Below are 56,626 nucleotides of genomic sequence, written 5' to 3'. Positions count from 1 at the left end.
GTTCAATTGGCCGGGCCGTTCAGACTCAGGATTTAAACGTCGCGATAGGTTGCGGCGAAATACCGAAGTCCACTTTCAACTGCTGTTTACTCTTCATCACCATCTGTCCGTTGGTGTCGATGGTCATATGCTGCGCGTCAACGTTATATCGGGCCTGCCAGAGCATCACCAGCTGCAGACAGTTCTCTTTCTGCTCGGCTGTTAACGCCACGCCGTCGGGCCATTTTCCCAGCTCCACCGCCGTCGCCAGACGCTGATACACTTCCGGCGTCATGCCGTCGATAATCCGTTCAATTTCCATCGTTCTCCCGCCCCGTGTTGGAATAATTTGCTGAATCGTTTTTTCAACCCTTGGTTTGCTCACCATTTTCATCATTGGTGAAGCTTAAAGAGGCCGAATTAACACAAAAACGCTCACCGGTAGGCTGCGGGCCATCCGGGAAGACGTGTCCAAGGTGAGCATCGCAGTTTCCGCAGCGAATTTCCGTGCGCTGCATACCGTGGGAGTAATCGTTAAGATAGCGAATAGCGTCATCGCTTACCGGCTCATAAAAGCTCGGCCAACCGCAGCCTGAATCATACTTGGATTGCGAGTTAAACAGCGGCGCGTCGCATACCAGGCAGTGGTAGACGCCATCGCGTTTGTTGTGGAGTAGCCGCCCGGTGAACGGCGGTTCAGTACCGTGATTCTGCGTCACGTAAAACTGCATCTCGCTCAAATTTTTTTTGAGCTCGTCCGAAGAGGGTTTATTCGACATTGGCTTGCTTCTCGCTGTGAAAGGACAACTTTTTCGGCTTAATTCTAACAAAATATTAACAATGAAGCGTGCACTTTTGTTCTAAACTTAGGCGACGCCAAAAGGCAGCCACACAATTGTGATGAATATCACATTTTTATCTCAAATGACCTTTAAAATTCCGGGCGCAGCCCCCATATGGAATTGGGCTCAAAGGGAAAGTGGGATAAATCAACCGCGCAAAGGCATGCTCCGGATTGATTTGTCGCAATGATTGACACGATTCCGCTTGACGCTGCGTAAGGTTTTTGTAATTTTACAGGCAACCTTTTATTCACTAACAAATAGCTGGTGGAATATATGACTATCAAAGTAGGTATCAACGGTTTTGGCCGTATCGGTCGCATTGTTTTCCGTGCTGCTCAGGAACGTTCTGACATCGAGATCGTTGCAATCAACGACCTGTTAGACGCTGACTACATGGCTTACATGCTGAAGTATGACTCCACTCACGGCCGTTTCAACGGTACCGTTGAAGTGAAAGACGGTCATCTGATCGTTAACGGTAAAAAAATCCGTGTTACCGCTGAGCGTGACCCGGCTAACCTGAAGTGGGACGAAGTGGGTGTTGACGTTGTTGCTGAAGCAACCGGTATCTTCCTGACCGACGAAACCGCTCGTAAGCACATCACCGCTGGCGCGAAAAAAGTCGTTCTGACTGGCCCGTCCAAAGACAACACTCCGATGTTTGTTAAAGGTGCTAACTTTGACAAATACGAAGGCCAGGACATCGTTTCCAACGCTTCCTGCACCACCAACTGCCTGGCTCCGCTGGCAAAAGTTATCAACGACAACTTCGGCATCATCGAAGGTCTGATGACTACTGTTCACGCCACTACCGCTACTCAGAAAACCGTTGATGGCCCGTCTCATAAAGACTGGCGCGGCGGCCGCGGCGCAGCTCAGAACATCATCCCGTCCTCTACCGGCGCTGCTAAAGCTGTAGGTAAAGTACTGCCAGAACTGAATGGCAAACTGACCGGTATGGCGTTCCGCGTTCCGACTCCGAACGTATCCGTTGTTGACCTGACCGTTCGTCTGGAAAAAGCTGCTTCTTATGAAGAAATTAAGAAAGCAATCAAAGCTGCTTCCGAAGGCGCAATGAAAGGCGTTCTGGGCTACACCGAAGACGACGTTGTCTCTACCGATTTCAACGGCGAAGTTTGCACTTCCGTATTCGATGCTAAAGCGGGTATCGCTCTGAACGACAACTTTGTGAAACTGGTTTCCTGGTACGATAACGAAACTGGTTACTCCAACAAGGTTCTGGACCTGATTGCTCACATCTCCAAATAAGTTGAGATGAGACCGTAATCTGTAAGAGCGACTCCGGTCGCTCTTTTTTTTGCCTAAAAATATACCCGTCATACTTCAAGTTACAGATGTGTTGGCTACGCTCGCTCACCCGAATCACTTACTACGGTAAGCTCATCGGGATGAATCAAGGACATCCATGTCCCTGACCGAAGGCCATCTTCGGTTGTTCAAATTCGTTCCTGACGAATTTGTCGTTCACTTGCCACCTTCCTGCAACTCGAATTATTTAGGGTAAAAAGGATTGCGTAATGATTAATAAAATTTTTGCCCTCCCGGTTATCGAACAGCTTACCCCTGTCCTTTCCCGTCGCCAGCTTGATGACCTGGAACTGATCGTGGTTGATCATCCGCAGGTTAAAGCTTCCGTGGCTTTCCAGGGCGCTCACCTGCTCTCCTGGAAGCCCGCAGGCGAAGAAGAGGTCCTGTGGCTCAGCGGCAATACCCCATTCAAAAATGGCGTTGCCCTGCGTGGCGGCGTGCCGATTTGCTGGCCATGGTTTGGCCCATCAGCTCAGCAGGGTCTGCCGTCGCACGGTTTTGCCCGCAATCTGCCGTGGGCCCTGAAAGGCCACGATGAAGACGATAACGGCGTGGTGCTGACCTTTGAACTAAAAAGCAGCGATGCCACTCGCCAGTACTGGCCGCATGAGTTCACCCTGTTAGCGCGTTTCAAACTGGGTAAAACCTGCGAAATTGAGCTGGAAGCGCACGGCGAATTTGAAACCACTTCCGCCCTTCACACCTATTTCAACGTCGGTGACATTGCGGCAGTGAAGGTCAGCGGTCTGGGCGACCGTTATATTGATAAAGTGAAAAATGCCGAAGAAGGCGTATTAAGCAACGGCACTGAAACCTTCCCGGATCGTACCGACCGCATCTATCTGAATGCAGAAACCTGCAGCGTCATTCACGATGATGCGCTCAGCCGCAACATCGATGTCGTCCATCATCACAACAGCAACGTGGTTGGCTGGAACCCGGGACCGGCCCTTTCCGTCAGCATGGGCGATATGCCCGATGATGGCTACAAAACCTTCGTTTGCGTAGAAACTTGCTGCGTAACCGAATCGCAGAAGGCCAGCGAAGAGAAACCTTCGCGCCTGGCGCAAACCATTCGCGTGGTGAAACGCTAACGCACTGAAAGAGCGCATACGGGTTAAAATCTAGTGCGCGTATTTCTGCCGGGCGGCAGCTGACGCTTTGCCCGGCCTGACGCACTGATTGCGATCGTATTCATGCCTGGTGGCAGCTCGCGACCGGAGCCCCGCAGAGTCGGGGCTTTTCTTTATACCCTATTCAGACCATATCCAGCGGTGTTTTTCTTCCCGGTGCCGGGTAAGCTTTTTCCAGCAGCGCCCTCTCTTCAGCGGTTAGCTCGATGTCCAGCGCCGCAGCATTTTGCTCAACATGTTCGATACTCGATGCTTTCGGGATCGCCAGTACCCCCTGATGGCTGATAACCCACGCCAGAAGCACCTGCGCGGCGGTTACGCCCCGGGCCTGCGCAATATTTTTCACAACGGTATGATTTAAAAGTCCATTGCGTAGACGGCCGGCCTGGGCCAGCGGACAGTAGGCCATCACCGGCAGCCGCTGCTGCTGGCACCATGGCAACAAATCATGTTCAATACCGCGAGAAGCCAGGTGATAGAGTACCTGGTCAGTTGCGCACTGCTCGCCGCCGTCAACCTGCCAGAGTTCTTGCATATCAGCGTAATCAAGATTCGATACGCCCCAGCGACGAATTTTGCCCTGCGCAACGAGCGCTTCCATACCTGCCACCGTCTCCTGCAATGCGTAGTCGCCGCGCCAGTGCAGCAGGTAGAGATCGAGATAGTCGGTCTTCAGGCGGCGCAGGCTGGCTTCGCAGGCGCTGGCTATTTTGCGACCGCCAGCGTTCCACGGATACACTTTAGACACCAGCACCACGCGCTCGCGCTGGCCGCGAATGGCTTCGCCGACAACCTCTTCGGCGCCGCCGTCAGCATACATTTCCGCCGTATCGATCGCCGTGAGCCCAAGATCGATGCCCGCGCGTAGTGCAGCAGACTCCTGAGTGCGCAGCGCCGGGTTTTCGCCCATGTACCAGGTCCCCTGCCCTATGACGGGAACCGCTGGATGCTCGCCAAAACTGATTGTCCTTTGTGCCATGACTACCTCCTGTCGTTTGATTGCACCACCGTAATGCAAAACAGGGCATTACGCCCTGTTTTGATGCACAAATTGCTCTGTAATAAAGCACTATCAGAAGGAGTAAGTGATCCCGGTTGAAATCAGACCGCTCCAGGATTTGTCCACCATCGGACTATCGGTGATTTCGTCAGACAAGCGGGTGTAGCGGGCCACGCCGTATACGCTCCAGTCGCCGAGGAAACGATAGTTTGCCGACAGCTCGAGGTACGGGTTCCAGCTGCTGTCCGGATCGTAGCTGCGCATGCCGCTGCGATTCGACTCATGCTTCGAAACACCATAGTAGTACTCGTTCTGATTATCGCTATTCCATTCAACGCCAATACCCGGCGTAAGCGTCAGATTGCCGTTGGTGTAGCGATATAGCCAGGCCAGATCCCATACGATACCGTTGCTGTTATCCAGGGTGTCCCCTGACAGCGCGGTGCGCAGGAAACCGTACTGCGTATAGTGTTCGTACGCAAGTCCTGCCATCACCGTGGATTTACGTTTATCCAGACGGCGCATCTGCTCGCTATCGCTGTCGCCTGGCTTAAAGTACATCGGCGACCAGTAGGCGGTCACGGAAAGCTTATCGTTGGTATCATTCCACAGGTAAAGACCACCGCCTAAACCACGAAACCAGAAGTTATCGCTCTCGTAATTAATCACCGGCACCGGGTAAACATCAGCATCATACTGCTTGTACGGATGTTCAACGACGCCTACACCCGCCCCTAAAGTGAACTTCCCTTCAGCGTGTACGGCGGATGCTGAAGTCGCAATCAACACACCAAGTGCCAGAAGTTTGATTTTAGTCACGATCCATATTCCTGTTGTCAAATTATTAGCGCAGGCAGTTTAACGTTGTATACGTCATGCCTCAAATTCTTTACCAGTCATTACACTGAATTCACCAGATTCTCATCCTCAGATGACCATTCGCTGACAGCCGAATGACAGCCTCATGACGGCGTGAAACCAGAAGTGGAAATGAGAGGCTGCTTTTCCGGATGAGTTGTTGATAAGTCATTGAAATTGATTTTCCACGCCATGCAAGTTTTCCAAATGCATCTACGCTTTAATTTAGAAGAAGTAAATGCGGGGCACGTTATCCCGAGACTTCGCCAACCTGGCATAAGGGTTGCTGGAGAATCAGAGAGCGCTGTGCAGCTTACCTCTTCCGGGGGCTCCCACTATTCATATGAACGGCTCTCAACCTGTGCTAAAAACGAAAGGACGGCATGCCATGAATATATTCGATCACTATCGCCAGCGCTATGAAGCTGCCAAGGACGAAGAGTTCACACTGCAGGAGTTTCTTACCATCTGTCGGCAAGATCGCAGTGCTTATGCTAACGCAGCAGAAAGATTGCTGATGGCCATCGGTGAGCCGGTCATGGTCGATACGGCCCTGGAACCCAGGCTATCCCGTCTCTTTTCAAACCGGGTCGTTGCGCGCTATCCGGCATTTGAAGAGTTTTACGGTATGGAAGATGCCATCGAGCAAATTGTTTCTTACTTAAAGCACGCCGCTCAGGGGCTTGAAGAGAAGAAACAGATTCTGTATCTGCTGGGCCCTGTGGGCGGCGGTAAATCATCGCTTGCCGAACGCCTTAAGTCCTTAATGCAGCGCGTGCCTATCTATGTGCTTAGCGCAAACGGAGAGCGTAGCCCGGTCAACGACCATCCGCTATGTCTGTTTAACCCGCAAGAGGATGCGCAAATCCTCGAAAAAGAGTACGGCATTCCAAACCGCTATCTGGGAACAATTATGTCGCCGTGGGCGGCCAAGCGTCTGCAGGAATTCGGCGGCGACATTACGAAGTTCCGCGTGGTGAAAGTGTGGCCGTCAATCCTGGCGCAGATTGCCATCGCCAAAACCGAGCCCGGCGATGAGAATAACCAGGATATCTCTGCGCTGGTGGGTAAAGTGGATATCCGTAAACTGGAACACTATGCGCAGAATGACCCGGATGCCTACGGATATTCCGGCGCCCTGTGCCGCGCCAACCAGGGGCTGATGGAATTTGTAGAGATGTTTAAAGCGCCTATTAAGGTGCTGCATCCGCTGCTGACCGCGACGCAGGAAGGGAACTATAACGGTACTGAAGGGATCTCCGCCCTGCCGTTTAACGGGATTATCCTCGCCCACTCCAACGAATCGGAATGGGTTACCTTCCGCAATAACAAGAACAATGAGGCCTTCCTCGACCGCGTGTACATCGTCAAGGTGCCTTATTGCCTGCGCATCTCGGAAGAGATCCGCATCTATGAAAAACTGCTCAATAACAGCGAACTGACTCACGCGCCCTGCGCGCCGGGAACCCTGGAAACGCTGTCGCGCTTCTCGATTCTGTCGCGCCTGAAAGAGCCGGAAAACTCGAGCATCTACTCGAAAATGCGCGTCTATGACGGAGAAAGCCTGAAAGATACCGACCCGAAAGCGAAATCCTATCAGGAGTATCGCGATTATGCCGGCGTTGATGAAGGGATGAACGGCTTGTCTACCCGCTTCGCGTTCAAAATTCTGTCGCGGGTATTTAACTTTGATCACGCCGAAGTCGCCGCGAACCCGGTGCATCTGTTCTACGTCCTGGAGCAGCAAATTGAGCGTGAACAGTTCCCGCAGGAGCAGTCCGAACGTTACCTGGAGTTCCTCAAAGGTTATCTGATCCCGAAATACGCCGAGTTTATCGGGAAAGAGATCCAGACCGCCTACCTTGAGTCCTACTCGGAGTACGGGCAGAACATTTTTGACCGTTATGTGACCTACGCCGACTTCTGGATTCAGGATCAGGAGTATCGCGACCCGGATACCGGCCAGCTGTTTGATCGCGAGTCGCTGAATGCGGAGCTGGAAAAAATCGAGAAGCCGGCCGGGATCAGTAATCCGAAAGACTTCCGCAACGAGATTGTCAACTTCGTGCTGCGCGCCAGAGCGCACAACAGCGGACGCAATCCAAACTGGACCAGCTACGAGAAACTGCGCACGGTTATTGAGAAGAAAATGTTCTCCAATACCGAAGAGCTGTTGCCGGTGATCTCGTTCAACACCAAAACGTCAACCGATGAGCAGAAAAAACACGATGACTTTGTCGACCGCATGATGGAGAAAGGCTATACCCGCAAGCAGGTTCGCCTGCTGTGCGAATGGTATCTGCGGGTACGTAAATCATCCTGATAGACCAGCCCGGCAGGCAACCGCTGCCGGGCGAATAATAACTGCGAAGACCCAATGACATTCAGCGCCAGGCACATTCCGGCGCTTGAATGGCCGGGGCATAGTTGGCAAATGCAGTACAGGAGGGCATATGACCTGGTTCATAGACCGACGCCTGAACGGGAAAAATAAAAGCGCCGTCAACCGGCAGCGCTTTCTGCGCCGCTACAAAGCGCAGATAAAGCAGTCGATCTCCGAGGCCATAAACAAGCGCTCGGTGACCGATATTCAGAGCGGAGAGTCCGTCTCCATCCCAACGGACGATATCAACGAACCGATGTTTCATCAGGGGCGCGGCGGCCTGCGCAATCGCGTTCATCCCGGTAACGATCACTTCGTGCAGAATGACCGTATTGAACGTCCTCAGGGCGGCGGAGGCGGTGGAGGAAGCGGTCAGGGGCAAGCCAGCGCCGATGGCGAAGGCCAGGATGAGTTTGTTTTTCAGATCTCGAAAGATGAGTATCTGGATCTGTTATTCGAAGATCTTGCCCTGCCGAATCTGAAGAGAAATCAGCATCGGCAGCTGACGGAATTCAAAACCCATCGCGCAGGCTACACCGCTAACGGGGTTCCCGCCAACATCAGCGTCGTTCGCTCGCTGCAAAACTCGCTGGCGCGGCGCACGGCGATGACCGCCGGTAAGCGCCGGGAGCTGCATGCTCTGGAAGAAGATCTGGAGAGTATTAGCAAAAGCGAACCGGCGCAGCTGCTGGAGGAGGAGCGGCTGCGCAAAGAGATTGCCGAGCTACGGGCGAAAATCGACCGCGTGCCGTTTATCGATACTTTCGATCTGCGCTACAAGAACTACGAAAAGCGGCCAGAGCCCTCAAGTCAGGCGGTGATGTTTTGCCTGATGGACGTCTCCGGCTCGATGGATCAGGCGACAAAGGATATGGCAAAACGTTTTTACATCCTGCTGTATCTGTTCCTCAGCCGGACCTATAAAAACGTTGATGTGGTTTATATCCGCCACCATACGCAGGCAAAAGAGGTCGACGAACACGAATTCTTTTATTCGCAGGAGACCGGCGGCACCATTGTCTCCAGCGCTCTGAAGCTGATGGACGAAGTCGTTAAAGAGCGCTATGACCCGGCGCAGTGGAATATCTACGCCGCTCAGGCATCGGACGGCGATAACTGGGCGGACGATTCACCGCTGTGTCACGAGCTGCTGGCGAAGAAAATCCTGCCCGTGGTCCGCTACTACAGCTATATCGAGATAACCCGCCGTGCGCACCAGACGCTGTGGCGGGAGTATGAACATCTGCAGTCGACCTTTGAAAACTTTGCCATGCAGCATATTCGCGACCCGGAAGATATTTATCCGGTGTTCCGGGAACTGTTTCACAAGCAAACCTCAAAAGCGGACGGTTAATCTCTTCCGGACAGCCAGCCTTCACAGCTGGCTGTTTTTTGCGCTTTATCCGGCCCGGGTCTGCTGTAGAGTGCCAGGGTCAATCTCCGCCATGATCAGGTCGGGCAAGCTCTCCAGCTGGTGCACCTTACCGCACTTAACGATGATCTGCCGGGCCCTATCATATCCCGGCGCCCACAGCCGATTATTCATGCGCACATCCTTATACACTGCGACCAGCGGTTTTTTCCACGCAGCCGCCATATGTACCACCGAGGTATCCGGCGAGATAACCAAATCGGCCTGCGCAATCAGCGCCATGCAGTGGTGCAGCGTTTTAAACGGATTCACGCTGACCTTCTCCGGCAGAGAAAGACGAATTTCATTGCGGTGGTCGAGCAATATAATATTGATAGCGGGATACTCTTCGCGCAGTCGGGTGAGAAGCGTGGCCAGCTGCTCCTGCGACATGCTGCGGTCCTGATGGCCGGCAAAAATATTAATGACCACATTTCGTCCACTTTTAGCCGCCAGATAATCACGCACCTCGTGTTCGACATTCTCGGGAATATGCAAGTCATAAGACTGCAGATATTTTTTGTCCAGCTGGAGATAATCGGCAATGAGCGTAAAGGTCTTGCTGACGTGCCAGTTTGCACAGTCAAAATCAAAAGAGCGGGTATAGTGATTAATAGAAGGCCATTTATTAAACCCCAGCACCGAGCGCGCTTTTATCTGCCGTAACAGCAGCATCCGGTGCACCGGAATATCAAAAAGCGAGGGGTCAATAACAATATCATACTTATTATTCGCAAGCTCATTAATAACGGGCTGAGGAACGTTATGGGTAAACTTACGCAGATAAGCCGCCGAGTCGACATTCTCAGCTTCATAAATATGGCGAATATGTGGATTATCACGCATGACCTGGCTGTTCGATTTCGTTAACAGAAAATCAACAGTCATACCTGCCTTATGGAGGCATTTAACCAGCGCAGAATCAACGACAACGTCCCCTATCGCGCCTTCATTGCGCATAAGCAGTACCGTTTTGGCGGACGTTAAATCTGCTTCGCGACGCGCGCGACAATCCCACAACGCTTTTGCGATATAAACCCGCAGAATATTGCGTAATTTCTTAAAAAAATAATTGCGGCGCCGGTTGAGCTCTCTTATTTTTTTAAACTTCCGGGGAGCTACCTGCACCGCTGCGTTTTCCATCATCATAACCTCGTCACCACAATCAACAACACCTCTGCTAGTCATCCTAATGACTAATGAAAATAAGAAAAGTTCTCTTGTTATATAAAATTATCCTGTTTTTGGCGCAGGGCGAATAGTAATACGTTTCGTTATTGCAGCATATGTTATTGCATGCAAAATGAGGGAAAAGTGAAGTTAATGTGGATAAAAGGGGTATGAAAGCCTACAATTAGCTTGCTTATAGTTTGCATGAATTCTGGTTTCAGTTTTCATATCGCTATCGGGATCGCCATACACAAAGTGAACTCTTTCTCCATTCAACACGTAATGTGGCTAAACATGCACACGCTTTTGCTAGAATCTACCGGTGACAACTGCTTAAGTTTTATCACAGCGTATCCTGATTTTTCCCCTTCATGACATGAATAGACCGTGCGCAGGTAAACTGACCTTAACGATCTGGTGAACTAACGTAATGAAATTAAAGAATAAATTACTTCGTCATTTGATTTCGGCTGGGGTAGTGGTCCTGACCTCTTCATTCCTGGTCTATGAGTTAGTCGTCAGCCATCGGGATATGTCGGAATATATGCACTATATTGTCGAAAAAGGCGAGTACGCTTTTCTCTACGATAAATATCAAAATCAGCTGGTTATCTCCCAGATCGCCCGCAAGTTAGATACCCTACCTTCTGCTGAAGTTGCTCAACAGGCATGCGACAGCGTACAAACAAAAGGCAGCGTTAGCGGTCTGAATATTACGGAGTACACCTTTCCCCTGCTTAGCGGCACGCTCAGTGCGAATCAGTCTTCCTGCCTGGCGTGGGTTAACGATCTGCCCGCGCTGCAGGCCTTTGATACCATTATCGACCATAACAGAACCCACCATGGCCAGGAAACCGGTCCTTATAAATCCGACAACAAATTACGTTACTTCATTGATTTTAAAAATAAATATGTGTATTTCCATACTCAAGTCGAGATTAAAAACCGCGCACTGGACAACTGGAACTTTCTCCACGACGGCAAATTAGGTATTACCCAGACTAACCTTAACAGCTTACTGCGCGGCCGCACGTTGATGTCCAGCATCTACGTGGACGCGGTGACCGGGCAAAATATTCTCTCGTTTTTGTCCCCGGTGTATCACCACGAAGGGCTTAAAGGGGTCGTCATGGTCGATGTCAGCCGTAAAGATATCGAAGAGCTCCTGTATACCGCTGACCGCCCGCTGGTGTGGCGTTATCTCGACATCACATTAACGGATTCGGACTCAACCTCAGAAATCATTGTTCACCGCAGCAAAACGCATCTTTTTAGCTATGCCCATTATCAACATGCGGTAGCCACAAACCTGCAGATCTCGCTGTCGCTGGACGTGATGTATTTCCTGCTCAGCTCCTGGAAGCTCTTCCTGTTTTACCTGATATCTACCGGCGTGCTGCTTCATCTTGTTCGCATGCATTTTCGTTTGTATATCGATGTTTTTAAAGAAAATATTAGTGATTCATTAACCGGTCTTTACAACCGTAAAATTCTCTCCTCGTTGCTGGAATCGCGCATGCAAAAGCTGACGGAACAGGGGGTGAATATTGTGTTTATGGCGCTGGACTGCGACCGGCTTAAATTCATTAATGATACCTTTGGGCATAACGAAGGCGACCGCGCAATTGTGATGCTTGCTCAGTCCATATCCGCCGCCATACGCAAAAGCGATTACGGTATCCGGTTGGGCGGCGATGAGTTCTTTCTGATACTGATTGATTACGCCGAAGAAGACGCCAAAAATATTACCGAGCGTATCCGCCAGCATCTGCGAACGATTGACGTCAACAAGCGCGTTAACTTCTCATGGGGCGCCTGTAGCATGGCGCCGGGAGATAGCCTGGCCGATACCATGCAAATCGCCGATGCCCGGCTGTACGAAAATAAAAAACAAAAAAAGCACGTCCATCCAGGGCGAGAGGATTAATCTTTAGCTTTAAATTTTTAAGGAACCATCAGCATGAACGCGTCTGCAGGACTCAGCATTCATCAGCAGCTGATCGCGCTGCTTAACCGCTCCCATGCCCGCTACCGGGTTGTGGAACATGAAGCCGTCGGGAAATGTGAAGCGGTATCGAAGATCCGCGGTACCGCGCTGGGTCAGGGAGCCAAAGCGCTGGTATGCAAAATTAAAGGTCATGGCGTAAATCAGCACGTTCTGGCGATTCTTGCCGCCGACCTGCAGGCGGACTTAGCCCGTCTGGCCGAGTATATCGGCGGCAGTAAAGCCTCCCTCGCCAGCCCGGCGGAAGTGGACTCCCTGACCGCCTGCGTGTTTGGCGCGATTCCCCCCTTTAGTTTCCACCCGGCGTTGCGGCTGGTTGCCGATCCGGTCCTGTTCGAGCGTTTCCCGGAAATCGCCTTTAACGCCGGGCAGCTTGATAAATCGATCATCCTGGATACCGCCGACTATCTGCGCATTGCTCGGCCGGAATTGGCGGCTTTTCATCGCCAGCCCTGAGTCTGCTCCCGCCGTCTGCAGCCCATTTCCGCTTTTTTGCGAGCTTCGCGGCGGGAAGATCGCCATCGGGCAGATGCCTGAAAACATCATTCTGAGATAAAAAAAGCCTGTTTAGTCACGCAATTATGCGTAGAGTAAACGGGCTTCTCTTTTTTGTTTTCTGGCAAGGACCTCTGCACATGCTCGACACCACCCTGTTAATACTGCTGGGCCTGGCGGCGCTCGGCTTTGTTAGCCATAACACAACCGTGGCTATTTCTATCCTGGTGTTAATTATCGTTCGCGTCACCCCGCTTAACGCTTTCTTTCCGTGGATAGAAAAGCAGGGGCTGACCATCGGTATAATTATTCTCACCATTGGCGTGATGGCGCCAATCGCCAGCGGTACGCTCCCGCCTTCAACGCTGCTGCATTCCTTCGTTAACTGGAAATCGCTGCTGGCCATCGCGGTAGGCGTTTTTGTTTCCTGGCTTGGCGGGCGCGGCGTAGCGCTGATGGGCTCGCAGCCGCAGCTGGTTGCCGGGCTGCTGGTCGGCACCGTGCTCGGCGTCGCCCTCTTCCGCGGCGTACCGGTCGGCCCGTTGATCGCCGCCGGGATAATTTCGCTGTTTATCGGGAAGTCGTAGCCAGGCTGGCAAGATAGCGTCCCGGCGTCTGCCCAAGGCCCTTTTTAAACATAGTAATAAAAGCGGTGGTGGAGTCGTAGCCCAGGCTCTGCGCCGTCTGCTGTACCGTTTGCCCGCGAATCAGCATCTGCAGGGAGAGAATAAGCTGCAGCTGATGCCGCCAGCGCCGAAAGCTCAGCCCCGTCTCGCGCACCACCAGCCGCGCCAGATTGCGTTCACTCATGGCAAACTCCGCCGCCCACTGCGCCAGGGTTTGCCAGCGGGCCGGGTCGACGGCCATCATTTCCGCCATTTGACGAATTTTGGCATGTCCGGAGACCGGTAGCTGCAGATGCTCCTGCGGCTGCTGCGGTAGCTCATCAAACAGCACCTGCACCAGCCGGTCCATCTCCGGTTTACCGAGCCAGGCCCTGCCGCGCTGGGCCATCGCGAGGATCAGCTCGCGCACCAGCGGCGAAATCTTTAACGTACAGCAGAAATCCGGCATCGGCGCCGCATCGGGTTCAATAAATAAGAAGCAGATTTGCGCCTCCGGCGTCGCGCGATTACTGTGCGGTACCTGCCCGGGCACCCATACCGCGTACTGCGGCGGCACCATCCACATGGCGTTCTCGACTTCACAGGTTAGCGCCCCGTGAAGGGCAAGTGTGAGTTGCCCTTTACGATGCTGATGGCGCGGAATGTACTGTTCATCCGCAACAACCTGAATACGAAAAGCCAGCGCCGCCTCGTGGCCGCTGTCCGGGTCGTAGCCGTCCAGGCCGAGTCCGATCATAAAATTGTCCGATTTTAGCGATAATCTGTCATTTTAGCTTGATTTAAACATCCCACAAACAGGCTATTGTGAACGCCTCGTATTCTTGTTTGAGATCGCCATGAATTCTGTTTTACCTTCTGCCGGCCGCCGTCCTCTTTTGTTGATTGCCGGTATTCTGCTTATCGCCACGACCTTACGCGTGGCATTTACCGGCGCCGCGCCGCTGCTCGACGCCATTCGCAGCGAATATGGCCTCACTACCGCACAAACCGGGCTGTTAACGACGCTGCCGCTGCTGGCCTTCGGCCTGGTGTCACCGCTGGCTGCGGGAGTCGCTCGCCGCTTCGGCATTGAACGCAGCCTGCTGCTGGCGATGATCCTGATTTGCCTCGGAATTGGTCTGCGCTCCCTGCCCTTCGTCTCGCTACTGTTTATCGGCACCGCGGTGATCGGCTGCGGTATCGCGCTGGGGAACGTACTGCTGCCGGGGTTAATCAAACGCGACTTTTCGCAGCACGTCGCCAAAATGACCGGCGCTTACTCTCTCACCATGGGTGGCGCGGCGGCATTGGGCTCGGCCATGGTGGTACCGCTGGCGCTTGCCGGACTTGGCTGGCGCGGCGCGCTATTGACGCTGATGGTTTTTCCACTGCTGGCGCTGTTTGTCTGGCTGCCGCAGTCGCGCAGACAGGCTACCGCGCCGCTGACCGGTTCGGGAGCCATCCATAACCGCGGTATCTGGCGTTCTGCGTTAGCCTGGCAGGTGACGCTGTTTCTTGGCATTAACTCGCTGGTCTATTACGTTATCATCGGCTGGCTGCCGGCCATTTTGCAAAGTATTGGCTACAGCGAAGCGCAGGCGGGTTCCCTGCACGGGTTGCTGCAGCTGGCGACCGCCGCGCCGGGACTGGCGATTCCCTTAATCCTTCATCGGTTAAAAGATCAGCGCGGTATTGCGGTGCTGGTTGCCATGATGTGCGCGGTCAGCGCGCTCGGATTATGGTTTCTCCCGGGCCAGGCGGTAATGTGGACGCTTATCTTCGGCTTTGGCTCCGGCGCGACCATGATTCTGGGGCTGACCTTTATCGGACTGCGCGCCAGCTCAGCCCATCAGGCCGCTGCGCTGTCGGGAATGGCGCAGGCGGTGGGCTATCTGCTGGCCGCCTGCGGGCCGCCGGTGATGGGTAAAATTCATGACGCCTCGGGCGACTGGCATATTCCGCTGATCGCCGTGGCGCTAATTTCTGTCGTGATGGCGGTCTTCGGCGCGCTGGCTGGCCGCGATCGGGAAATTCACGGCTAGAGGCACTCTCGCCCGGCAAACGCTGCCGGGCGTTTATTTAACGGCTCGCGGCGTGTAAAAACGCGTGAACCAGCGGCGCGGGCCGCCCCTCCAGCGCATTGCGCTCGTGCTGGAACAGCGTGGCGACAAAGAATGGATGCGTAATCAGCTCGACCGCACGAATCTCACCGTCATCGTCCCAGCCGGTCACCCGCAGATCGCCCTGCTCCAGTTCCCGAGCGAAATCGTCGGCAATCCCATAATTACAGTGGTATCCCTCCTGAATGCTATCGCGACCGTAAGCGCGCGCGATAAGCGTATTGGCGCGCAGCTCAATATTATCCGTCTTTTCAACCAGCGAGCAGCTTAGCGGCGCGATGACCATCCGGCCTTCGGTATCGGTTTCCGCATGCGCGGCATCCTGCCAGCCCATAACGTTGCGCGCATACTCAATAATGGCGTGCTGAAACCCACCGCAGGTACCGAGGAACGGTATGCTGTTTTCACGGGCGTGGCGAATGGCGATAAATGCGCCTGCGGCGTTTTTATAGGGGCTGGCGGGTACCACCCAAATAGCATCGTAGTCAGCAAGATCCTCAGTAGAGTTTATCTCACTGGTTGCCAGCCAGTCATAGCGCAACGAAAGCTCGAGGACGGCTGCAGCATCATCTATTGCCAGGGGAATCGCTTTGTGGGCGACAACATCGGGGTTGTAATCACCAACCAGGGCAATACGCAGGGGGGAGTTCATAGCAGGATCCTTATGTCAGAGCGATTATCAGGCAACACAAGGAGCCTCAGATTAGCGATCTCACATGCAGAAAACAATCCTTATTTTCTCTGCGCCTGAAGACGGGCATTTTGCGCCGACTGGCGGTATGGTATAGGACAGAAGAATGGCTATGGATACACGATGAAGAGCAAAATTCTGGTTAGCGCCTGCCTGATGGGCTTTCAGGTTCGCTATAACGGCAGCCACAAGGCCCGCTTGACTGACGCATTGACTCGCTGGCAGCGTGAGGGACGGTTGGTCACCCACTGCCCGGAGCTGGCGGCCGGATTGCCTGTACCGCGACTACCGGCTGAGATCCTCAACGTCCAGGGCGCAGAGGTGATGCAAAATCGCGGGCAAATTGTTGAAAGCGACGGCAAGGATGTCACTGCGCAATACCAGTTGGCCGCCTGGCTGGCGCTAAAAGCGGCGCAAGAAGAAGGGTGCGCTGCGGCTCTGCTTACCGATGGTAGCCCCACCTGCGGCAGCCAGTTTATCTATGATGGTACCTTTAAAGGCCAGCGCAAACCCGGTGCTGGTGTTGCCGCCGCCCTGCTTCGTGAGCACGGCATTAAGGTATTTTCTGAGCAGCAGCTCCCGCAGCTGCTGGCGTGGATGGAACAAAGGGAGGGCAATGATGATTCAGTGTAAACGCGTTTATGACCCGCAGGAAACGAGCGACGGCTACCGGATACTGGTAGACCGTCTGTGGCCGCGCGGGATAAAAAAAGAAACGCTGAACTACGATGAGTGGTGTAAAACGCTGACGCCATCAGCAGATTTACGCAAGGCTTTTCACAGCGAGACCATCGATTTCGCCCACTTTAGCCAACTCTATCGCCAGGAGCTTGAGGCTCAACGGGAGGAAGGCAAACGCCTGGCGGCCCTGGCCAGTCAACAGCCGCTGACGTTACTCTATGCGGCGAAAAACACCCGGCAAAACCATGCGCAGGTGCTGGCTGACTGGCTAAAATCGCTACAATAAACGCTACGGCTTATTCGGGTGATCGCGCCGCCAGAGCGCCCATTCATCTAACGTTTCCCCGCTGGGCAGCTTACATTCAGTGCGTACGCCCTGCGGGCTTTGGATGGGAACCTGCGTGCCGCCGAGCTGCTGACAGTAAACCGAAGCCGGGTTAGCCATCCCCACCGGATGTGCAGGCTGCGTCGGCTGAGTCTGCGCACATCCGGCCATCGCCAGAGGCAACATAGCTATCATCCACTTCATTTCTACTCCTTAATTGATCAAAACGGACTTTCGCCCTGAATCTCCACCTTTTCTCCATTTTAGCTGCACTTTTGCATCGTAGAGTAGCCCTGTTCTCGAACTGACCAGAGAACAGATCATTCCATAATCAATGAGTTTTTCCCCGTCGCCCCCGACGGGGCTTTTTTCCCACCCTCGATGCAGGTATTCTCCCGACAGATGTGTTAAATTTTGTGTATCTCTGTTAATTCTGCGCTAATTGTCGTTTCGCATAGCTTGCCGGTAGTTACGATTAGCGTTCGGGAGCCGTATTCCTCATGTCCGATTTTCTCCTCGCTCGCGTTTCGCAAACGCTCGCCAATGAACACACCCTGGAAACATTGGTGCGACAGCTGCTTGAGATGCTGGAGCTTGTTACCCGAATGGAATCTACCTACCTGACTCGTATCGACTTCGAGGCGCAGCGCCAGCAGATTATGTACGCGCACAATAGCAGCGAAATGCAGATCCCTGAAGGTTTCTCCGTTCCCTGGAATGACTCCCTGTGTAAACGTGCGCTGGACGACCGCTGCATATTCAGCAACGATGTCGCCGAGCGCTGGCGTTCGTGTATCGCCGCCCAGGATTTGGGTATCGCAACCTTTTTCAGCATCCCCGTGCGCCTGACCGATGGCTCATTATTCGGCACGCTCTGCGCCACCAGCCGGGAAAGACAGCCCTATAACATTGAGGGTGAGCAGGTGATGAATCTGTTTGCCAACCTCATTTCGCACTATGTTGAGAAAGAGACCCTGGTGCAGCAGCTTCGGGCAGCAAACGTCGCGCTGGAGATGCACTCGTACACCGATGAGCTCACCGGTTTGCCGAATCGCCGCTCGTTGTTCAAGCATCTTGCCGCACAGTTTGCGCAGGCCAGAGAACGCCAGCGCAGCGTACTGCTCATTTTTATCGATCTCGATGATTTCAAGGCAATCAACGACCGATTCGGTCACCCCTGCGGTGACAGCTTTCTGATTCAGGTTGGAGAACGCCTGTTGGCCCGCGCCCGCCGCGGCGATATTGTTGGCCGCCTGGGCGGCGATGAATTTTTGCTGGTTGGCCTATGTTCCGAAGCGGAGGAACAACAGGAGTATATTGCCGCTTTACGTAAAGAGCTAACGGGGATCTATTTCCTTGGCGCGCACCGAATTAACTATCCCGGCGCCAGCTTTGGCGTGATTGAAGCCGACCCACAGGCAATGGACGTTGAGCAAGCGCTACGAAGCGCCGACGACGCGATGTATCAGGATAAAAAGTCACGTCGCCAGGGAACATTTTTTCATATTGACTAATATACGGTGAAATCCCGTATCATATTAAGCACGATTCGCACCTACAGGGGCTCAATAATGAGACTGGGTATTCTATTTCCGGTGGCTATTTTTATCGTCGCCGTTGTTTTTCTGGGCTGGTTTTTTGTCGGCGGCTATGCGGCACCGGGCGGGGCGTAATGAAGAAAAGCACCATTATTATGCTTATTGTCGCAATTGTGGCCGTGGCGGGTACGCAGCTGGGCTGGTGGTAAAACCAGGAATATTCGCCCTTCAGACTGGCAAACATTGCGGAATTTTCTTATCTACTCAATAACTTAAAAGAATAGACTCACTTCATCAGCCGTTTGCGCTTGTCGCCGTTCGCGGACAGATTTAACTGGAGAAGTGAGAAATGAAAAAATCGATCGTGTTGCCGTTAGTGCTCGCGCTTTGCACGCTATTATCGGGATGTATCGTCGACAGAGGCTATCACCACGGGCACCGTCATCATCATCACGACGACAGAGGCTGGCGATAAAGCGCAAAACATCACAAGGCGAACTTCGGTTCGCCTTGTCGCATACGATTAGTCCCGGCGGTCGGAGCCCAAAAAAAGGAATCCCAGCGGAATGGAGAACAGCAGCGTAAACACGATGCTATAAACCGTCACCATCGCCCCTTGCAGGAAAAACATTGAAGTCGTCCACTCTGAGTACGGCATATTGTACTCGCTCACCACGCCGCCAAAGGTTGCACGCCCTACCACGATAAGCGCGATGGCAAATATCGCCGCTATCGACATAAAGAACTTCTTGCTGTTTTTATTGCTGGTGAGTTTCTGCAGAATCATCCGGGTTCCCTTTTTTCTGAGCGATAATCGGCTGTATATGTAACACCAATGCAATCAAAATTGAAGGGAATTTGTTACAAAGCACAGAGAGTCAGCGGCGGGCCGGTGGCATATACCGGCCCCAACGATTACGACTGTAGCGTTGCCAGACGAGCGGCAAAACCGACAAACACGAGGCCAATCAGGCTATTACCGATTTTCGCCAGTTTCTTTTTCGTTTTTACGTAGCGCGTGACGAAAGAGCCGGAGACGATAAGGAAGCTCATGTAAATAAAGCTAATTATCTCCAGGGTCAGCGCCAGAATAAAGAACGCCAGCCCGGGCGTTCTGGCATTGACGTCAATAAACTGCACGAAGAATGAGACATAAAAAAGAATCGCTTTCGGATTCGTCAGGCTGAGGGTCAGCGAACGCTTAAGAATCGCGCTCCCCGGCTCGGAATCAGAAGACGAATGCCCATCGCGCTGCGTCAACACCGCGTAGAGCATCTTCCCGCCCATCCACAGTAGATAAATCGCCCCCAGGTAGCGGACGATATTGAATAATACCGGCGTGGTCTTGATGAGGGTCGCGACCCCGGCAAACGCCAGAAACATCAGAATGGCATCACCGATAAACACGCCCGCTGCCGCGAGATAGCCTTTTTTCACGCCGTGAGCGACGCCCGTCTTGAGGACAAAAAAGGTATTGGGACCGGGCACCAGAATGATAAAGATAGCCCCAACCAGATAGGTCAGGTAATTCAGTACACCAAACTCAGCGAACACAACGCACTCCTTCGCTTACAACAAAAATATGATCCCGCGCACGTTAACGCAACCGGGACCATTTTGAAAGCGCCGAGAGTGCGGAGGGCTTAATAGAGCGAAGTTTCGCCCAGCGGACGGGTTTTAAAACGGCGATGAACCCACAGATATTGTTCAGGGGCGCGCAGGATCTCTTTCTCGATAATCTTGTTGATATAGCTCGCCGCATCCTGTTTATCTTCTCCAGGATAGTCGCGCATCACATCGCTGATATGCAGGCTATAACCTTTGCGGTCCGCTTTACGCACCATGCTGATCGTCAGCATTTTTGCGCCTGACAAACGAGAAAGCACGTAGGTGCCGTTGGTCGTCGCCGCTTGCTGGACCGAGAAGAACGGGGCAAATACGCTCCCCTTCGGGCCGTAGTCCTGATCCGGCGCGAACCACACCGCTTCGCCCGACTTTAATGCATGCACGAGTCCGGATAAATTTCGGCGGTCGATCATCGCCTTGTTCGAGCGCAGGCGACCGCGCGTCTGCACCCACTCCATCAACGGACTGTTATGCGGACGGTAGGTTGCCATCATGGGGCGACACAGCCCCATCGTGCGGCCACCCAGTTCAAGAGACATAAAGTGGACGCCGACAACCATCACGCCTTTCCCTTCGCTCAGCGCATTGTTGAGGTTGACCATCCCCTCGACGTCAAACCATTTTTTCACTCGCTCATCGCTCCAGAACCATGCCATACCGGTTTCAATCAGCCCCATTCCCAGAGACATGAAATTTTGCTCGATCAGCTTTTCGCGCGCCGCTGGCGACATTGTGGGGAAGCAGAGTTCGAGATTACGTCTGGCGATATGCTCACGACGTTTAAGGAAGCGCCGGGAGGCGCGTCCCGCGCTGGTGCCGATAAGATGCAAAACGGGATAAGGAAGCTGGACAATCAGCCAGAGTACGCCCAGGCCAAACCAGGTACCCCAATTACGAGGATGAAGAAGACTTTTATTAAAAGCGTAAGACATGTTTTTTCCTGTAAACATTAGAACATGAGGTAACGCTTAAGGAAAAAACGAGTCCCTTCATCTGTCATTAGGCGGTACGTGTAGCAGTTCAGACAATAATAATCCTGTTAAATTCACTGCGGCAAGTAAAAAACTACGCCAACAGAAAAAAACACATTACCCGCACACCTGTAACAAAATGTAAAACAAAAAATGAATAAATCATTACAAATATCCACCACAAGAATGATTAACACGCTAATCATTCATCATAAGGCAAGCTGTTCTCAAAGCAGGAGAACGCTGCGCTCCCTGCAGGCAACGGCGGAGGCCGCGTCAGGACAGGGCTGCGCAGCAATGGTACCGGGATAATTTTGGTTTTCCGTTATCCCTTTAACCACGTCAGCGCTTGCGCTACCCATTCATCTCTCTTAACGCTTTTTGATTTAACAGAAGAATATAAGAAAGCTTCCCGAAGCCAAAGTTGAAATAAGAATCACCTTATTTTACTTTCCTGACAATAATTAATAATTATCGACAATTACCCATTTCGTCACCCTTATTTCGGACTTTTTACCTAAATTGCTTTAACCGAGCAGCAGGCAATAAAGTTTAAATGCTTTTTATGACGTTGAAAAAAGCGCAGCATTGATAAAAATCTCGGACGATTCTCGCGCTTTAGCAAGCCATTGCAGACAATTTTTAGCGCCTGTATAAAACCTTCATCTTTCATTAACCCTCGCGGCGACATCAGCGACATCGGTCCATGATGAATGCTTACGGCATCAAAGCCGCTCCGTTGGAAAAGGGTCCGCCAGGCGGCAGCGCTCAGCGGGCTGACGTTGGATTTCACGACCCCCTGCAGCTGTCGCCGGGCGTCCTCTCCCAGCGTATCATGCGTATACATGATATCGTGCGTCAGCAAACGGCCACCGGGCTTGAGAACGCGAAAATATTCTGCCACCAGTTTTTCTTTGGCTTTATCCGCATACATGGTGAGCATCGCTTCATTTATCACCACATCAAACGTCTCGTCGGCAAATGGCAGCCGACCCGCATTCGCCTCCATCACTATCACCCGATGATCCACACCTTCGCGAACGATATTTTGCCGGGCTTTCGCCAGCGCGCCTTTATCCATATCGATGGCGTAAACGGTACAGTGAAAACGCTGCGCCAGCTCAATAGAGGTTGTCCCCATATTACAGGCCACCTCCAGGACTTTATTGTCGGCGCTAAACCCTGCCTGCTTAAATAGCCACTCAGTGGCCTCAATGCCGCCGGGACGTAAGCGGGTTTTCCCCAAACTTGCCAAAAAAGTATGTCCGGCTTTTTCGCTAGCGTTCATCTGACTCTCCTTACCTCATAAGATGCATTATAAATACAACATTAAAGTGAGAGAGGGAATAATGATAATGAATTTTATTTGCATTAAGGACGAGGTTAAAGAAAAGGTGCAATGAGGAATAAAATATATTCAATGTTTAACAATTACTTATCGTTACTAAAGTTCTGTATGGCCTGTATTGCTGGCGCGACTTATTGAAATGATAACCATTCTCATATTAGCATGTGCCGTATTGATCAACTCTCCTGAACCTGGCTATGCCCTCTTCTTCCGCCATCGCCTCTCCGCTAACGCTTGCCTCGCTCTATAGCGATCATCATGGTTGGCTGAAAAAATGGCTTACCTGTAAGCTGCAATCCGCTTATGACGCCGACGACGTAGCGCAGGATACCTTTGTCCGAATTATGGCCAACGAGTCGCTGCTGACGATTCGCGATCCAAAATCCTTTCTCTGCACGATTGCTAAACGGGTGATGATCGACCTGTTCCGCCGTAACGCCCTGGAGCGTGCATGGTTAGACATGCTTTCGCAGCTTCCCCCAGAGCTCTCTCCCTCACCGGAGCTACGGCAGAGCCAGCTCGAACTGTTACAGCAGATTGATGCCATGTTGGACGGGCTTAACGCAAAAGTCCGGGAAGCGTTTTTGCTCTCGCAGCTTGAAGGGCTGACCTATGCCGAAATCGCCAGCCGCCTGGCGGTTTCCGTAAGCTCGGTTAAGAAATATATCGCGAAAGCCACCGAGCACTGTCTACTGTTTCGACTGGAGAATGGCCTGTGAAACCGACGCTGAGCGAATCTCGTCGTCAGGCGCTGCGCTCCGCCTCGCACTGGTACGCGGTGCTCAGCGATGGATGCGTGAGTCCGCAGCAGGAGGCCCGCTGGCAGCAGTGGTATGAGCAAAACAAAGAAAATCAGTGGGCCTGGCAGCAGGTAGAAAACCTGCGACAGCAGATGGGGCAACTGCCGGGCGGCCTGGCCAGCCGTGCCCTTAACGATAGCCGACTGGCGCGTCGCCACGTACTGAAGGGTCTGATGCTTTTGCTGGTCATCGGAGGCAGCTGGCGGCTCTGGGATTCCGAACTGGCGGAGGGCCTGGGCGCCGACTATCGTACGGCGAAAGAAATACCTCGCCAGCAGCAGCTTGCCGACGGTTCGCTCCTAACGCTGAATAGCGAAAGTGCCGCCGACGTCCGTTTTGACAGACGACAGCGCATGGTTCATTTACGCTACGGCGAAATCGCCATCAGGACCGCTCACGACAGCCTGCAGCGTCCTTTCCGCGTGCAAACGCGGGAAGGCACGCTCACCGCGCTCGGTACCGAATTCACCGTCCGTCAGTTTGCCGGCGGCACCCGGCTGGCGGTACAGCAGCATGCCGTGGAGGTGGTTTTACCATCCGGCAGCGTCCAAATCGTCAACGCCGGGGAAAGCCTGTGGTTTACCCGCAATCGCTTCTTCGCCCTGGTTAAGTTCAACGACGGCGAGGATAGCTGGATCAGAGGCGTGCTGACCTTCCGCGACGCCCCGCTAAGCGAGGTGGTCGAAACCCTCGCCCGCTATCGCTCCGGGGTGTTGCGCTGCGATCCCGCGGTGGCCGAATTACGCCTGAGCGGCACCTTTCCGCTGGAGGATCCTGACGCCATTCTGAAGGTTATTGCGCAAACGCTGCCGATTTCATTACGGTTTGTCACTCGCTACTGGGTGACGCTCGTTCCAGCCTGAGAAGAAAAATCGAAAAAATTCTCATTATCTATTGTCCCTTTTCCCGGCTCGTTCGACTTATTAGATGAATATAACCATAAACGTTCGTGGAGAAGAGATGACGCCTTTACGCGTTTTACGCACACCGATGCCTCTGGTAATAGCAATCCGTTTAACGCTGCTGCCGCTAGCAGGGCTGGCTGCCGCGCCGATATACGCCGCCGTGCAGTATGACATCGCCGCCGGGGGATTAGACAACGCCCTGAACCAATATGCCGCCCGCAGCGGTATCACGCTTTCCGCCGACGCCAGCCTGACGCGCGGCAAGCATAGCCCGGGCCTGCACGGCAGCTTCGAAACCGAAGAGGGGTTACGCAGGCTGCTGAACGGCAGCGGATTACGGCTAAAGCCGCTGGGCAAGAATGCCTGGACCCTGGAGCCCGCTCCTGACAGTTCAGACTCCACCCTCACCGTCGTCGGGGACTGGCTTGGCGACGCGCGCGAGAATGATGTCTTTGAACACGCCGGCGCCCGCGACGTTATCCGTCGGGAGGATTTCGCCAAAACCGGAGCCGCCACGATACGCGAAGTGCTGAACCGGATCCCCGGCGTCAACGCGCCGGAAAATACCGGTACCGGCAGTCACGATCTGGCAATGAACTTCGGTATTCGTGGCCTCAACCCGCGGCTTGCCAGCCGTTCCACGGTGCTGATGGACGGTATCCCGGTTCCCTTTGCCCCCTACGGCCAGCCGCAGCTTTCGCTGGCGCCGGTCTCGGTCGGCAATATGGACGCCATCGATGTCGTGCGCGGCGGCGGCGCGGTGCGCTACGGGCCGCAGAGCGTCGGCGGCGTGGTGAACTTCGTCACCCGCGCAATCCCCGAGGATTTGGGCATTCAGGGCGGCATGGAAGGGCAGCTCAGCCCCACCTCTTCACAAAACAACCCGAAAGAGACGCATAACCTCGCGATCGGCGGCACGGCGGACAACGGTTTCGGCTCCGCCCTGCTTTACTCAGGCACCCGGGGCAGCGACTGGCGCGAACACAGCGCCACGCGGATTGATGATGTGATGCTGAAAAGCAAATACGCGCCTAACGAAGTCCATACCTTTAACAGCCTGCTGCAATACTATGACGGAGAAGCCGATATGCCCGGCGGCCTCTCCCGCGCCGACTACAACGCCGACCGCTGGCAGTCCACGCGTCCTTATGACCGTTTTTGGGGGCGCCGCCAGCTCGCCAGCCTCGGCTACCAGTACCAGCCGGATGCGCAGCATAAATTTAATATTCAGGGGTTCTATACCCATACCCTGCGCAGCGGCTATCTGGAACAGGGTAAGCGCATTACCCTCTCCCCGCGCGAATATTGGGTCCGCGGCATCGAACCGCGCTACAGCCAAAGCTTTATGATCGGCCCATCCGCCCACGAGGTCGGCGTCGGCTATCGCTACGTCAACGAATCGACCCACGAGATGCGTTACTACACCGCAACCACCAGCGGCGAGCTGCCCAGCACCGCCAGCCCCTACGATCGCGATACCCGTTCCGGTACCGAAGCCCACGCCTGGTATATCGACGATCGCGTGGATATTGGCAACTGGACGATTACGCCAGGAATGCGCTTTGAGCACATTGAGTCTTATCAGGACAATAATCTGCTGGGCACCCGCGAACGGGTCAGCTATAACGCTCCGCTCCCGGCGCTGAATGTTCTTTATCACCTCACCGACAGCTGGAATCTTTATGCCAACACAGAAGGCTCATTCGGCACCGTACAGTACAGCCAGATTGGCAAAGCTGTACAAAGCGGCAATGTGGAACCAGAAAAAGCGCGTACCTGGGAAGTCGGCACCCGCTACGACGACGGCGCGCTGACCGCCGAAATGGGGCTGTTCCTGATTAACTTCAACAATCAGTACGATTCCAACCAGACCAATGACACGGTTACCGCCCGCGGTAAAACGCGTCATAGCGGCCTGGAAGCGCAAACCCGTTACGCCCTCGGCGAACTCTCACCCGCGCTTGATAATCTCTCGGTCTACGCCAGCTATGCGTACGTTAATGCTGAAATCCGCGAGAAAGGCGACACCTACGGTAACCAGGTTCCTTTCTCGCCGAAGCACAAAGGCACCCTTGGCGTCGATTACAGCCCCGGCAGCTGGACGTTTAACCTTAACGGCGACTTCCAGTCCAGCCAGTTTGCCGATAACGCCAATACCGTTGCCGAAAGCGCCGATGGCAGCACCGGTCGTATTCCCGGCTATATGCTGTGGGGCGCCCGCGTGGCCTATGACTTTGGCCCACAAATGGCCAATCTCAACCTCGCGCTGGGGGTGAAAAACATCTTCGACCATGCGTATTACACCCGCTCATACGACGATAACAACAAAGGGCTTTACGTCGGTCAGCCGCGCACGCTGTACCTGCAAGGATCAATGAAGTTCTGATTGATCGAGCGTTGCCGGACAGCGCTATTCGCGCCCTGTCCGGCAAGCTGGAGGAAAATCATGTTTAGCCTTGTTCGTCAGTGCATTTTAGCCCGCTGTTTGCCGCCACCGTACAGGATGAGCGCGGTCGCTTTACGCTTGATAAAACGCCGCAGCGCATCGTGGTGCTTGAACTCTCCTTTGTTGACGCGCTGGCGGCGGTCGACGTTAGCCCAACAGGCATGGCCGATGACAACGATCCGTCGCGTATTCTGGCGGACGTACGCGCACGTCTGAAGCCCTGGCAGTCGGTGGGCACCCGTGCCCAGCCCTCGCTCGAGGCCATCCGCGCGCTGCATCCCGATCCGATCGTCGCCGATAGCGGTCGCCATGCCGGAATCTACGCCGCCGAGCGTATTGCCAGCGACATGGTTAAAATCGTCCATCACCGGGCGGTAGATATCACGCCATGAAACCGTTCCGGCACGCTTTTTTTATCTGGTGATGGCCGCTGCTGGCACAGGATAACCCGCTGGTGCTACTTGATGAACCAACAACCTGGCTGGATATTAATTATCAGGTGGAGCTGATGAAGCTGATGCGCGAGCTACAGACGATGGGCAAAACCGTGTTCACCGTACTGCACGATCTGAATCAGGCCAGCCGCTACTGCGACCATCTGGTGGTGCTTGAAGGGGGACAGGTGCAGGCTCAGGGCCTGGCGGAAACGGTACTGACGCCGGAGATGCTGCGGGAGATTTTTCACCTGGAAGCGGAGATTCACCCGGAGCCGGTGTCCCAGCGCCCAATGTGCGTGGTGAAATAACCCGGGTAAGGCGTACTGCGCCCTACCCGACGTTAATCAGTAAGTGTGGAAATATTGCTGAATCACCTGCGGATTTTTCGTTTGCGTCAGCGCGGTCATCAGCAAAATGCGCGCTTTTGCCGGATTGAGAGAATCGGCCACCAGTCCCGGCTGGCCGCCATCTACCGGCACCACGCCGCTGCCGGTACGCGAGGCGCGAACCACCACGATGCCGGCTTTTTCCGCTTTTTCAATTCCTGCCGCACTGCGTACGGAGACCGACCCCGCGCCGGTACCTGCGTAAATAATCCCGTCAGCATGGTGAGCGATCGCCGCGTCATACATATATTCAGGGTCATCCTGGTAGCCATAAATAATGACCACTTTCGGCAGCGCATTCAGGTTACGGACGTCGAAAACCGAACGCACGGTGTGAATTTTGTCCACGCGGGTTTCGAACTGCGGCTTACCGCTGACGATCACGCCGAGGTAGCCCTCTTCCGGCGCCCGGAAGGTATCCAGCGTCGTGGCGTTGGTTTTAGTGACAAAACGCGCTGCCCCGATGCGATCGTTAAGGACCACCATCACCCCACGACCTTTCGCTTCCGGGTCAGCCGCCACGGTCACCGCTTCCAGCAGATTCATCGGGCCGTCGGCGCTGATGGCCGTTGCCGGGCGCATTGCCGCCGTGAAGACCACCGGCTTATTGCTTTTTACCGTCAGGTTGAGGAAATAAGGCGTCTCGTCGAGGGTATCGGTACCGTGGGTAATGACTACGCCGTCGACATCCTCGCGGGCCAGCAGTTCATTGACGCGTTTGGCCAGCTTGAGAATAATATCGCTGGTCATATTTTCGCTACCGATATTGGCAACCTGCTCACCGTCAACGCGGGCGACTTTACTCATTTCAGGTACGGCGTTAATCAGCGTCTGTACGCCAATCGCACCGGCTTTATACCCGGTTGTCTGGGTGTTGCTGGCCGCCGAACCGGCAATGGTTCCTCCGGTTGCCAGGATCACAATATGCGGCAGACGCGTGTCGCTGAACGCGAAAGCACTTATCGACAGTAACGCAATGGTCAGTAATGCTCTAAAATTCATAATTACCTATCCCCAAATAGATTTTAATCAAATTCGCCCGGTGATAATGCAAAGGGCTTGCCAGGATTTAATGTATTTTGCCGGGCAAAAGTGGTTAACTATCGGACAAAAAAGGATTTTTATTTCGCCAGGAGCGCGACATTGGTGCACAGATGCGCTAAAAACGGGCATCATAAAATGCAAAATCAGAAACAACTCATGCAATCTGTTCTGTCTTGATGGCATCGCGAGTAACCAAATAAGCCATAACGACGCGGGTAACCCGAGAGAGAAAAACGATGCCTATCGCCTTAAAATCAGCATTGATGCTAACAACCCGCGTCATACAAATCATTAATCCTGAACTGCAGCTGCATATGCAGCGAACGGCGCTGATCGCACTGGAGCTGGCGCAGGCATCAGGGCTTTCGCGCCCGCAGCAGCAAACGGTCTTTTGCGCCGCGCTGCTGCACGATATTGGCGTTCTGGGTGACAAAAGGGCTTTCTCCTCGCTGAACGCTATCGATAATCTCAATGACCCCCATCAGCATCGGGGAGCAGAAATGCTGGCCGGATTAACCACCCTGGCCCCAATCCTGCCGATTATTCGCGATCATCATTTTAGCCCACACCACAGGGGCAGCCTCGAACAGCATATCGTCTATTTTGCCGATGTTTTTGAGCGCCTGCTGGCCGGTGATAAAGGCGGTTCGGCTTATCAAACCGATATTATTATTACGCAATTTCGTACGCTCTATCAGGCGATCGACCCGTCGCTGTGTCAAACCTTGTGCCAGCTCGCACAAAAAGAGCATTTCTGGCTGCATCTTAATCCTGGACATATTCAGCGAATGCTGGAAATTATCGGCCCAATTAACGATGTCTATATGGGTATTGATGGCCTGAAAGATATCTGTCTGTTAATCGCCAACATTGTCGATACCTACAGTAGCTTTACCGCCAGCCATAGTCTGAAGGTTGGACAAATTTCGCGCGCCCTTGCCGCCTGGATGAATCAGCCGGAGCTGGAGTGCCGGAAGATTGAAATTGCCGGCTATTTGCACGATATCGGTAAAGTCTACATACCGCTGGCCATCCTCGAGAAACAGGGCGAGCTCAATGACGAAGAGCTGCTGCAGGTTCGGGAACACAGCTATATGACCGGCGAAATTCTTAGCGCATTTAGCGAACTCGGCGATATCGTGAACTGGGCGGCCAACCATCATGAAAAACTGGATGGCAGCGGTTATCCTCTGCATCTGAGTGGCGATTACCTGCAGCTGGCAGATCGCATCATCGCCATCGCGGATATTTTCACCGCTCTTACCGAAGACCGCCCTTATCGCCCCGGAATGAGCCGTCAGCAAGCGTTACGGCTGATTGAGTGTGATGTGACAAACGGCGCGCTGGATAAAGACGTTTACCGCGTTTTACATCAGCATGCCGAAGCGCTGCACGCTATTATTACTCACACGCTGCCCTCTTAATTTGCCGGCTCTCTGCTGGTGAAGCCGGAGCGCAGCGACAAAAAATATAATTAATTCATCTGCACGCAAGGATATATCCGGTGAGAATCGCCACCATGACCAATTGGGCCTACGGGATCACCGTCGCCCTGACCCTCGCCTCAGGCATGGCAATGCTGATGGCCTCAAGTGCGGATAATGCTGAACGCCGCGCCGTCGAACAACGTCAGGTGTTCGACCAGTTGAGTGAAGAAGTCGAAAGCGGCGCCTGGGAGCTTTCCGATCTGGCGCGGCTCTATATCATCCAAAAAAATCAGGATGTGCTACGCGAATACCGGCAGCAGGCGCAGACCATTGCCGCCATTGAACACCGGCTGGTTAAACTCAAAGATAATGGCGCAACCGCTGAAGAACTGGCGCTGCTGCGGGAGGGTTTACAGATTGCCGATGAACTCCAGGATGAGCAGCAGGCGGCGCTGGCGCAGGTTGCCCGGGGGGAAGAAAAAGCGGCGGTAAGCCTGCTTTACGGCGCGGCCTACGAACAGGAGCTTGAGCGGGTACAAACTCAGCTTGACCACTTTCGCCTGCTGCTCGAAGGCCGGGTGAATAAAATCATCGCTCAGGCCACGGAGAAATCACGTATCTGGCGTACGCTCTCTGAAGTCATGGTTGGCCTCACCGCCCTGATGTTTCTGTTTGTGCTGGGATTTATCCTTAAGCGGCGGGTGCTCTATCCCGTCGTCCGTCTGAGCGATGTGGTACAGCGGCTGGCATCGCAGGATTATGCGGTCGAGACGCCGCAGTTCACCCAGATAGATGAAATTGGCGATATGGCCCAGGCGATTCGTATCTTTCGCGAGAACGGGCTGGCGCGGCAGCGGCTGGAACAAGAGCGCGATGCCGACTGGGCCGTCCGCGAGCTGCTGGCGCGGATGACCCAGCGTCTGCAGGGCTGCGAATCATTCGAGGATGTGATCAAGGTGGCCGAGCGCTTTGCCCCCAGCATCGCCCCGCAGATCCCCGGCCGACTCTATATCCTCGACACCGATCCCTGGCAGATGCGCTGCGTTGCGCAGTGGCTTTCTCCGCCGCAGGAAACGGATGTCTTTCATCCCGATAATTGCTGGGCCGTTCGGCGCGGACTGAGTCATCCTCCGGTTAACGGCGAGCCGGATATCGCCTGTTACCACCTGACGGAACCACAGGCCAATCAGTCGCTATGCGTGCCGCTGATTGCGCAAGGAGAAGCGATTGGCCTGCTCTCCTTCAGCAACGTCACCGCCGCAACCGCGCCTTCCCGCGCCTATCTTGAACTGATGGCCGAAGCGCTGGGTCTGGCGCTGGCGAATCAACGTTTACGCAACGCGCTGCTGGAAAAGGCGCTGTTCGATTCATTAACCGGCCTGCGCAACCGTCACCATCTGGATGATGCTCTGCATACTCAAATGAATCTGGCGGTTCGCAACGGTACGCCGCTGAGCTGCCTGATGATCGATATCGATCACTTCAAGGCAATTAACGATAATTACGGCCACGAAGCGGGCGATCTGGTCATTAAAAACGTCGCCGCAATTATACAGCGTGCGGTGCGTGATATCGGGATGGCCTTCCGCTACGGAGGCGAAGAGTTCCTGGTGCTGCTGGGCGGAACCCATGAAGAGGCGGCAATGGCCTGCGCGACCGAGATCTATCACAGCGTTCAGCGTCTGACTTTACGCTATGGCCTTGCTGAGATTGGTCAGATCAACGTCTCCATCGGCATCGCCAGCTACCCGCAGCATACGCATAGCGACAGCCTGCTGCGCGCGGCAGACGCTGCGCTCTACCGGGCAAAAGAGTTGGGCCGGTCAAGAATTGTGAGCTTTGGGATGTTGAAGGCGGATTGAGTCGATATTCGCACCGTTATGTAAAAGGAGCCGTGCGCTCCTTTTGCCCAGTGCAATCATCAGGACAGCGTAGCAAACTTTGGCGCGCCGGATTTTCTATCCTCTTGAAAAGTAAGCCGCTTGATCCAGGGCAAAGTCATAACTCCGTCATTGAGTAAAATTCATCGCCTGATTTGAACAAGGCTATGTCGTTTTCATGTTTTTAAGGTTTACGCTGTTCTACCTACTTTTTATCCCCTTGCAGACTTTTGCGCTTAATTACTCTTCAACCTTTTTAAGGCTCAATTGCCCGCAGAGAGGCCTCGTGGAAGTTATTTTGCATGTTTACGATCATACCCAGGAAAAATGGCAGAATAATTTTGAGACCGGCGCAGGGCACAAGCGCTCAGGCGATATGGAACTGATCCCCTTTGCCAACGGGGATATTCTCTTCCACTCGGTGTCAACAGATGCATTTAGCTATCTCTACAGCGGCGAAGAGAAGCTTTACCGCTGTTTAAAATTGGATGAAAGACCGCTATACCCTTCCTTTTAACCCTGCGTAGGCGACGCGATCCAACCCGGACGTAGTCCGCAGAGTAAAAAAAACGGGAACCCATCGGCTCCCGTTTTGTTTAACCCAAAATCTGGATTACATGTTGGCGATAATTGCGTCGCCAAACTCTGAACATTTCAGCAGCTTAGCGCCTTCCATCAGACGTTCAAAGTCATAGGTCACGGTCTTGGCGGCGATTGCGCCTTCGGTGCCTTTAACGATTAAGTCTGCGGCTTCGAACCACTGCATGTGGCGCAGCATTACATTACCAATGAAAAAGTAACCGCATGATAATTATACGTTATTTGTGATTTTAATTATCCACCACCCTCCATCACTCACACGCAGTAACTAATTGATTATCATAGTTATACGCCTCGTTTTGGGGAAGGTAGGTGAGAGAAATTGATTCCAATCATTGCAGAAAAAAATATAATAATTTACAGTCTCTACTGCCATACAATAACCCAAAGATCTTAATACCATGAAAATAAAGAATGATCGTATGTATGCAAGTTTATTGTCTTATAAAAATTTAAAACTCGAAAGCGAAGGTAGAGAACTGAGATCTATTACAGAGTTTTATTTATATTCTGACAGTCGATTTACGAATGATGTAAATGACAATTCAGTATACTGTTTCCTGAATATGCTTCCACGACAGTCAAGACATCCATCGGTTGAGCCGTCGATCACTGTTCGTGTCAGATGGCACAGCGATATTAATGAAATGATTTTTGCAGGCACCAAGAGTTACACAAAAGACTTTCATGGCGGATGGTATAACGATGAAATAGCAGCTCTTTCAAGTTTATTACTCGGTGTTAGATTTCATGCCAGCTCCTTTACTCGTCATATTGATTACTCCACTGGTGAATTTGGGTACCCTCAAGCTGATCATTCTCTGCCACCATCCTTATCATTTAAAAATAGCATTCCAATCGTTCCAAGCGCTTCAAAACAAATAGATATTGGCATTCTTAAGAATCTTAATAAATCACATTTAATCATTGAGAAAAACTTTAACTATCTAATAAAATCAGCTAGGAGTTATCAGAATGCTTTATGGATTTGCGAGTCATCGCCAAACATGGGCTGGCTGCTACTTGTATCTGCTCTAGAATGCGCTGCTGATCAATGGGCAAAATCAAAATCATCAAGGGAGGAACGATTTAAGCAAGCTAAACCTGATTTATATGAACAATTGGATACCAATGAACTTAGGCATTTAATTCCTATTATTGCTAAAGAATTTTCCACCTCATTTGGTGCTACAAAGAAATTTATAGATTTTTGCACACATTTCCTGCCAGATGAACCGGAAATACGACCAAAAACAGGCAAAATTGATTGGGACATCGAATCATTGTCGGTTATTTTTAAAAAAATTTATGATTACCGCTCGAAGGCGTTACATGGAGGACAGCCATTCCCTGAACCCATGTGCTCTCATCCTGAAGCCTGGGATGGATACGCAGAACGTGCAAGCCCTTGCTCAACCTTAGGTGGAACATGGTTAGCTGATGATGTCCCCATAAACTTGAATACATTCAATTATATGGTTCATTCTATCTTAAACAAATGGTGGCTATCTTTATTACCTAGCTAAATCCCCATTATGGGGGTCGGGGGTCGGGGGGCGGAGGTTCAAATCCTCTCGTGCCGACCAAAAACCCATGATAAACCAGCCTCTTATAGCTGGTTTTTGTGCCTGTTTGTCGTACGGGGAGTTAATGGGGTGAAATAGGGAAGACCCCAGATCAATAACTACCTATCCGGGAGTATTTTTATCCCCAAGAAATGCTCAATTTTCTGTCTTCTATACCTTCAGTCTGACTACTGGAGGTAACCATGTGTGGACGCTTTGCTCAATCACAAACGCGAGAAGAATACCTAACTTATCTTTCTGAAGAAGCTGAACGGAATTTCGCCTTTTACCCTGAACCGATCAGGTGCTACAACGTCGCGCCAGGTACACGCGTACTGCTGCTGAGCGAGCGCAATGAAGAACTGCAACTCGCTCCGGTCCACTGGGGATACGCGCCCGAGTGGTGGGATAAACCTGCACTTATAAATGCTCGTGTAGAAACTGCGGCAACAAGCCGAATGTTTAAGCCCCTCTGGCAACATGGGCGTGCGATTTGTTTTGCTGATGGCTGGTTTGAGTGGAAGCGTGAAGGTGACAAGAAACAGCCCTACTTCATCCACAGGAAAGACGGCAAGCCCATCTTCATAGCGGCGATCGGTAGTGTACCTTTCGAACGCGGGGATGAAGCTGAGGGATTTTTGATAGTGACGACTGCTGCCGATCTTGGTTTGGCAGAAATTCAGACCGTCGGCCACTCGCCCTTGTTCCGGAAGCAGCGAGGGAATGGATGAGACAGGATGTAGGGGGAAAGGAAGCCAGCGAGATTGCCTCCGACGGCTCGGTTTCAGCGGACCATTTTACCTGGCATCTTGTTTCTCACGCCGTCGGCAACGTGAAGAATCAGGGGGCGGAATTAATAGAAAGGTTAATATAAATATTACCCCATGTCATTTAACTAATTTTAATGTCACACATGACATTAATACTATGCATTTGATAGCGATACGATATTTTATATCTATTTTTTTTCGACATCAAAATAGTCCGGAACCCGTTTGTGTTTTAATCTTACTCTCTCGTAAAGATGATCGAATTCATTTTTATTACTTTCAAATCGTTCAAAAAAACCACTTATTCGAGTGGCGCATCGACGTTTTTCATTAATATTTTGAATCGTTATCATTCGCTTTATGCAGGCAAAGGCTAAAACATAACTATTTTTCATTTCACTATAACACTCATTAATTTCATTGTTGAGGTTTAAAATATCCTGATCAACATTCCAGCCAAGCTTAGAAAGGTTATCCAAATTACTTTCTATTGTCGCCGGTGAATTTTGCACATCATGAAAAATAGACAATGCCTTGTCACACTCATCCACAGTAATAGAGACACTGCAATCATCATCAATTAAATCAAAATATATAACATTGTAACTCACTAGATTTCCAGCATTATCTATTTTTTCTTTAAGTAATGGGTAATCATCAAGAATTACTTTTCTGGCTAGAGAGAATGCATCCTCATGCATTCTCTGACTTATCCATTCTGGTGCTTTTTTATACGCCGAGTATGCTACAACTAGAGTTCCAAATGTGCTAATCGAACTTAACCAATCAGGAAAGTTCTTTATCTCATATAGAATACTGCCAACACCCATCGCATAAGCAATAATTAAACAACAAAATAACAAAAGCATTATTGAAATCACCAAAATCACATGGTTATATATTTTTAGTCCCATTTCCCTAGCCACATGTCGTTTAATTTATTGAGCGCACACTTTTATATCAGGGTTGAGAATTGAAGTATCCATGTGCACACCCTGCTCGTTACCCATTAACGTCATTTAACTTATCACCTCACATGTAGCAAGTCACTGAATCTCGTTGTGTACCGCGGAGATAACATGTCCCGCTTCATCTGCCAACCGGCCTGTATCCCCTGCCCGGCAAAATACAGGGCCCCCCTTCCATTTTTGGCATTGAGATGATCCAAGACCGCCATCAACTTTTCACTGTTTTGCCGCAGAGCGTTGTCATCGAACAGATTTAGCTGAGCCACGCCCTGGCTGTAGAAATCCCCCAGCATCACGCCTGCTTTCTGGTATCTATGCCCATCTTTCCAGACAGCGTCCAGGCACCTAGTCGCCGCGGCGATTATATCCCGGCTGTCCTGGGTAGGGGTCAGCAGTTTGACCGATGCGCTGTTGCCGTAATACGGCTCGTTCAGCGCAAACGGGCTTGTTTTGACGAATGCTGAGATAAACCGGCAATATTGATGCTCGCCACGGAGCTTTTCCGCAGCGCGCGTTGCATAACTGCATATTGCCTGTCGCATCTCGTGGTATTCCGTGATACGCCCACCGAACGAACGGCTGCACACGATTTCCTGTTTTACCGGCGCGAACTCCTCCAACCCAAGACAAGGCTCACCGCGCAACTCCCGCACAGTTCTTTCCAGCACGACGTTAAAATGCTTGCGGATAAAACGAATATCCGTGTCGGCTAACTTGAGCACCGTGTCTATCCCCATATACTCCAGCTTTTTACTAATACGGCGCCCTACCCCCCAGACCTCTTCCACCGGCAGCAAAGACATCAGCTTCCTCTGTCGTTCCAGATTCGACAAATCAACCACGCCTCCGGTCTGCCGCTGCCACTGTTTCGCTGCATGGTTGGCCAGCTTTGCCAGCGTTTTTGTCTGGGCTATGCCGACGCCAACAGTGAGGTGTGTCCTGCGCAGAACCGTCTCGCGAATTTCCCGGCCAAAGTCAGTCAGGTCTCGGCAATTTCTGACACCAGCCAGATCGCAAAATGCCTCATCGATACTGTAAATTTCGCAGCGCGGGGATAGTTCTTCAAGCGTAGTCATCACACGATTGGACATATCGGCATAGAGCTCATAGTTGCTACTAAACGCGATAATGCCGTGCCGGCGGAACACATCTTTTTGCTTGAAATATGGCTCACCCATTTTGACGAAGGGCTTCGCCTCAGCAGACCTGGCAATTACACACCCATCATTATTAGAAAGGACTACCACCGGCCGCCCTTTCAGATCTGGCCTGAATACAGTTTCGCACGATGCGTAAAATGAGTTCACATCACAGAGTGCGAACATAGTCAGCCTGCAGATTTGATGATGTAGGTTACGACACCGAACACATCGAGAGTATCCTCGCTACCGACGACTATCGGCGAATAGGCGTTGTTCATTGGGTTGAGCTGAACCCGCGGATGCAGCTGCAGCTTCTTAACCGTGAATTCCCCATCTACAGCGGCAATAACGATATCGCCATGGACTGCAGTTCGTGAGCTATCCACGACCAGTAAATCCCCCTCGCTAATGCCCGCATCTTTCATGCTGTCGCCAGCAGCTTTGACAAAATATGTCGCTGAGGGATGATTGATTAACAGCTCGTTCAGGTCGATACGCTGCTCAACATAATCCTGCGCGGGGCTCGGAAAACCACACTGAACAAGGTCGCTGTACAACGGGATCAGAACAATTTGGCGTAATTCTGCTGGAGTGTAAAACTTCATGAAATGCTCGCTCATATAAACACTGTTTATATATACAGTAGATTTAACCCAGCCACATATCAATATAGGTTCCAGCTATCAATTCGCGCCATTGACGTAACGCATTGATGTAATGAGTAAGGTAAGTCTTAAAGTGCTTTCAGTGCTGAACTGTTTGATGGTTTTTCGAACAATGCGAGGATAAAATTTTTCAGCTATGGCACTGCCTCCATAGCAAATTGCTCACCTGCGGGCTCTTGCATACGGTTCGCAGGTGAGCAAACTTAGCCAGCCGGAAAATATTTATAAATAGTCTTCACCCCTACCCCGATCACATCGGCCACCTGCTGCCGGGTCGCGCCAGCGATTAACATTTCTTCCGCCCGATTGATGATAGTGCGGGTCATGATTTTACGACGACCGCCAATCCTTCCACGTTCGCGAGCTGCGGCCAGACCTGCGCGAGTACGTTCGATGTTTAGCTCTCTCTCCATTTCAGCCAGTGCTCCCATAACATGGAAGACAAACCGGCCAGCAGGCGTTCCGGTATCAAAACTGTCTGTGAGACTACGAAAGTAAATCCCCTTCTCCTGCAGCTCCCCCACCAGCTTAATCAAATCCCACATTCGTCGACCTAATCGATCCAGCTTCCAAACAACCAGCGTATCCCCTTTTTTGAGGCGCTTTATGGCCTTCTTTAAACCTGGCCGCTTCGTGTTTTTACCGCTCGATTTATCTTCAAAAATCAGCTCGCATTCTGCGCGGATCAGCGCATTTTTCTGTAAATCGAGGTTTTGGTCCACTGTTGAGACCCTGGCATAACCAATCAGCATGATGTAACCCTTTGAAATAGCTGATTGTAAAAAGCTCCGGTCTTTCGCTCAAACCCTCGTTTGCGCGAACGCCTTTTTTGGAGCAAAAAATATGGCCTTTAATCCGCCGTTGGGGAGCACGTCTCCCGAGGTGTTGGTCGGTAATGCCAAACGTCTCGATGAACTGGTGAACGGCCCCGCCGCCGACGTTCCCGATCGTGGTGGGGATCCTCTGGACTCCTGGCGTTTGATAATGGAACAAAACCAGACACGCGTAGAGCAACTGGACGATATCATTACCTCTCTTGATACTGCGAGCTTCACTTTTCCGGACGAACCCGCAGGCATCGCTGGCACGACTGATGGTCAGTATTTCCGCGTTCCTCAGGGGGAAGGTAACGTTGTCGGATTTAATTATTATAAAAACAGTGCAGGTATGGCAGTCATTGTTGCATCAGTTGCATCTGCAGAAATTACTAAATTGCTGGGCATGACCGATGATTCTGGTCTCGTACGGACAGTTTCATCTGATGGAAAGATTACGGAAGTAAAAACAGAGACCGGTGATAATTATCTGGCGGGGATGGACGAAAGCATTCAGGAGATGGCGTCGCGTAGCGGGAAGGATAACTCTACGAACCTTCATTCAGCTACGGATAAAGACGGTCTTCAGCTCGTTATCACCGATGCCGAAGGGAAAATCCGTATCCCTCTTACTAATTTTACGCTGCAGGATCTGCTGGCTCAGGTTCAGCCTGTTCCCGGGCCGTTTCTCAATACGCTGAGTGCGGCCGATAAGGCGGCATATGGCTATATTGATGAGCTGGGCGGACTCAACCTTCCGGGGATTCCGACATCCGTCAACAATATGCTGAACAGTCTTTCCCGGCGCGTGCAGCAGCAGGCAGATAGCCGGTTTCTCACCAGCATCAAGGATTACGGTTGGGATCCGAGTAGCCAGGAGGATGCGCGACAGGTTATCCAGCGCGCAATCAGGGATATGGCCCGCAACACTTACGGTGGGGTCATTTATCTCCCACCGGGTATTTACCGGTTGAGCTCCTTCCTCACGCCCGCGCCGAACGTATCGATTATTGGCGCCGGTACCGGCAAAACAATCCTGATGCCGTATGGCTCATATTCGGCGCTCCAGTTCACCACCTCGCCGACGAATCCCGTCCCGGAATTGACCGATTTTGTGTATTCCGATTTTGAGGTGGATTGTCAGGACCAGGTATTGCCGGATGAGGGCTATTTGCCTCGCACTAAAGGCTTGTACTTCAACTTTTACCGGCGCGGCCACCTGCACCGCCTGCGGGTGAGAAACTCTGGCGCTACGGGGATCGGCATCGACTTTGCGCGCGATTCCGCCATTACTGGATGTGTTGTGGAGAATTTCGGTCGGCTGGCACCGTCGGGTAACGATAACCCTGCGGGGGCATCTGGTCTCGGATTAGGGGCTGGCGGTACGCAGAGCGAGCCGCTGTATGTCGCAGGGAACTTCTGCCGCAACGGGAAGAACTTCGGCATCTTCCTTGAGAAACAGCATGGAACAAATGCGCCTTACAGCTCTGAACACACGATAGTCACCGGCAACACATGTACAGGGAATAATGCTGGCCTGGGTGATTGTGGTGTTGATGGCATGATCGCTACCAATAACAACTTCTCAGAAAATAATTATGGCGTGATTATCAGTCCGGGAACTGTGCTGGCATATCCCGGTTCGCGCGGGCGTCTGCAGTGCAATATTATCGCCAAAAATGCTAAACATGGCGTCTATTACAACAGCACGACTGAGCAGCGAGACGGCGAATACCAGATTGACAGCAATACCATCCGTGATAATGGCGAAGATGGGATTAACCTCAAAGCGCCAGGCCAGGAAGTCCGCAGCATGTTTATCCAGGGGAATGACGTTTATCGAAACGGACGGCATGGTCTGAACCTGGAAGACGGGACGGCGATCAATATGGATGTGGTAAACAACCGCTTCTGGAATAACGGCCTGACCGCTTCCGGGAACGGAATTAATCTGGCCTCAGAAGTTAAGATCAGCTCGTTCAGCGCAAATAAAATTCGCGACATCCAGTCTACGCCTACTCAGCAATATCCTGTTTATGCCAGCGGTACGCTTACCGATGTCGATATTTCATTTAACCACTGCGTGGGTAACGCGCAGAACACACTAAATCTGACCGGCACGCAAACCCGCGTCACTACGCTTAACAATCCAGGTATCTGACAATGGCAACTCAAATCAAGAGCAATAAAACTTATCAGGGCGATGCTGCCGCACTTCCTTCCCCGCAGGCCCCGATGCCGAAACTGGCCAGCCTTTACCTGGACTTTGAGAAAGAGCTTTATATTGCCCTCGGCAGAACAACGGGTAATGCCATTCGCTCCCGCCGTCTGGCTGACGTGGTAACCTTTACTCGCGCATCAGAAACTACCCGCGTTAACAAAAGCGGCCTGATAGAGTATCTTGCGTCCGGTGAAGCTGCGATCGAATATGATCCGATTACTGGTGAGTGCCTGGGGCTTCGCGTTGCTGCAGGGGTAACTAACCTTGCGGCCAACAGTGAAAACTTTTCTGGCACGACCTGGACAAAATCGGGCGTGTCCACCACGGCCACCAAAACAATCGCACCTGATGGTAACGTCTCTGCATCACCCTTCAATGAAAGCACTGACAGCGCTGATACTGTGCACTTTATGCAGGAAAATTCCACTCCGGCCGCCACCGTGGGAAGTCCTGTCACATTCAGTATTTTTGCGAAAGCGAATACCGCGAGTGTTATCCAGCTGGTCGCTCAGGGTGCAGTAACAACGACGCAGTTTGCAAACTTCGATTTGGTCAACGGCTTGAGAACCCGTAGCTCGTCCGGCATCCTGCAGACAAGCATGCGGAAATATAAAAATGGCTGGTACCGTCTGAGTATCACCATTACCCCTGCGGGCACAGCCTCCCCGCAGTTCACACTGGCGCTTGTGAATGACGTGACATCAGCCGCTGCGTTGCCAGCCTATACAGGTTCAGGGAAGGGTGTTTACATCTGGGGGGCGCAGATTGAAAACTGGGATGGTGTTACGCCATACATCACGACAGCTGGCGCAACTGTGACCCGGCCTGATGAGGTCTGCACCGTTCGTACCGATCTTGATTTTATTGCTGCTGACCGCGGGGCAATTTTTGCTGATTACAATATGCCCGCCAGCCTGCAGGCGATGAGTGGTGTCTATAACGCCGGGCAGGCAATTGTCTGTCTTGATAATGACAGTGTCGCTGAATATGTCAGTTTTCTGAACCGCCGCATCAGTAACAGTATCACCAACCAGAACCTGGCGGCCGCCGCGAAAATTGTCGGCAGTTCTGAAGTTACGGTTGAAGTAAAACGTCTCGGCCAGGTACGAAACGGCCATCAGTCCTTTATCAGTTCATTTATCAACGGCGATATGCGTGTATTTGACGGCATCAATAAATACAGCGGTGCGCCGCTTGTATCAACTCAGCTGAACCGCTTAATGATTGGGCGGGCCAGAACGACCCCTGGCGCTGTTTCAAACACTTATCTCAAGCGCCTGGTTTATTACCCGGTCACGTTAGCTGATGCTGATTTAGTGTCTCAGTTTAATGCATTGTCGTAGCAACAAATGGCGGCTGTCATGATAATTGTCAGCCGCCATATCAAGGCTTAAATTAATTAGTAAAGTATTTCTGCTGATTAGCCGTGATGTTTCTGAGGAAATAATCACTTTTTGAATCAACGAGAATAAATTCGCCGATAGTCACGTAAGAAAGCTCGCTTGGCGCCCCGCTTACCCACGGCCCGCCACCCAGTACAGCGGAATCAGATATTCCTGTGACATCACCAGACACGGCGCCGGTAACCCATCCTCCGCTGTCCAGAGCGATGCCCTGCAAATGAGTTTTAAAGTCGATGTAGGAGCGAACAATAATATTTGTATTTGCTGTAAACGGGGTAGTTTCTGTCACGATCTCAGCGTTACCCGAATCTGCCTGCGTCGAAATTATCTGTAGAAGGTTTTTCGCCTGACTCTGAAATCCGGCGCCCAGGTTGTATCGACGACGAACGGGGCTGTCTGATTTATAAAATGAGAAAATACTACAGGCCGCTGCGGGCGAAGATCGAAAACGCAGAACAAGAGATGAGGACAAACTTGCTACTCCAGATAACGCAGAAACAGCAGCCGTTAAAGAGAGGGCATCACTTGTTCCGTCGAATACCACGCCTGGCTTAGAACCAATCAGATCAACAGCGCCTGCCGAAACTATCCGTGGCTGTCCGGACACATTTTCGCGGATAGCATTAAACTCATTACCCGATTGATCGTACCAGACACTGATAAATCCGTTGCCTGAACCGCAAAAATTAAGCAGAGCCGTCGTGTCCAGGTCGCCTTCGGCAGTAAATCCAATATTAATCTCTGTGTTATCACTCGAGCGACGTACACGAATTGCAGGCCCGGTGTAGGATGCTGAAAGCTGCCGCAACGACAGAGCCACTGTAGGAGTATATCCAAAAGTAGGCCAGTAACCGGGTAAATCTTTTTTATCGCCGGTATATGCAGAGTTAGAATTAAGTACAAGCATGATGACCTCTTAATTAAGAATCAGATTTATTTTTTGGACCGCTGTCTGTCCGACACTGTTCTGGCAGGCGCTGGTGATAACATATGAGCCATTTTCACCACCGAAGTTGATTAACTGGCAGCTTTTGGTGTCAAAGATCACGCCTTCGGGTAGTGAATAAACGCCGATGGTTTTGGTACATTTCTCGCCATCAGTGACAAGGATTCCGCAATCCCAGAAAGGATATAAATCAACACTTTTTCCTGGTTTCAGTGTTAATGCATCACCTGAAAAACGAGGTCCAATATTGGCCCATGTGCGGGCGGGTTCGCAGCTTGAGCCATCCTGCAGATAGCCATAAATAACGAAGTTAAGACGTCCCGCTTTCGTGTATCCGTTACTGATAGTAATGCTTCGGGTGGATGCATCGTAAGTAACAAAAGGAGGAAGGGAGTCATAGGAAACTGTATGGCTGCCACCGGGTTCATTCTCTTCAGTCATGACTGTCTGGACATGCTCTGAAACATCGTCACGGCCCCACAGAACCGACTTAGCCGGAAGTACTATTGTGCCGCTGCTGCCATAATCAATGTTGACTGAAGGAACGGTGACGAGCGGCTTGATATGACTCAATCCTGTTTTACGCCAGATGCGGCACCAGTCAACACTAATTGTCGCCCCCTTCCAGAGTTTTTCCCATGCCCAGGCAGAATAGGTTTCACCATGGAAAGTGCCTTTATATACATGACTACTCATCAACAAGTAACCCGGTTCACGTACTGAATTGGCATCAAGACTTAATATGCTGCTAAAGGTATCATCAATGAATATCTGGACATTACTTTGATTGAGGATGGTGCTGATTTTATGGTACTTGCCATCAAATATATATTTTTCCGGTCCAAGCGTTCCTCCGCCTGTTTTCGAACCATCTGCTCCCCAGAGATTATAATTTGACGTTGCAAACTGGCTGATGCCCTCGATAATATCCAGCTCATCCGAATTGTAGGTGTAGGATGGCAGCGAACTTTGGGTCCATAATGACGGGTGCCACCCTGGCGGGTTTTGTGTTTTGTGAGTGAACATCGCATACCACTCAATAATACAATCTCCAGTCCCGGCGGGACCGGCGAAAAATGAAAATGCGCCTACAGAGCTCACCATCGCCGCCAGGTCATGCCTTGAGCCTTGCAGATGTGGTTTTTCATTCGCAGTAGCTGCACGGGCCTGAAGCCTCAGAACACCATCCTCAACGCGCATATTATCAAAACCCACCGGCACGCCCCGGTTCGAGTCATTAAAGCCCGTAAACGCGGGGTCAGTGTCGTACATTGTGCCCAGTTGCGTATCAGATCCCCGCGGCGGGTTGAGGTAAGTGCGGGTAGTAAACCAACGCCCCTTAGGATTCGCCGGGCTCAAAATATCCAGCGTATTGAAATCGTCACCTGCAGAAAGAGTGTACCCCTCATAAATTGAGCCAGCCGGACCGGTGCTCTCCAGCATTATCCCGCCAATCTGTCCGGTGGTTTTATCTGATACCCTATTTCCACCCAATAAACTCTCAATGCTAAGCGTAATATTTTTCATCATATCGTCAGCTGTTAATACATATGCGTACCCGGTAGCATCTGGAATAGCTACGTTATCACGTAACCATTTTATTTTCTCAGCATAATAACCATCGGGAATATTAATATAAGCAGCTGTATCTACCTGATTACGTATATCAATCGAAACAACCGATGATACGGGCGTTTGATTGTTTTTCAGGTTATTTATTTCATCCTGAACTGAGTCAGTCAGCAAAGGTATATACAGGCGGCCGTCATTTGCCTGAATGAGTGTGTCATGTTCGCCATCACCAAAGCGCAGGATATCGTCCCCGGTAGTTAACGAAGCATAGGATTCAATGTACTTAAAATAATCCTGGATGGACAAATTAAGTAGCGGAACGAATACACGACCGTCGCAATCCTGTATGAAGGTATCATTCTCACCATCACCTAATCTGAAAATATCATTTCCACTACGTGATGAAACCAGCGATATCAACCGATTAATTGTATTCTGCACAGATTCCGGCAAATAAGGTAAAAAGAAATAACCATCTTTATCAAGAAGACCAACAATGTTTTTCTCACTGTCATGAATTTCAACAATATTTTCGCCTTCAGATTCAGAAATGCGATTATCAATTTTAGCGACGAGTTCTCCTGATGCCATTGTCCGGCCGGTAGTGGTCAGCGTCCCGCCAACGTTCATGACCTCGATAGCGAGCGCACTGTCGTCCGGGCTGCGGTAATACGTGGTGCTACCCTCTGGAATATTTGCGATATCCGCCTGGGCCGCCTCGAGCGTCATGTACTGCTTACTCAGCGGAATGATGTTCTGCCGGACTTCATCATTTTTCGCCATCATCTGACGCCAGGTCTCGAGCGGTTCCCCGCCGCGATCGTTTACCGTTTCCTCCGGCCCGTTCACTAAGCGATCGGCCCGCTTAACGTTATCTAAAAAGATTTCAGGCGTCGTCGTTCCCAAAGGTGGGTTAAGTTCGGCCATGTTTTTTTGCTCCAAAAAAGGCGTTCGCGTAAACAAGGGTTTGAGCGAAAATAGTTAATAAGGGGTTTTTATGGGGTATTAAGCGACGTCGCCGGGGTAGCTGGCGTCATCGTAGGCGTAGAACGATTCGAGATATTCGTTGGCGGTCACCTGGCAGGTTCCGTCCGCCTGCGGGGCAATTTCTGCCACCAGCGCATCATAGACATGCCGCGTTGAGCCGCAGAACACCAGCCTGATCGGCTCAATGGTTGCAGACGATAAATTGATTTTCAGCAGGTCATCAAACTCACTCAGATGCGGGACCGAAAGTTGATAATCCCCTGCTCTGGTCGCCACCATCAGCCCGGAGGCCGAGCCATCCTGGTAACGGATCAGCGCGCGAGGGTTTTCAAAAGACCAGTCCAGCGGCTCCGTGACGGTGAAGGTCGTTACACCGCCAGCCGTTGTCATCTCCTCAACAAGACAGGAAATCGTGTTATTCCCCGGTATATCGTCGGTCAGCACAATACGATCGCCAACGTTGTAGCAGAGTGCGTCCAGTTCGGTCGTCGTCTGGAACGTTACGCGCTGCTGCAGGTATTTCATCAGGCGCCGCATACCAATTTGATAGGCGTGATCCTGACTCAGTACCCCGTCGAGTTTGTAATCCTCGATTTTCACCGGGGTAGGGTTATCGGGAGTGCGGCATTTAACCGTCTCTTCCGCCCAGGTGGTCCCGTTGACGTAGGTCACATCAACCCCGTCGTAATCATCGTCAGATGGAGCAATGAAACCGCTCTGCAGCTCTTCGACCATCTCATGCGGGGTGATCACACCTGTCCAGGGCTTAATCCCCTCCCTGTTTACGGTAGCCAGCCCATCACTCAACAGAAAACGGGACCTCCCGGCGTTGGCGATCTTTTGCAGCATTTCCAGCGCTGAGATACTGTCGCCGGTAGCGTAATCGAAATACTCGCCCCGTGGCGTCCAGTACGCGGATTCCAGCGCAGTGATGGTGTCGACGTCCATCTCCAGCCCCAGCGAGTTCCCGACATGCAGCAGCGCCCCAGAAATAGTTCTGGCCGTTCCGGTTTCATATGCTCGCGTCCCAACAACGTTTACGCGGCGGTCAGACTGCGCTGCCAGTTTACCGCCCGTCTCGACGGTCGCCGCCATCAGCGACACACCGGGATAGGATGCTGGGCGAGTCAGCAGTCGTCCGCGCAGTGCCTGCCAGTACATAGAATCCCTGGCATTATTGGAGCCCTGTTCATTGCGCCGTCGACAGCGAACCTCTACAAGTCCCGGAGAACCGAGTGTGATCCGCTCAGTAAAGCCCAGACCGTTGACGTTTTTCAGCGCGTACTCGCCCTGTTTACTGACCCACCCTGAGCCGGAGCCGTAAATCCGGTACTGAATTTCCCACTCAACATGCCGGAGTCGTTTTTTGCCCTTGCTGTCAAAACCGCAGATGCCGTTCGGAAAGGAAAAATTCACTTCGAACATATCCACCACTTCATTTTCAGGGCAGACCAGAAACGGCCCCAGCCAGTTCAGCGTGTCGTTAAGGCCAGTGGCCTCATAGTCGATCATCGTCCTGGTGGTGAATCCCGGCCATGACTCATCAACTGCACCGTTAACCAGACGCGCCACCGTCGCCGTCGTGCCGTCAGCGGACACAATCCTGTACTCATTCCCGCGGTGAGCAAGTGAAAGCCGTTGCACGCCTTCAGGCATGCCCGAAAATGCGGTTCCCGTGGCGCTGTTATAGGCAAGCGTCAAATTTGCCGTTACCGCCGGGCTGCCGCCGGTTGATGCCGTGCCGGCGGTGTAAACAGGGGCATCACCGAAAACGGCAGCTGGCAGCGAAGAGGATGTGATCGCCCCTCCCGCGAACGGGCTGGCCGCCTCGGTTATCACTACAGTGCCGCCGTTATCCTGCGCGACCAGGCCGGAGCCAGTGAGCCCCTCGGTGATGGCCGCCAGAAGTCCAGACATCGACACATAGTTCGCCACCAGCGACACCGCGTAAGCGATCCCCTGCCACGTGATCGTGAACGTGCTGGAGCTGGTCGAAAAGTCGTAGGTGGTAGGTGCTGCGCTGGCCTGAACTTTTGCCGCACTTCCCCCGGAGCCCGGCACCGCAGCCTGGCCAGGGGTATATGACGCGATAAACAAATCGTAGTCGACTGAGTTAAACCCCAGCGTCACCGGCATATCGACTACTGGCGCTATCTCTGCCAGCAGCGGACTCGCGATAACGCTGTACCCGGCCGCCGTTGATATCTGGTAGTTGGCGGGAGCCTTTATCTCAACAATCGCGCCTTCTACCCAGCTATCCGGCAGAGAATTGTCGTTCTCGTCGTCATCATCGCCATCATCCGTGTCCAGCCCGGTAAATGTTACGTCTGCTCCAGCCACGGTCATGCTGTCTGCAATAATGTCGTCCGCATCCGGCGACGTCTGGGCCATATCAAGACCGGTACCGGATGACGTCCCGCCAACCTCCGTACTGTTGAACCAGTTTTCACTACGCTCATCGCCGGAAACGTCCGCACCAGGGGGATAATGCGTGCTGCTGAATCCTGGCAGGGTCGATGCCGGGGTGCTGCCAACGCGGATATCGCCATTGGTATAATCCAGAGCTCCGACACCAAGGCACAGCAGCATCTGTACGCGCATTTTCGTGGGATCGGCAGCATCGAACCGGGTAACGGGCTGCACAACATAATCCGGATAAATACGCACGCGCCCAAAAACTTCACGAATCGCATCACCCAGTTTCGCGCTGTTTGCTTTAGCGGGGTTCAGGTCGAGGCTTCGCCCTGTGGTTGACGTGTAGCCACCCGCATCAATATTACCCATCATGAACAGTGAATAAGCCGCAGATGCGACGGCGATACCCACTCCTATCCAGGCAATCGTAGCGGCCTCAAGCCCGAAAGGAACCGGGTACATGCGGACATCGCTTTCCGGCCGGATGATGCGAAACGCCCATTCGCCAGGTGATACCGGCTGACCCTCAAGCTCAATGGCCAGCGATGGAACATCCCGATCCTCATAGTCTTTGACATTGGCAACCAGCCAGCTGCGAATGCTGGTAACGCCATGCTCATGCGTTTCGAGTGGTTCACCGGGCAGCCGCGACGGGTAAAAACGAACGGTCATTGCCAGAACTCCACTTTGACAAATCGCCGCTTAAATCGCGGCAAAGGCAGAATGGTGACGTTTGTTCCCGGATTGCATTCCGCCACGTGCAGCATGCCACCGATATTAACGACGATACCGACATGGATGACGGTGGATCCGGAATAACAGGCCACACCGGCACCTTCGCACGGTTCGCAGCGCTCCAGAGAAAGCATCATCCGGCGCGCTTCACGGTCGAGCCCGCCGTCGTCTTTGGTCACCCCGGCGAACTCAGGCCAGAGAGGCAGTCCAAGGTCCGCCCGGATTTCGTTCACAATGCCGAAGCAGTCAAGTTCTGGGTACGTGCGACCGCCCTTCAGCCAGGTGACTGAAAGGTATTTGTCAGGGTTAAACATTGGGATTCCTTAGCTGATGTAACGCAGACCGGGGAATAAAGGGAGCGTATAACGGTATCGCGGCCAGGCTGTATCGAGGACATTCATATAGCCCGCGGTGATCTGCACTTCTGTCGCCGTCCAGTAGCCTGATTTGACCTGAAGCGTGTACGGTACCGCCGCAGGCGCCGCTAAATCTGTGGAGATATAACTCCGGTAAGTCAGCGACGCCGAAAGGCGGTTCGCCAGCGCATTGCGGATCGCCGTGGAGACAACGCCGTCGATATTACACAGCGCAAACTTTAAATCCTGCGTGCCGTCCTCGTTACGCGCTGGCAATGCAATATCCATCGCGCAGGCGGTAAACGTTACGGTCTTGCCGTTCTCCGTCGTCGCGGTGATATCCTCATAACCCTGGCAGAGGTAGTGAACATCAGAACCGATAGTTATCTGCAGCGTTTCAATGATCACCTCTGACCCGCTACTGGCGTAAAGGCGGTTAATCTGCGTCATGCTTTGGCCACTCCTTATTCAGCGCGATATCGAGCAGCGAGCTGCCGACTATCCATTCCGGATAATGTCCCCATCCAGCCGGAGGCAATGGGCGCTCCCATAACTCAACAGGTGCCGTATACCTCCAGTAAAACCCACCCTCCGGAGTGGGTCCCTTATAAATGTCTGTGAAGCGACATACATAATTTTTAAGCCCTACAGGAGTTAATAACGGTATGTTGAACCAGGCCGCCCCGTCAGATAGCACATCGCGAAACCACGCTTCAAAGGCCTGAGCTTGCGCATCATTAAATATCCATGCCAGATCTGTTTGGGTTGGTGTCGAGGTATAAGCACGCCGCTGACGCGCGCGACCAGTTACCATCGATGTCCGTTTCAGCGGAGAAACCGGAGTTAAACCAAAATTATCTTTAAGGGGGCCTGGCAGGTAATCGGAGGGATAGTAGAGCGTTGAGGTGATAGCCATCAGCCGATTTTCCTCCCAGAGTTAGTTTTGCTGGTTAATGCTCTGTGCAAATCACCCTGCCCACTTGCAACTGAGTTCACCGCCTTTCGATATCCCCGTTCAGCACCCTCATCGGCGGCTTTGCGCACCAGCGCCAAAGTTGCATCGGATGGGTTCCCATTTATTGGGATGGTGATAGTAGGCGAGTAAATAGCGCCGCTTCCGGTTGATTGAGTCGCGACCCTATCCAGAGTGGCATCCAGCTTTGCGCTGGTTTTAGCAGTAGTAACTCGCTCGCCTTTTTGCAGGAGCCATGTACCCGTTTCTGGGACACTATCAAGCCCATCGTGGGCCATCCCCACAGCAGAAATGTTGGATACGATACTCGCTGTTGAGGCTGCAACACTAGCCATAGCTGCAAGATTGTAGGGAAATGGATTTGCGGCCGCCATAGCGATCCCTTGCTGAATAGCAATAATTGATTGAGCTATAGCTGCAGCTTTTTGAACAGCAAATGCTGCTTTATATATGCCTGATTGCTCCCCAAAAGCAGTACGAGTCATATCAACCATTGATCCCAGACCATCAACAACACTACTTAACATCAGTTGATTACGGGCATCGTCGAGCCTGTTCATTTCATCCTGGTGTTTTTTCTTTAACTCAAGTTCTCTGGCGTCCCATTCTTCATTAAGGTCAGAGCGTGCCTGTCGGTTCTGTTCAAGCAAATCAAGTTGGTTCTGATACCACTTTTCCTGCTCTTTCTGCGCATCATCGACTTTTCTTAGCTCACCGAGTTGCCCACCAAACATGGGGTCTATACCAGTAAAGTTAGGCATATCGGCAAATGAATCTTCGGTGATAGCTTTGGTTGCTTTTTTTACTTCTTCCTTGCTGACTCCGGGCAATCCCTGAATATCTTTTAGGACTTTAAAGCGTTCTTTCGTGGTTTTAAGGAGCTTTTCTTCAGGTGTTAATAACTCATCCTGTAAATCACGGAATTTTGACAGGGCATTGTATTTATCAATTTCAGATGCAAGCCCTTCCAGCCTAATCTGTTGCTCTTTATTAATACCTACAAGTTTTCCAGTAGATAAATCGAATCGCAGTTTTTCAAGCTCTGTGACTTCTTTCGTTTTACCAGTAAGTTGATCGGTTAATACAATCTGACGTAGATAGCTCTGCTCCACAGCTTTATAAGCATTATCAAGTTTATTTACTGCTGTTTTAGCAGGCTTACCATTCGTACTTCCCGCAGGTAGTGCAAACGGATTGTCAGTTCCTACTGTTGCAGCCTGAAGAGGTAGAGATACCCTGCTGGTATTAGAAAGTTTATCTCTTGTTTCTATAAGAGAAAGTAACTCATCATTGAGGGCTTTTGCGCTGTCATCTACTCCGGTAAGCCAACCAAACATCGACTCACCTTTAGAGTAAAAACCATTTCTTCCATCAAGGCTTTTTTGCAAATAAGTAATACGTTCATTGACCTGGTCAATATTCGAGATGTCAATTTTACCGCTAAGTGCCGCGAAACGGTTACCAGTGCTAGAGGCAAGTTGGCCAGCTCCCGCAGCTGCTTTTACAAGCCATCCGGCAAGCTTGGCAACTTCTGATACAAGATCAGAAATACCTTGAAGAACAACAGGATCAGTCAGTACATCGTGAAGTTTATCAAGTGAACTCTGTAAAGGGTTTAGATCGACTTTAGCTAACCCTGCCGAAATCTCAATTTTGAGCCCAGCGACTTGAGCCTCCATATCTTCAAAGAGCTGGTTTACCTTCACTAAATCATCAATAGATGATGGATCGGGAGCAACACCATAATCTTTAGCAAGATCAATAAACTGTTTAAGTTTTTTATTATTGTTATCAAACAAAGGAAGCAATTTTGAAAGGTCATTACCCAAACTTTCAAGAATCGTTGTTTTCTCGGCATTAGTACTAATTTTCTCTAGGGATTCACCTATAGCGAGCAATTGTTTATCCGGACTAACTTTTGATAGTTTTTCAGCTGATAATCCAAGGGCATTGAGTGCATCTACAGCTTCACCAGATTTATTTAATACTGCATCGCCAATTTTATCGCCAATATCCTTAAAGATATCAGCCATTTGATCACCCGATACACCAGCCTTTTCAGCGGCAAACTGCCAAGCGAGAAGCTCTTGGGTAGATAGCTGTAATGATTTAGCCCAGCGATCAGTTTCTGATATTTGCCTTGATGTTGATTTAAGCAATTGAAATCCGGAGGCACCTACAGCTAGCCCAGCAGCAATAGCAGCAGCCCCTATCCCTGTAAGCGCTGCACTAGATTTTGCCACATCATCTTGTACCTGCTTACTCCACTTGGCTGATGCACGTTCAGCTTTATCCATCCCTGAAACAAATCCACCAACTTTTGCAATCAAGTCGATAGTAAGAGTACCTAGTGACTTGCCAGCCATAAATTCTCCAAGAGAAAAAACCCGCTAAAAGCGGGCTTTATTTTAACAATTATCCTTTAACCTCCTTTTAAGGGTGGATACAAAATCTTTCCTTAATGAATCCGGGAGATCTCGTTCCAACCTATCGATTAAAGGCATGTTCATCAAAAGGATATCATTAACGCTACTTGAACCATGTTTTTTCAAAAACATAAGAGCTAGATTATCTACAGCCAATATATTTAGGCATGGCTCACCATCCTTTGAAGAAATAAAATCATTTGCAGAGCACGATTCTATTTTTGTGAAGTCTACTTCTGGTAATGAACGTTTTTTCCCTGAAAAAGATATAAAAATACCAGCAAGAAAAAACACAATAGCAATTAATAAATAATTTTGCTGTTGTGCCATTAGCCCAAGGTTATTCACCCTTGAACCATCACCAACATCAACACTCACATCCATAAAGAATAATGAATATACTGCAAGAACTACGCCTACTAGCGATAACAACTGTCCTGAACTCTTCATATCATTCCCTCGTGATAATAGTTATCAAAAGGGTAGCAGGATTTTTAAAATCCCAAAACTACAATCACTCCCACGTTTTCATCGCGTCCTCAAGCGATACAGCTGATTCATTGATATGCGGGGCGAAGTCGCTGATCTTGTATGGCGGTGTGTTCGTAGACTTATTGATATTTGCCAGAACGGAAGCAACCAACGCTGCGCCCCACTCAGTACGCATCATAATGTTAAGCGGACCATACTTATCGCGGTACTTTACCCACACCTGAAACTCACGAAGGCTTATTCGCTCCTGAGCCTCAGCGATCGTTCGCCCACCGATGCCGTTCATGACTAACTCACACCAGAACTCGTCTTCTCCTGTGAGTTCGTATTCTTTCCCAGCTCGTTGACTTCCTGCATAGCCAATAGCAAAGCAACGACAATCGGGCCATCCAGTGCACCACGTTCTTCAGATGCAGTTCCAAGGATATCAGCCGCCGTGAAAATTGGCTTACCTTCTTCATCGCAAATGTTACCAGCGATGCGCTCGGCAACTGGATCGGACTTCCCGTTATAAGCCAGCAGATCGGCTTTTGTGGTGTGGTAACCCATAGGACGCACAAAAACGGTTGCGATATGTTCTTTCCCGTCACGACCTTTCCATTTTATTTCTTTCTCTACCGGGCGGCCAGTGAATGCCCCGGACTCTTTTAATGTGTCGAGAGTAAGTTTCATTTCTTCTCCTGAATCAAGAAGCCCGGCAGACCGGGCAAATCATTACGCTGCTGCTTTAGGTACCCAGACCGCCGATCCGGAGCGCTGGATAGTTGCGGAGGTGGTAACCACGGCATTTGCCTGAAAATCGAACGGGAAATCGGAAACGTAGCCCTGAAAGATAAACCAGGTGCGATCAGACGGAAGCACCAGACCATCAACAGCATCTTCATCGCCAGAAGCTGCAACGGTCGGGGTGCTGGTACCATCTGACCAGCCGATAGCAAAGGTTAGCGGTGTCTGATCATCAGTTTCAGAAAGCCCATGAAGCATAATGTGGCTGGCGTTTTTCGGGTCGGCATTCAGCCCGACAGTTGCTGAAGCTGGCGTTTTCAGCCCTTTTTTATAGGTTCTGGAATCCCGCTCACTCAGACAGGTATCTTCAATCTGATCGGCCGGGTTGCCGCCGGGGTTGAAGCTGGTGATACATTCAACCTCGCTGACCACGCCAGATTTCAGCACAAAGAGCTGCGTGCCTTGCGTTAACACAGACATTTTTTAGTCTCCATAAATAGAAAAACCCGCTCAGAGCGGGTCAGTTTGGGGTTGTTAGTTACCTTAATGCGATCATGTCAACATCAAAGGAATAGTGGTATTTCAACGTGGAATCATTACGGCTTTGCTCTCCCCACCGGGTGATATAGGCTTTTCCCTCGATGGCATCACGCAGCGCATGGGCCACCGCCATCACGTCAACTTCAGTATTGCCATATATGTCGATCTGAAGAGAGTAACGGTCAGCATCAGGCCGCTGATTAAGGTAATTTTCAGGGGAGCCATCAATGTTTTGCCACACGGCATAGGGATAGACGATATTGTCGTCCTGCATCCCGAAGGGATAGAACCTGACGGGGTTGGTACCCAGTAAAGCCTTTACAGCCTGGCTTGTCGCGCAGACAGAGAATATTGGAGCTATCATACGGACGTTCCTTTTTTGGCTGCGCTACGGACGGCACGATCGATAGCCTTTTCCAGTTCCACAGCGAAAATATTAATTACGTCAGTATCCACGCCATTCATTGCCGGGCGTAGTATTGGCCTCGCAGCCATATGCTCGGTCCCGAATTCCAGAAATCGCCAGTACCAGGTATCACCACCGGGATTGCCTTTATCTCCGGCTGTATTATAACTTTTACCCGCCCTGCCTTTTCGCACATTGGCCTTTGTATTGGCATATTGCCTTGCTCCGCCCATTACCCCTACACGAAAGGTTGGGTCGCCCGTTCTGCGAAAGGCTTTGCTGCTGAAACTGACGACAATATTTTTATAGATGGCTTCTTTAGTAAGAAAGTCATCAACACGAGCGGCATTATTGCGGGCCCTGTCCCGGATGACGTTTGCTGCTTTACGCAGCGCTGCACGCCCGGTTTTATTGCGGGTCACCTGTGAGACGGCATCCATCTTGCCCAGCACCGACTCAAGCCCGGTAAGGTTAACCTCTACACCATCAGCCATCGTTCACCCCTTCTGAGCAGGGCAGCGTCAGATATTCCCTGCCGCTGCGCGGGTCTGGTAAAACGCCTTCAATGTTGTAAATACCACCGCGATACAGAATCCTGTGCTTTCTGGTGACGCCCGCCCGGTAACGAATAGTTATACGCGTTGTTATCTCGCCCTGTGATGCCTGGGCCGCGATAAACTCCCGCGCAGATAAGGGGGAGATTTCGGCCCAGATGGTTGCGACATCTCGCCAGATATTAATTACGGCTCCCGTTGTCGGGTTCTGCTCTTTTACCGGCTCCTGCAGGGTAACCCTGTGACGCAATTTCCCGGCCTGCATATCACCCCCTGGGTTTCCCGCTGAGATAGGTTTGCGGCTCTGCCTGCACATCCTCTTCACCGGCCAGAGACTGAATGATCACATCACACAGAGCCATGTTTGATTCAGCCAGGCGGTTTATCGCTTCCGTCTGCTCTCTCTGTGCTGCTGTTTGTTCGCTCATCGCTGCTATCAGCGCGTTTACCTGTTGCTCGTTCATAGGCTATTTTCGTCCACTTTATTATCCACTCGCGCCGCCGGGCGCAACCTGAGCAAGCCATATACCACCTCAAATAATCGTTGGCCGACGCAAATCGTAGATCAGCATCGTTACTGAGAAAGGCAGCTCACCCTGCTGTAGTTTTTCTTCCTCTTCGCCGTTGCGGTTGCGATCGAGATAGCCAAGCAGTCTGAGAAGGGATTCCTGCATTCGCAATAAAGGCTCACCCTGAATCAGGTTCCCATCCCCATCAACCACCTTGTCCCGACTTCCCTGAATGTAGGAAAGCAGCACAGCACTACCGGCCTGAATTTTCAGGAGCAAATCGGCATCACCTGAGTCATCGTCAATGCGCAGATGCTCTTTTGCCTGGGGTAAAGTTACAAGCTCAATCACGCTTTATCCCTCCCGTCCCGTCCGCGCTTGGCGGCCAGAGTCCAGCCTTTAGAGCCTGTTTCACCTGGCTTATCCTGCGTCTGTTCGTCACAGTGCCAGAGTGAACCACCCCATGTAACCGTATCGCCAGGCAGGTACTCATCGCCCGATTTGAATACGCCGCGGTACACCATAGCCGGTATATCGAAAGCTTTTTTATCGCTCATTCCACTTGCTCGGTTGACCGTAACAGTGAAATTGCGTTGACCATTCATGCTGATATCAACATCTGATACACCATCAACGATGCATTCCCAGCCACGCATACCATGGGTTTTCTCATAAGCACGCCAGAGGCCTCCGTTGTGAGTGGCATAAGATCCGCGCGGATAACTTTTACCTTCATCAATGAAAGGCTGTATTTCCAGTTGCAAAGCATCACGTCCGTCCTGCGCCGGCGGCAACGCGGCGACTGCATCGTCCACCGCCTGTTTCAGCACCGCCGGATCGTAATCTTTGCCGTCGCGCGGGGCCGGGATTTCCCCCACTGCCGCCGTGACTAACTCTTGCAGCAGCGGCCGCACGTCCTCCGGCGTCACGCTTTTACCGTCCTGCGACAGGGGGATTTCCGCTACAGCTTCACTGACGGCATCGTCCACCGCCTGTTTCAGC

At 51.8% G+C, this 56,626-nt stretch carries 55 protein-coding genes and 5 pseudogenes; 25 read left to right on the top strand and 35 right to left on the bottom strand.

Annotated features, from left to right (window positions below; translation table 11 throughout):
- Positions 1–25: 25 nt before the first annotated feature.
- Both ABLV75_RS15925 and msrB read right to left on the bottom strand, forming a co-directional pair.
- Positions 26–301 carry a YeaC family protein gene (locus tag ABLV75_RS15925; RefSeq protein ID WP_004101272.1) on the bottom strand — a complete coding sequence of 92 codons (276 nt, stop codon included), beginning with the start codon at positions 299–301 and terminating at the stop codon, positions 26–28.
- Positions 302–344: 43 nt separating this feature from the next.
- Positions 345–758, bottom strand: coding sequence for a peptide-methionine (R)-S-oxide reductase MsrB (gene msrB / locus ABLV75_RS15920; protein WP_004101271.1), 414 nt, complete (start codon positions 756–758; stop codon positions 345–347).
- Positions 759–1,097: 339 nt separating this feature from the next.
- Between msrB and gapA the strand changes: the two genes are divergently transcribed.
- Both gapA and ABLV75_RS15910 read left to right on the top strand, forming a co-directional pair.
- Positions 1,098–2,093 (top strand): glyceraldehyde-3-phosphate dehydrogenase, encoded by a 996-nt coding sequence (gene gapA, locus ABLV75_RS15915; protein WP_004101269.1) that lies wholly within the window; start codon positions 1,098–1,100, stop codon positions 2,091–2,093.
- A gap of 269 nt (positions 2,094–2,362) precedes the next feature.
- Positions 2,363–3,247 carry a D-hexose-6-phosphate mutarotase gene (locus ABLV75_RS15910; RefSeq protein WP_004101267.1) on the top strand — a complete coding sequence of 295 codons (885 nt, stop codon included), beginning with the start codon at positions 2,363–2,365 and terminating at the stop codon, positions 3,245–3,247.
- A 163-nt stretch (positions 3,248–3,410) separates the two neighbouring features.
- Here ABLV75_RS15910 and ABLV75_RS15905 read toward each other — a convergent pair whose 3' ends face one another.
- Positions 3,411–4,265, bottom strand: a complete 855-nt coding sequence (locus tag ABLV75_RS15905) for an aldo/keto reductase (protein ID WP_004101265.1) — start codon at positions 4,263–4,265, stop codon at positions 3,411–3,413.
- A 93-nt stretch (positions 4,266–4,358) separates the two neighbouring features.
- Positions 4,359–5,105 carry a MipA/OmpV family protein gene (locus ABLV75_RS15900; protein ID WP_004101263.1) on the bottom strand — a complete coding sequence of 249 codons (747 nt, stop codon included), beginning with the start codon at positions 5,103–5,105 and terminating at the stop codon, positions 4,359–4,361.
- 427 nt (positions 5,106–5,532) lie between these two features.
- Here ABLV75_RS15900 and yeaG point away from each other — a divergent pair, with 427 nt between their 5' ends.
- Positions 5,533–7,467 carry a protein kinase YeaG gene (gene yeaG / locus ABLV75_RS15895; RefSeq protein WP_004101257.1) on the top strand — a complete coding sequence of 645 codons (1,935 nt, stop codon included), beginning with the start codon at positions 5,533–5,535 and terminating at the stop codon, positions 7,465–7,467.
- 130 nt (positions 7,468–7,597) lie between these two features.
- A complete protein-coding gene (locus ABLV75_RS15890) occupies positions 7,598–8,881 on the top strand; it encodes a YeaH/YhbH family protein (protein ID WP_004101255.1) in 1,284 nt (427 codons plus the stop codon).
- Between the two features lie 45 nt (positions 8,882–8,926).
- Here the strand turns inward: ABLV75_RS15890 and ABLV75_RS15885 are convergent, their stop codons facing one another.
- Positions 8,927–10,084, bottom strand: a complete 1,158-nt coding sequence (locus tag ABLV75_RS15885) for a glycosyltransferase family 9 protein (protein WP_004101253.1) — start codon at positions 10,082–10,084, stop codon at positions 8,927–8,929.
- Positions 10,085–10,538: 454 nt separating this feature from the next.
- Here ABLV75_RS15885 and dgcJ point away from each other — a divergent pair, with 454 nt between their 5' ends.
- From dgcJ to ABLV75_RS15870, 3 genes are all read left to right on the top strand, one after another.
- Positions 10,539–12,035, top strand: coding sequence for a diguanylate cyclase DgcJ (gene dgcJ / locus ABLV75_RS15880; RefSeq protein WP_004101251.1), 1,497 nt, complete (start codon positions 10,539–10,541; stop codon positions 12,033–12,035).
- Between the two features lie 33 nt (positions 12,036–12,068).
- On the top strand, positions 12,069–12,569 hold the full coding sequence (locus ABLV75_RS15875) for a YbaK/prolyl-tRNA synthetase associated domain-containing protein (protein ID WP_023320736.1): 501 nt from the start codon (positions 12,069–12,071) through the stop codon (positions 12,567–12,569).
- A gap of 179 nt (positions 12,570–12,748) precedes the next feature.
- Positions 12,749–13,195, top strand: a complete 447-nt coding sequence (locus tag ABLV75_RS15870) for a DUF441 domain-containing protein (protein ID WP_004101248.1) — start codon at positions 12,749–12,751, stop codon at positions 13,193–13,195.
- On the opposite strand, the gene ABLV75_RS15865 is transcribed toward ABLV75_RS15870, so the two are convergent.
- Entirely contained in the window at positions 13,179–13,970 is a 792-nt protein-coding gene (locus ABLV75_RS15865; RefSeq protein ID WP_348855021.1) for a helix-turn-helix transcriptional regulator, read from the bottom strand. The two genes, ABLV75_RS15870 and ABLV75_RS15865, sit on opposite strands and share 17 nt — an antisense overlap.
- A gap of 100 nt (positions 13,971–14,070) precedes the next feature.
- Here ABLV75_RS15865 and ABLV75_RS15860 point away from each other — a divergent pair, with 100 nt between their 5' ends.
- Positions 14,071–15,255 (top strand): CynX/NimT family MFS transporter, encoded by a 1,185-nt coding sequence (locus ABLV75_RS15860; RefSeq protein WP_004101244.1) that lies wholly within the window; start codon positions 14,071–14,073, stop codon positions 15,253–15,255.
- Positions 15,256–15,292: 37 nt separating this feature from the next.
- Here the strand turns inward: ABLV75_RS15860 and ABLV75_RS15855 are convergent, their stop codons facing one another.
- The gene (locus ABLV75_RS15855) at positions 15,293–15,985 is read right to left on the bottom strand and encodes a CTP synthase (protein ID WP_004101242.1); all 693 of its coding nucleotides are present in this window, start codon (positions 15,983–15,985) and stop codon (positions 15,293–15,295) included.
- Positions 15,986–16,147: 162 nt separating this feature from the next.
- On the opposite strand from ABLV75_RS15855, the gene ABLV75_RS15850 reads away from it, so the two are divergent.
- Both ABLV75_RS15850 and ABLV75_RS15845 read left to right on the top strand, forming a co-directional pair.
- Positions 16,148–16,657 (top strand): DUF523 domain-containing protein, encoded by a 510-nt coding sequence (locus tag ABLV75_RS15850; RefSeq protein WP_004101240.1) that lies wholly within the window; start codon positions 16,148–16,150, stop codon positions 16,655–16,657.
- Positions 16,644–16,991 carry a DUF488 domain-containing protein gene (locus tag ABLV75_RS15845; protein ID WP_004101238.1) on the top strand — a complete coding sequence of 116 codons (348 nt, stop codon included), beginning with the start codon at positions 16,644–16,646 and terminating at the stop codon, positions 16,989–16,991. Before ABLV75_RS15850 ends, ABLV75_RS15845 begins: the two co-directional genes overlap by 14 nt.
- Before the next feature lie 3 nt (positions 16,992–16,994).
- Here the strand turns inward: ABLV75_RS15845 and ABLV75_RS15840 are convergent, their stop codons facing one another.
- Complete coding sequence (locus ABLV75_RS15840) at positions 16,995–17,234, bottom strand: DUF333 domain-containing protein (protein ID WP_004101237.1); 240 nt, start codon at positions 17,232–17,234, stop codon at positions 16,995–16,997.
- Between the two features lie 296 nt (positions 17,235–17,530).
- Here ABLV75_RS15840 and ABLV75_RS15835 point away from each other — a divergent pair, with 296 nt between their 5' ends.
- The 3 genes from ABLV75_RS15835 (at position 17,531) to ABLV75_RS15825 (ending at position 19,043) form a co-directional block, all read left to right on the top strand.
- A complete protein-coding gene (locus tag ABLV75_RS15835; RefSeq protein ID WP_004101236.1) occupies positions 17,531–18,544 on the top strand; it encodes a sensor domain-containing diguanylate cyclase in 1,014 nt (337 codons plus the stop codon).
- A gap of 57 nt (positions 18,545–18,601) precedes the next feature.
- On the top strand, positions 18,602–18,703 hold the full coding sequence (locus ABLV75_RS15830) for a YoaK family small membrane protein (RefSeq protein ID WP_004101234.1): 102 nt from the start codon (positions 18,602–18,604) through the stop codon (positions 18,701–18,703).
- Between the two features lie 214 nt (positions 18,704–18,917).
- Positions 18,918–19,043, top strand: a complete 126-nt coding sequence (locus ABLV75_RS15825; protein ID WP_085955747.1) for a hypothetical protein — start codon at positions 18,918–18,920, stop codon at positions 19,041–19,043.
- Positions 19,044–19,091: 48 nt separating this feature from the next.
- On the opposite strand, the gene ABLV75_RS15820 is transcribed toward ABLV75_RS15825, so the two are convergent.
- From ABLV75_RS15820 to ABLV75_RS15805, 4 genes are all read right to left on the bottom strand, one after another.
- Complete coding sequence (locus tag ABLV75_RS15820) at positions 19,092–19,355, bottom strand: DUF2534 family protein (RefSeq protein ID WP_004101230.1); 264 nt, start codon at positions 19,353–19,355, stop codon at positions 19,092–19,094.
- 128 nt (positions 19,356–19,483) lie between these two features.
- Complete coding sequence (gene leuE, locus ABLV75_RS15815) at positions 19,484–20,122, bottom strand: leucine efflux protein LeuE (RefSeq protein WP_004101229.1); 639 nt, start codon at positions 20,120–20,122, stop codon at positions 19,484–19,486.
- A gap of 89 nt (positions 20,123–20,211) precedes the next feature.
- Entirely contained in the window at positions 20,212–21,126 is a 915-nt protein-coding gene (lpxP, locus tag ABLV75_RS15810; protein WP_004101221.1) for a kdo(2)-lipid IV(A) palmitoleoyltransferase, read from the bottom strand.
- Positions 21,127–21,682: 556 nt separating this feature from the next.
- Entirely contained in the window at positions 21,683–22,453 is a 771-nt protein-coding gene (locus ABLV75_RS15805; protein ID WP_004101220.1) for a class I SAM-dependent methyltransferase, read from the bottom strand.
- Positions 22,454–22,710: 257 nt separating this feature from the next.
- Here ABLV75_RS15805 and fecI point away from each other — a divergent pair, with 257 nt between their 5' ends.
- From fecI to ABLV75_RS15780, 5 genes and pseudogenes are all read left to right on the top strand, one after another.
- A complete protein-coding gene (gene fecI / locus ABLV75_RS15800) occupies positions 22,711–23,232 on the top strand; it encodes a ferric citrate uptake sigma factor FecI (protein WP_004101219.1) in 522 nt (173 codons plus the stop codon).
- The gene (fecR, locus tag ABLV75_RS15795; protein WP_004101218.1) at positions 23,229–24,176 is read left to right on the top strand and encodes a ferric citrate uptake sigma factor regulator FecR; all 948 of its coding nucleotides are present in this window, start codon (positions 23,229–23,231) and stop codon (positions 24,174–24,176) included. The genes fecI and fecR overlap by 4 nt, the downstream gene beginning before the upstream one ends.
- A gap of 97 nt (positions 24,177–24,273) precedes the next feature.
- On the top strand, positions 24,274–26,604 hold the full coding sequence (fecA, locus tag ABLV75_RS15790) for a TonB-dependent Fe(3+) dicitrate receptor FecA (protein WP_004101216.1): 2,331 nt from the start codon (positions 24,274–24,276) through the stop codon (positions 26,602–26,604).
- Between the two features lie 60 nt (positions 26,605–26,664).
- Positions 26,665–27,005 (top strand): annotated as a pseudogene (fecB, locus tag ABLV75_RS15785) (Fe(3+)-dicitrate ABC transporter substrate-binding protein FecB); the annotation flags it as partial.
- 89 nt (positions 27,006–27,094) lie between these two features.
- Positions 27,095–27,409, top strand: a pseudogene (locus ABLV75_RS15780) (ferric citrate ABC transporter ATP-binding protein FecE); the annotation flags it as partial.
- 36 nt (positions 27,410–27,445) lie between these two features.
- Here the strand turns inward: ABLV75_RS15780 and fraE are convergent.
- Positions 27,446–28,489, bottom strand: a complete 1,044-nt coding sequence (gene fraE, locus ABLV75_RS15775) for a fructose-asparagine asparaginase (RefSeq protein WP_004101212.1) — start codon at positions 28,487–28,489, stop codon at positions 27,446–27,448.
- A gap of 278 nt (positions 28,490–28,767) precedes the next feature.
- Here fraE and ABLV75_RS15770 point away from each other — a divergent pair, with 278 nt between their 5' ends.
- The 3 genes from ABLV75_RS15770 (at position 28,768) to ABLV75_RS15760 (ending at position 32,355) form a co-directional block, all read left to right on the top strand.
- Complete coding sequence (locus ABLV75_RS15770; protein ID WP_004101203.1) at positions 28,768–29,955, top strand: HD domain-containing phosphohydrolase; 1,188 nt, start codon at positions 28,768–28,770, stop codon at positions 29,953–29,955.
- An 80-nt stretch (positions 29,956–30,035) separates the two neighbouring features.
- Positions 30,036–31,820, top strand: a complete 1,785-nt coding sequence (locus ABLV75_RS15765) for a diguanylate cyclase (protein WP_016808466.1) — start codon at positions 30,036–30,038, stop codon at positions 31,818–31,820.
- A gap of 304 nt (positions 31,821–32,124) precedes the next feature.
- Positions 32,125–32,355 carry a hypothetical protein gene (locus ABLV75_RS15760; protein WP_224227017.1) on the top strand — a complete coding sequence of 77 codons (231 nt, stop codon included), beginning with the start codon at positions 32,125–32,127 and terminating at the stop codon, positions 32,353–32,355.
- A gap of 96 nt (positions 32,356–32,451) precedes the next feature.
- On the opposite strand, the pseudogene ABLV75_RS15755 reads toward ABLV75_RS15760, so the two are convergent.
- Positions 32,452–32,619 (bottom strand): annotated as a pseudogene (locus tag ABLV75_RS15755) (NADP-dependent isocitrate dehydrogenase); the annotation flags it as partial.
- Positions 32,620–32,839: 220 nt separating this feature from the next.
- Here ABLV75_RS15755 and ABLV75_RS15750 point away from each other — a divergent pair.
- Entirely contained in the window at positions 32,840–33,964 is a 1,125-nt protein-coding gene (locus ABLV75_RS15750; protein ID WP_311095454.1) for a hypothetical protein, read from the top strand.
- Between the two features lie 242 nt (positions 33,965–34,206).
- Positions 34,207–34,877: pseudogene (locus tag ABLV75_RS15745) on the top strand (SOS response-associated peptidase).
- Between the two features lie 84 nt (positions 34,878–34,961).
- Here the strand turns inward: ABLV75_RS15745 and ABLV75_RS15740 are convergent.
- The 4 genes from ABLV75_RS15740 to ABLV75_RS15725 form a co-directional block, all read right to left on the bottom strand.
- Positions 34,962–35,687 (bottom strand): hypothetical protein, encoded by a 726-nt coding sequence (locus ABLV75_RS15740; RefSeq protein WP_311095455.1) that lies wholly within the window; start codon positions 35,685–35,687, stop codon positions 34,962–34,964.
- Between the two features lie 113 nt (positions 35,688–35,800).
- Entirely contained in the window at positions 35,801–37,066 is a 1,266-nt protein-coding gene (locus ABLV75_RS15735) for a Y-family DNA polymerase (RefSeq protein WP_311095456.1), read from the bottom strand.
- Positions 37,067–37,068: 2 nt separating this feature from the next.
- On the bottom strand, positions 37,069–37,488 hold the full coding sequence (locus ABLV75_RS15730) for a translesion error-prone DNA polymerase V autoproteolytic subunit (protein ID WP_064370697.1): 420 nt from the start codon (positions 37,486–37,488) through the stop codon (positions 37,069–37,071).
- Positions 37,489–37,751: 263 nt separating this feature from the next.
- Positions 37,752–38,300, bottom strand: coding sequence for a recombinase family protein (locus ABLV75_RS15725; RefSeq protein WP_311095457.1), 549 nt, complete (start codon positions 38,298–38,300; stop codon positions 37,752–37,754).
- A 91-nt stretch (positions 38,301–38,391) separates the two neighbouring features.
- On the opposite strand from ABLV75_RS15725, the gene ABLV75_RS15720 reads away from it, so the two are divergent.
- A complete protein-coding gene (locus ABLV75_RS15720; protein WP_311095458.1) occupies positions 38,392–40,524 on the top strand; it encodes a glycosyl hydrolase family 28-related protein in 2,133 nt (710 codons plus the stop codon).
- 2 nt (positions 40,525–40,526) lie between these two features.
- On the top strand, positions 40,527–41,927 hold the full coding sequence (locus ABLV75_RS15715) for a hypothetical protein (protein ID WP_049091444.1): 1,401 nt from the start codon (positions 40,527–40,529) through the stop codon (positions 41,925–41,927).
- A 52-nt stretch (positions 41,928–41,979) separates the two neighbouring features.
- Here the strand turns inward: ABLV75_RS15715 and ABLV75_RS15710 are convergent, their stop codons facing one another.
- The 17 genes and pseudogenes from ABLV75_RS15710 to ABLV75_RS15630 all read right to left on the bottom strand — a co-directional run.
- The gene (locus ABLV75_RS15710) at positions 41,980–42,894 is read right to left on the bottom strand and encodes an arabinofuranosidase catalytic domain-containing protein (protein ID WP_049091443.1); all 915 of its coding nucleotides are present in this window, start codon (positions 42,892–42,894) and stop codon (positions 41,980–41,982) included.
- A gap of 9 nt (positions 42,895–42,903) precedes the next feature.
- On the bottom strand, positions 42,904–45,432 hold the full coding sequence (locus tag ABLV75_RS15705; protein ID WP_311095459.1) for a hypothetical protein: 2,529 nt from the start codon (positions 45,430–45,432) through the stop codon (positions 42,904–42,906).
- 78 nt (positions 45,433–45,510) lie between these two features.
- Complete coding sequence (locus ABLV75_RS15700) at positions 45,511–48,579, bottom strand: host specificity factor TipJ family phage tail protein (RefSeq protein ID WP_311095460.1); 3,069 nt, start codon at positions 48,577–48,579, stop codon at positions 45,511–45,513.
- Positions 48,576–48,956, bottom strand: coding sequence for a nitrite transporter (locus tag ABLV75_RS15695; protein ID WP_142444938.1), 381 nt, complete (start codon positions 48,954–48,956; stop codon positions 48,576–48,578). The genes ABLV75_RS15700 and ABLV75_RS15695 overlap by 4 nt, the downstream gene beginning before the upstream one ends.
- A 9-nt stretch (positions 48,957–48,965) precedes the next feature.
- Positions 48,966–49,448, bottom strand: coding sequence for a DUF1833 family protein (locus ABLV75_RS15690; protein ID WP_115239624.1), 483 nt, complete (start codon positions 49,446–49,448; stop codon positions 48,966–48,968).
- Positions 49,435–49,914 (bottom strand): hypothetical protein, encoded by a 480-nt coding sequence (locus tag ABLV75_RS15685; protein ID WP_017146237.1) that lies wholly within the window; start codon positions 49,912–49,914, stop codon positions 49,435–49,437. Before ABLV75_RS15685 ends, ABLV75_RS15690 begins: the two co-directional genes overlap by 14 nt.
- Positions 49,914–52,337 carry a phage tail tape measure protein gene (locus ABLV75_RS15680; protein WP_348855020.1) on the bottom strand — a complete coding sequence of 808 codons (2,424 nt, stop codon included), beginning with the start codon at positions 52,335–52,337 and terminating at the stop codon, positions 49,914–49,916. Before ABLV75_RS15680 ends, ABLV75_RS15685 begins: the two co-directional genes overlap by 1 nt.
- A gap of 42 nt (positions 52,338–52,379) precedes the next feature.
- Positions 52,380–52,847 carry a hypothetical protein gene (locus ABLV75_RS15675; protein ID WP_311095462.1) on the bottom strand — a complete coding sequence of 156 codons (468 nt, stop codon included), beginning with the start codon at positions 52,845–52,847 and terminating at the stop codon, positions 52,380–52,382.
- Between the two features lie 64 nt (positions 52,848–52,911).
- Positions 52,912–53,175, bottom strand: a complete 264-nt coding sequence (locus ABLV75_RS15670; RefSeq protein ID WP_017146240.1) for a hypothetical protein — start codon at positions 53,173–53,175, stop codon at positions 52,912–52,914.
- A gap of 2 nt (positions 53,176–53,177) precedes the next feature.
- Positions 53,178–53,561: a phage tail assembly chaperone family protein, TAC gene (locus ABLV75_RS15665; RefSeq protein WP_017146241.1), complete on the bottom strand. Its 384-nt coding sequence runs from the start codon at positions 53,559–53,561 to the stop codon at positions 53,178–53,180.
- Between the two features lie 42 nt (positions 53,562–53,603).
- Positions 53,604–54,095 carry a phage tail tube protein gene (locus ABLV75_RS15660; RefSeq protein WP_311095463.1) on the bottom strand — a complete coding sequence of 164 codons (492 nt, stop codon included), beginning with the start codon at positions 54,093–54,095 and terminating at the stop codon, positions 53,604–53,606.
- 58 nt (positions 54,096–54,153) lie between these two features.
- Positions 54,154–54,519, bottom strand: coding sequence for a DUF3168 domain-containing protein (locus ABLV75_RS15655; protein ID WP_064355147.1), 366 nt, complete (start codon positions 54,517–54,519; stop codon positions 54,154–54,156).
- Positions 54,516–55,055 carry an HK97-gp10 family putative phage morphogenesis protein gene (locus ABLV75_RS15650; protein ID WP_101827061.1) on the bottom strand — a complete coding sequence of 180 codons (540 nt, stop codon included), beginning with the start codon at positions 55,053–55,055 and terminating at the stop codon, positions 54,516–54,518. Before ABLV75_RS15650 ends, ABLV75_RS15655 begins: the two co-directional genes overlap by 4 nt.
- The gene (locus tag ABLV75_RS15645; RefSeq protein WP_109256374.1) at positions 55,048–55,380 is read right to left on the bottom strand and encodes a phage head closure protein; all 333 of its coding nucleotides are present in this window, start codon (positions 55,378–55,380) and stop codon (positions 55,048–55,050) included. The genes ABLV75_RS15650 and ABLV75_RS15645 overlap by 8 nt, the downstream gene beginning before the upstream one ends.
- Before the next feature lies 1 nt (position 55,381).
- Positions 55,382–55,579: a hypothetical protein gene (locus tag ABLV75_RS15640; protein ID WP_311095464.1), complete on the bottom strand. Its 198-nt coding sequence runs from the start codon at positions 55,577–55,579 to the stop codon at positions 55,382–55,384.
- Between the two features lie 69 nt (positions 55,580–55,648).
- On the bottom strand, positions 55,649–55,975 hold the full coding sequence (locus ABLV75_RS15635) for a head-tail connector protein (protein WP_311095465.1): 327 nt from the start codon (positions 55,973–55,975) through the stop codon (positions 55,649–55,651).
- Positions 55,972–56,626, bottom strand: a pseudogene (locus tag ABLV75_RS15630) (phage gp6-like head-tail connector protein); the annotation flags it as partial. The pseudogene ABLV75_RS15630 and the gene ABLV75_RS15635, both read right to left, overlap by 4 nt.

The sequence above is a fragment of the Klebsiella sp. CN_Kp066 genome, from assembly GCF_040065135.1.
In the GTDB taxonomy this organism is placed as follows: domain Bacteria; phylum Pseudomonadota; class Gammaproteobacteria; order Enterobacterales; family Enterobacteriaceae; genus Klebsiella; species Klebsiella oxytoca.
Note: the sequence above shows the minus strand (reverse complement) of the source record. Positions and strands in the feature narration are given on the sequence as shown.

What these genes read in the sequence shown, in the direction of transcription:
- fecI (WP_004101219.1), top strand. Translation starts at nt 22,711, where the DNA reads ATGCCCTCTTCTTCCGCCATCGCCTCTCCGCTAACGCTTGCCTCGCTC.
- ABLV75_RS15645 (WP_109256374.1), bottom strand. Translation starts at nt 55,380, where the DNA reads ATGCAGGCCGGGAAATTGCGTCACAGGGTTACCCTGCAGGAGCCGGTA.
- ABLV75_RS15910 (WP_004101267.1), top strand. Translation starts at nt 2,363, where the DNA reads ATGATTAATAAAATTTTTGCCCTCCCGGTTATCGAACAGCTTACCCCT.
- gapA (WP_004101269.1), top strand. Translation starts at nt 1,098, where the DNA reads ATGACTATCAAAGTAGGTATCAACGGTTTTGGCCGTATCGGTCGCATT.
- ABLV75_RS15875 (WP_023320736.1), top strand. Translation starts at nt 12,069, where the DNA reads ATGAACGCGTCTGCAGGACTCAGCATTCATCAGCAGCTGATCGCGCTG.
- lpxP (WP_004101221.1), bottom strand. Translation starts at nt 21,126, where the DNA reads ATGTCTTACGCTTTTAATAAAAGTCTTCTTCATCCTCGTAATTGGGGT.
- ABLV75_RS15825 (WP_085955747.1), top strand. Translation starts at nt 18,918, where the DNA reads ATGAAAAAATCGATCGTGTTGCCGTTAGTGCTCGCGCTTTGCACGCTA.
- ABLV75_RS15860 (WP_004101244.1), top strand. Translation starts at nt 14,071, where the DNA reads ATGAATTCTGTTTTACCTTCTGCCGGCCGCCGTCCTCTTTTGTTGATT.
- ABLV75_RS15710 (WP_049091443.1), bottom strand. Translation starts at nt 42,894, where the DNA reads ATGCTTGTACTTAATTCTAACTCTGCATATACCGGCGATAAAAAAGAT.
- ABLV75_RS15870 (WP_004101248.1), top strand. Translation starts at nt 12,749, where the DNA reads ATGCTCGACACCACCCTGTTAATACTGCTGGGCCTGGCGGCGCTCGGC.
- ABLV75_RS15725 (WP_311095457.1), bottom strand. Translation starts at nt 38,300, where the DNA reads ATGCTGATTGGTTATGCCAGGGTCTCAACAGTGGACCAAAACCTCGAT.
- ABLV75_RS15640 (WP_311095464.1), bottom strand. Translation starts at nt 55,579, where the DNA reads ATGAACGAGCAACAGGTAAACGCGCTGATAGCAGCGATGAGCGAACAA.
- ABLV75_RS15650 (WP_101827061.1), bottom strand. Translation starts at nt 55,055, where the DNA reads ATGGCTGATGGTGTAGAGGTTAACCTTACCGGGCTTGAGTCGGTGCTG.
- ABLV75_RS15665 (WP_017146241.1), bottom strand. Translation starts at nt 53,561, where the DNA reads ATGAAACTTACTCTCGACACATTAAAAGAGTCCGGGGCATTCACTGGC.
- ABLV75_RS15845 (WP_004101238.1), top strand. Translation starts at nt 16,644, where the DNA reads ATGATTCAGTGTAAACGCGTTTATGACCCGCAGGAAACGAGCGACGGC.
- msrB (WP_004101271.1), bottom strand. Translation starts at nt 758, where the DNA reads ATGTCGAATAAACCCTCTTCGGACGAGCTCAAAAAAAATTTGAGCGAG.
- ABLV75_RS15850 (WP_004101240.1), top strand. Translation starts at nt 16,148, where the DNA reads ATGAAGAGCAAAATTCTGGTTAGCGCCTGCCTGATGGGCTTTCAGGTT.
- ABLV75_RS15750 (WP_311095454.1), top strand. Translation starts at nt 32,840, where the DNA reads ATGAAAATAAAGAATGATCGTATGTATGCAAGTTTATTGTCTTATAAA.
- ABLV75_RS15885 (WP_004101253.1), bottom strand. Translation starts at nt 10,084, where the DNA reads ATGATGGAAAACGCAGCGGTGCAGGTAGCTCCCCGGAAGTTTAAAAAA.
- ABLV75_RS15680 (WP_348855020.1), bottom strand. Translation starts at nt 52,337, where the DNA reads ATGGCTGGCAAGTCACTAGGTACTCTTACTATCGACTTGATTGCAAAA.
- ABLV75_RS15905 (WP_004101265.1), bottom strand. Translation starts at nt 4,265, where the DNA reads ATGGCACAAAGGACAATCAGTTTTGGCGAGCATCCAGCGGTTCCCGTC.
- ABLV75_RS15890 (WP_004101255.1), top strand. Translation starts at nt 7,598, where the DNA reads ATGACCTGGTTCATAGACCGACGCCTGAACGGGAAAAATAAAAGCGCC.
- fecA (WP_004101216.1), top strand. Translation starts at nt 24,274, where the DNA reads ATGACGCCTTTACGCGTTTTACGCACACCGATGCCTCTGGTAATAGCA.
- ABLV75_RS15660 (WP_311095463.1), bottom strand. Translation starts at nt 54,095, where the DNA reads ATGTCTGTGTTAACGCAAGGCACGCAGCTCTTTGTGCTGAAATCTGGC.
- yeaG (WP_004101257.1), top strand. Translation starts at nt 5,533, where the DNA reads ATGAATATATTCGATCACTATCGCCAGCGCTATGAAGCTGCCAAGGAC.
- ABLV75_RS15805 (WP_004101220.1), bottom strand. Translation starts at nt 22,453, where the DNA reads ATGAACGCTAGCGAAAAAGCCGGACATACTTTTTTGGCAAGTTTGGGG.
- ABLV75_RS15735 (WP_311095456.1), bottom strand. Translation starts at nt 37,066, where the DNA reads ATGTTCGCACTCTGTGATGTGAACTCATTTTACGCATCGTGCGAAACT.
- ABLV75_RS15855 (WP_004101242.1), bottom strand. Translation starts at nt 15,985, where the DNA reads ATGAACTCCCCCCTGCGTATTGCCCTGGTTGGTGATTACAACCCCGAT.
- ABLV75_RS15715 (WP_049091444.1), top strand. Translation starts at nt 40,527, where the DNA reads ATGGCAACTCAAATCAAGAGCAATAAAACTTATCAGGGCGATGCTGCC.
- ABLV75_RS15925 (WP_004101272.1), bottom strand. Translation starts at nt 301, where the DNA reads ATGGAAATTGAACGGATTATCGACGGCATGACGCCGGAAGTGTATCAG.
- ABLV75_RS15820 (WP_004101230.1), bottom strand. Translation starts at nt 19,355, where the DNA reads ATGATTCTGCAGAAACTCACCAGCAATAAAAACAGCAAGAAGTTCTTT.
- ABLV75_RS15840 (WP_004101237.1), bottom strand. Translation starts at nt 17,234, where the DNA reads ATGAAGTGGATGATAGCTATGTTGCCTCTGGCGATGGCCGGATGTGCG.
- ABLV75_RS15700 (WP_311095460.1), bottom strand. Translation starts at nt 48,579, where the DNA reads ATGACCGTTCGTTTTTACCCGTCGCGGCTGCCCGGTGAACCACTCGAA.
- ABLV75_RS15730 (WP_064370697.1), bottom strand. Translation starts at nt 37,488, where the DNA reads ATGAAGTTTTACACTCCAGCAGAATTACGCCAAATTGTTCTGATCCCG.
- ABLV75_RS15705 (WP_311095459.1), bottom strand. Translation starts at nt 45,432, where the DNA reads ATGGCCGAACTTAACCCACCTTTGGGAACGACGACGCCTGAAATCTTT.
- dgcJ (WP_004101251.1), top strand. Translation starts at nt 10,539, where the DNA reads ATGAAATTAAAGAATAAATTACTTCGTCATTTGATTTCGGCTGGGGTA.
- ABLV75_RS15770 (WP_004101203.1), top strand. Translation starts at nt 28,768, where the DNA reads ATGCCTATCGCCTTAAAATCAGCATTGATGCTAACAACCCGCGTCATA.
- ABLV75_RS15740 (WP_311095455.1), bottom strand. Translation starts at nt 35,687, where the DNA reads ATGGGACTAAAAATATATAACCATGTGATTTTGGTGATTTCAATAATG.
- ABLV75_RS15695 (WP_142444938.1), bottom strand. Translation starts at nt 48,956, where the DNA reads ATGTTTAACCCTGACAAATACCTTTCAGTCACCTGGCTGAAGGGCGGT.
- ABLV75_RS15830 (WP_004101234.1), top strand. Translation starts at nt 18,602, where the DNA reads ATGAGACTGGGTATTCTATTTCCGGTGGCTATTTTTATCGTCGCCGTT.
- ABLV75_RS15690 (WP_115239624.1), bottom strand. Translation starts at nt 49,448, where the DNA reads ATGACGCAGATTAACCGCCTTTACGCCAGTAGCGGGTCAGAGGTGATC.
- ABLV75_RS15835 (WP_004101236.1), top strand. Translation starts at nt 17,531, where the DNA reads ATGTCCGATTTTCTCCTCGCTCGCGTTTCGCAAACGCTCGCCAATGAA.
- ABLV75_RS15865 (WP_348855021.1), bottom strand. Translation starts at nt 13,970, where the DNA reads ATGATCGGACTCGGCCTGGACGGCTACGACCCGGACAGCGGCCACGAG.
- ABLV75_RS15675 (WP_311095462.1), bottom strand. Translation starts at nt 52,847, where the DNA reads ATGAAGAGTTCAGGACAGTTGTTATCGCTAGTAGGCGTAGTTCTTGCA.
- ABLV75_RS15685 (WP_017146237.1), bottom strand. Translation starts at nt 49,914, where the DNA reads ATGGCTATCACCTCAACGCTCTACTATCCCTCCGATTACCTGCCAGGC.
- ABLV75_RS15655 (WP_064355147.1), bottom strand. Translation starts at nt 54,519, where the DNA reads ATGATAGCTCCAATATTCTCTGTCTGCGCGACAAGCCAGGCTGTAAAG.
- fraE (WP_004101212.1), bottom strand. Translation starts at nt 28,489, where the DNA reads ATGAATTTTAGAGCATTACTGACCATTGCGTTACTGTCGATAAGTGCT.
- ABLV75_RS15670 (WP_017146240.1), bottom strand. Translation starts at nt 53,175, where the DNA reads ATGAACGGCATCGGTGGGCGAACGATCGCTGAGGCTCAGGAGCGAATA.
- ABLV75_RS15720 (WP_311095458.1), top strand. Translation starts at nt 38,392, where the DNA reads ATGGCCTTTAATCCGCCGTTGGGGAGCACGTCTCCCGAGGTGTTGGTC.